Raw genomic sequence first — 57,671 nt, 5'->3', positions numbered from 1 at the left:
TCGGCGGCGCTTTCGACCGCTGGGAGTTGCTGGTCACAGGGCCCGCCATCACCGCCATCGGCAAGGTCGCCCCGGACGTGGATCCCGGCGAGCTGGCCCTTACCCCCGAGGCCTGGAGTCTGGTCCAGGCCCAGTGCGTCGGCACCACCCTGCCCTCGGGCGGGGTGCGCCTGGATGACCTGCACACGACCTTCGAGCCTCGCCCCACACGCCTGCCGGTGCCCTCGACGGAGAGCGAGAAAGCGCTCCTCTCCTACGTGCCGGGGGCCGTGAAGGCGCGCCTGGCCGCAGGGCAAGTCCGCTGGCTCTCGGAGCAGCGGCAGGCGACCATCCTGTTCGTGAAGCTGCCCGGTATGGACCAGGCCCCGCTCGAACGGGCGCAAGCCGTCATGGAAGTCCTGCAGGCCTCCCTCTACCGCTTCGAGGGCAGCATCAACAAGCTCAACGTGGACGAGAAGGGCGTCACTCTGCTCGCCGCGCTCGGCCTCCCACCGCTCGCGCACGGGGACGACCCCGTCCGGGGGCTCCGAGCGGCCTTGGCCCTCCACGAAAGCCTCGCCGCTCTGGGCGTGGAAGCCGGCGTCGGGGTGACCACGGGCCGGGTCTTCTGTGGCGAGCTCGGCAACGATCGCCGGCGCGAGTACACCGTCCTTGGGGATGCAGTCAATCTCGCCGCCCGCCTCATGCAGGCGGTGGGCGTCGGGGTCTGGTGCGATGCGACCACGCAGCAGGCCGCCCGTGCCCAGCTGCGCTTCGAGGCCATGCCCGCCATCAAGGTCAAGGGCAAGCAAGACCCCGTCCCGGTCTTCAAGCCGCTAGGGGATTCAAGCCCCGAGCAAGCTGCTCCCACAGGCCGCCTGATCGGACGTGCGGCCGAGCGTGCGCTGCTCTCAGATCGCATGGAGACCCTGGTCGCAGCGCGCAACGGAGCGATCGTGCTACTCGAAGGCGACGCGGGCATGGGCAAGTCCCGCCTGGTCGGGGATTTCCTCTCGCTCGCGCGGACGCGCAAGGTGACAGCCTGCGTGGGGCAGACCGACGCCATCGAGCGTACGGTTCCCTATCTGGCCTGGGCGCCCGTCCTCGCCTCGCTCCTCTCGCTCGGTGCGCCGACCGACGACCGGGATGCCCTTCGCGCCAGCTTGCTCGAACGCGCGCAGCTCGACCCGGCCTTCGCCCGCCTCGCACCGCTCGCGGGGGCCATCCTCCAGCTGGACATCCCCGACAACGCGCACACCGCCCAGATGGACGGCAAGGTCCGCGCCGACAACACCCACGAACTGTTCCTCAACCTGCTGGGTGAAGCCTCGGAGCGCGCACCCCTGGTCGTGGTCCTCGAGGACGCCCACTGGCTGGATTCGGCCTCCTGGGCCCTGGCGGCCGTCGTCGCCGAGCGCATCCCGTCCCTGCTCATGCTGATGACCACCCGTCCGCTCGGAGCAAACCCCTGTGCCGAGTACCAGCGCATGAAGGCCCAGCCCCGGGCGGTGCGCCTCACCCTGGGGGGCCTCTCCTTCGAGGAAACCGTCAGCTTGGTACAGGATCGCCTGGGGGCCACGACCGTGCCCGATACCGCCGTGCGCTTGATCTGGGAGCGCGCGGAAGGCAATCCCTTCTTCAGCGAAGAGCTCTCGCTTGCGCTCTGCGAGTCGCAACAGCTTGTGGTCGAAGCCGGCGTCTGCCGTCAGTGCGAAGCTGGCGGCTCCGGCCACCTGGAGCTGCCCGGCACGATTGAAGGGACGATCACTAGCCGCCTGGATCGCCTGACGCCGCAAGAGCAATCGGTGCTCAAGGTGGCGAGTGTCATCGGCCGCTCGTTCAACCTTGCCATGCTCCTGGCGCTCTGCTCTTTGAGCATCACGCGCGAGCAGTTGCTCGATGCCTTGGAACAGCTCCAGCTTCGCGGCCTGATCAGCCTGGAGGCGAGTGCGCCGGAGCCCGGCTACTACTTCCGCCACGCCATCACCTGGGAGGTCGTCTACCAGCAAATGCTGCCTTCCCAGCAGCAGGCGCTCCACCAGGCCTCGGCGGAATGGTACGAGGGCCAGGGCAACACGGCGCCCGATGCGCTCCTGGCCCATCACTGGAACCTCGCGGGCCATCCGGACAAGGCGATCACCTACCTCGTGAAGGCCGGCGAGGCCGCCTCGCAGCACAACGCCAACCAGGAGGCGATCGCCATCTTCGAAGAGGCCCTGCGCCTGATGCCGCCCGCAGACACCACCCGTCGCGCACGGTGCGAAGGGCTGCTTGCGCGATCCTACCTCGCGCTCGGGCGCTTCGCGGACTGTCAGACCCACGCAGGGCGGGCCCTTCAATTGGCCAACCGGCCCATCCCCGCCTCGGACTCCGGCCTGTGGCTCGGGGTCATCCGCGCGACAGGGCGACAACTGCTCTTCCGGACGGGGCTCGCAAAAGCCAACCGGAACCTGAGCTTCGAGGCCATCCAGCGCCTGCGCGATTGGGGGCTTGCCTATGAGGCCCTGGCGGAGGCCCTCTTCTACCCTAACGACCCGCTACGGCAACTCTACGCCACCTTGACCGCCGTCAACCTCGCCGAGCAGAGCGGTGCCGCCTCGGCGCTCGCGCGAGGCTACGCGGGCCTGAGCACCGTGATGGGCAGCCTCTCGCTGCATGGCGCCGCCAAGCGCTATCTGCAACTGGCGCAAGCACGGGCCCAGGACAGTGGCGAGTTGGCCACCCGCAGCCGCGTCATGGCCCTGGGAGGCCTTTCCTTGCGGATGGCAGGGCACCTCAAGGAGGCGGTCGCCTCCTTGCATGAAGCCGCCCAGCTCAGCGAAACGGTCGGGGATCGCAGGCAACAGGGCCTGTGCCTGATGATCATGGCCAACATCCACGCGACCTTGGGCGAGTACGAGCAGGCGCTGGCGCTCTACCGGACCGTCTTCGCCGACGCGAAGCGCTTCGGAGACGTTCAGCAACCGGTCGAAGCCCTGATCGGGCTGAGCATGTGCCTGATGCGTCTCGGTCGCCTCACCGAGGCGCTCGACAGCCTGCAAGCCGTGCCGCCCTTGCTCGAAAGCTGCCAGGATCCGACCCTCGAGGTGGATTACCTGAGCGTGCTCGCCCTGACGCTGCTCCGTAGCGGCCGGCCCGAGGATGCCCAGGCCCAGGCCTTCCGTGCGCTGGCAGAGGTCAAGCAGGCGGCACCCGGCACCTACAACTTCCTCCAGACGTACCGCAGCCTGTCCGAGGTGCTCCTCACCCTCGTCGAGCAAACGCCGACGCCTGATCCCGAGCTCGTCCAGGGCGTTCGCGAGATGGCCCGACAGCTCCATCCCATCGTCGCCTTGCAGAAGACCAATCGCCCCTTCGCCTTTATCCTGCTCGGCCGCGCGGAGTGGCAGACAGGACGACGCAAGCACGCGCAGAAGCTGTGGCGCATGGCCCTCAAGCTGGCCACGCGCGAGCAAAACTCCTACGTGATGGGGCTCGCGCACCTGGAGCTGGGTCGGCACCTGCCCCACGGCAAGCGCTCCCGTGCCAAGCACCTGCGGTGCGCGTGCGATCGCCTTCATCTCTCCGAGGCCGAGGTGGTATCGCCGCTCTTCGGGCGCGAGCCCGGCGTCGCGACCGCGCAAAGTGGCGGCATCTCGGATAAATAGGCCCTCTACGGGTCATAGTTGACCCGTAGAGGCGCACCGTAATTCGTTCTCGTTCTTATTGGAAGCATCCAACTGAGGGTAAGATACCCTCGTTGTCGCTTCGACGAAGGAAGAGGCCGGTGCGCCCATCGACTGCCCTTCTGCTGCCGCTCGCCGCCTTGACCGGATGCCAACTGGCTGGCCAAGGTTCTTTCCCGGTGGCAGAAACCGACCCGCTCACGGGTCGGGTCGCCTTCACGACGCGCCGGGTCCAGGCGGACCTGACCGAAGTCGGCACCAAGGCGACCGTCTCGCTGATCGACACCGCCAACAACCGCACCGAGGCCGCCACCGTCACCGACGAGCACGGCGCCTTCAAGCTGACCTTCACCCGGACCTTCCGCCCCGTCACCGGCACCCTGTACTACCTGGAGGCGGTCAAGGGTCTCGGCAACAACGCCCCCGGCAACAACGCGGCCCGCGTCCGCACCATCGCGCGCTACCAGAGCGGCTGGACCACGCTCACCAACGCGCTCCCCAACCAGGCGATCGTGCTGGACGCCTCGACCACGGCCCTCTCCATCGGGGCAGCGCTGCGCCACGGCAACCCCGCGCCCTTCGACTTCTCGTCGATCATCGGCAAGATCGCGGTCGGCTCGCCCAGCACCTACGTCGAGGTGCCCGCCCTGCCGACCTCGGACTACACCTCCCTCTTGAACCTGGTCGAGCAGAGCCTCGTGGACAACCTGGATCCCGTGGGGGGCATCCGGCTCATGCTGCCGAACACCTGGCTTCAGGTCCTGCGGGGCCTGACCATCTCGGGCCTCGTTCCGGCGAGCGGCAGCATCGGCGCCACGGTCTCGATCACGGGTTCCGGCTTCAACACCCTGCCCGGGGCGAACCTCGTCGCCTTCAACGGGGTCATCGCCGTCGTCACCGCCGCCACCCCGACCAACCTGACCGCCACGGTGCCCGCCGGTGCCACCACCGGGGTGGTGACGGTGCAAAACGGCGATCGCTCGGCCACGGGCCCCGTCTTCACCCTCACGGGTATGCTGCCGGGTGCCATCGGGACGGACGGCTCGGGCGTGCTGCCCGGCGGCATCTCGGACGGGAATTGAGGCTCCGGATGCCGATGCGCCGTTTCTCACGCTACGCGCTCGCGGCCCTCGTGGCCCTCGTCGTTCCTGCATGCCAGCAGGAGCCGCCGGGGGTGCAGCAGCAGGCGAGCGTCCCGCTACTGACCGGGCGTATCTTGCCCGAGGACCGGGCCGTCGCGGCGGCCCTCGCGGACATCGCGAACGGCGCGACCGTCGCCTTGATCGACGCCGTCACGGGGCAGACGGTCGCCACCACGGTGAGCAGCCCCTCGGGTGCTTTCAGCCTCTACACCACCGTGGCCTTCAATCCCGTCGAAGGCCGCCCTTACTACGTCGAAGCGAGCAAAGGCCTCGCCATGGGCGGCGATCCGAACCGGGCAGGAGCGTCGGTCGCCCGCATGCGAACCCTGCTCTTCTACCAGGGCGGCAACTGGCTCAGCCTCGCAAGCCCCGTCCCCGGCGCGAGCATCACCATCGGCTGGGCCACGACGACCCTCTCGGTCATTTCGAGCCTGCGCAACCTCTCACCCGCCGCGCAGCTCGCGCTCGCTGGGCGGATCGCGGGCAGCAACTTCAACGCCACGGGCACCGTCATCGATCCGGTCGAGTTCCAGAAGGTCTACGCCTTGGTCGATGCTGCGCTGCGCGCCGACCAGGACCCCTTGGAGGTCATCTTCTACGATCCGACGGCCGCCACGCTCGCTGCCCGGTACGGCCAGGGCGCAGGCCCCCTCGTCATCCACGACACCCTGTCGCCCCAGACGGCAACCCGCGGTGGGACCGTCACGGTGACGGGCCAGAACTTGCCGGCACCGCGCCCCGATACCCGCGTCTGGGTCGGGGACATGCCGGTCGCGGGCTGGAGCGTGAACGCGAATCGCTCCGAGTTGAGGCTCACGTTGGGTTCGTCCGCCTACGGCGGCATCCTCAAGATCACCCAGGGGAGCAGCACCTGGTACGGTCCGTACGTACCGGTGAAGGGTACCGTGGGCACCCTGGCCGGCAACGGCAATGCCGTCTACCTCGACGGACGCGGCACGCTTGCGGGGATCCCCGACCCCATCGGCCTTGCCGCGGACAGCTTCGGCACCCTGTACGTCGCCTCCGGTCAAGGCTACCGTATCCGCAAGCTCACCACTTCGGGCCTCATGACGAGCTTCGTCGGGACCGGCGGGGCGGGGACGACGGATGGCCCGGCGGGGGTCGCGACCGTCAACGCGCCGCACGGCCTCGCCTTCGACGCCGCCAACAACCTGTACGTCTGCGACTACGCGAAAGATCTCATGCGCCGCGTCACGCCGAGCGGCATGACGAGCACCATCGCGGGCACGACGAGCGGGTACGCTAATGGTCCGGCCGCCACTTCCCAGCTCTTTCGCCCAACGGGCGTCGCGGCCGATGCCAGCGGGAACGTCTACGTCGCCGAGCAGGGCAACCACGTCATCCGCAAGATCACGCCGAACGGCCAGGTCCTCACCTACGCGGGGGTTGGGCTCACTTTCGGATCCGCCGACGGGCCTGTCGCCTCGGCCACCTTCAACAACCCCGCAAGCGTCGCCCTCGACACGGCGGGCAACCTCTACGTGGCGGACGAAGGCAACAACCGCATCCGCAAGATCGATGCCCTCGGGAGCACCGTCACGACCCTCAACGCGACGCCGCTCGCGGGCACCCCCTTCGGGCTGACCCTCGATTCGGCCGGCAACGTGTACGTGGCGTGCCGGGACGTGAACGTGATCCAGAAGGTGACCCCGGGCGGCACGGTCAGCACGCTCGCGGGCTCCGGGGTCCCCGGTACCCAGGACGGGGCGCTTTCAACCGCCCAGTTCAGTTGGCCTCATTTCCTGGTGTTCGTGGGCGACAACCTCTACGTCACCGACCGGCGTACCCACCGGATCCGCGTGATCACGCCGTAGGGAGGAGCCGGGAATGAGCAAGCGTATGAATTCACTGATCCTCTGCGCGGCGATCGCCCTGAGCCCGCCGCTCGTCGGGTGCATGGAGGGGCCCACCGCACACGGACCTGCGGTCCAGCAGGTGACGGGTCGGGTGTCGTTCGCGACGCGCGCGGCACAGGCGACGCTCGGCGAGGTCGCAAACGCCGCGACCGTCTCCTTGATCGATCAGAGCACGGGCAACACCGTCACGGCGTCCATCACGGATGCGTCCGGCAACTTCGTGCTGACCTTCCCGACCTTCACCCCCCAGCGCGGCGTGCCCTACGTCCTCGAGGCCGTGAAGGGGCTTGCGGTGAGCGGGACGAGCAACCGCGCCGGGACCTCGGCCGTTCGGCTGCGCAGCCTCCTGTTCTGGAACGACGGCTGGCAGAGCCTCACCAACACCACCCTCAACGCGGGGATCGTGGTCAGTGCTGCGACCACGGCCGTTGCGACCGTCGCGAGCCTCAAGCGACAGGCGGGGGTCCCGGTGACGCTCTCTAGTCTCATCGGCACGGTCAGCGGCAGCACGTTCAGCGAGACGGGCACGGGCCTGAGCAACGCGAGCGACTTCACGCCGGTCTTCGGCTTCGTGAGCAACGCCGTTGCGCTGGACCAGGACCCCCTGCGCGCGATCGCCTACGACAAGGCATCTGGCACCTACTCGCTGGCAACCGCCGTGCCGTGGATCAGCGGCTACGCGCCCAAGACCCCCATTCCGGGCGGGACCGTCACCGTCACGGGTGGCAACTTCGAGCGGCTCACCGGCCGCAACCTCTTCTACTTCGGGGCCATCCCCGCGAGCACCTGGAGCGTCTCGGCCGACCGTAGCACGGCAACGGTCACGGTGCCGGCCAATGCCTTCTCGGCGCCGTTCACCTTGCTGCAGCCCAATGGACTGGTCCAGACCATCGCGCCCTTCCTGACCCTCAAGGGCACGGTCGGAACGCTCGTCGGCAACGGAGTTGCCGGCTGGTGGGACGCGGTCGGCACCAACGCTCAATTGAACGGTCCGTTCAGCATGATCCGCGATGCGAGCGGCAACACGTACTGGAGCGACGAGTACGGCCACCGGATCCGCAAAGTCTCCCCCGATGGCCTTGTCACCACGCTCGCCGGCGACGGGACCATGGGCCTACTGGACGGCACGGGCCTGGGCGCTCGGTTCAACTATCCCTGCGGTCTCGCGCTGGACGGCGAGGGCAACCTGTTGCTCGCAGCCTACGTCAACCATTCGATTCGCCGAATCTCCCCGACGGGGGTCGTCACCACCCTCGCGGGCAACGGCAGCGCGGGCTATGTCGATGGGGTCGGCAGCGCGGCGCGCTTCTCGAGCCCCGTCGGGATGGTGCGCGACGGCGCCGGCAACCTCTACGTGGGCGACAGCGGCAACTACCGCGTTCGCAAGATCTCCGCGGCGGGCGTGGTCAGCACCATCGCAGGCAACGCCGCCTCCGGCTCGGTAGATGGGGTCGGCAGCGCGGCGCGCTTCAACTCGCTCTACGGCATGACGTTGGATGCCAGCGGCACGACCCTTTATATCGCCGACAACATCTCGAACAAGATCCTCAAGGTGGTGCTTTCGACCGGGCAAGTGATGACCTACGCGGGCACCGGCGCGGCGGGCTACGCCGACGGGGCGGCCACCACCACGGCGATCCTCAAGGCCCCCCATGGGGTCGCGTTCGATGCGGCAGGCAATCTGTACGTGGCCGACACCAGCAACTACCGGATCCGCAAGATCGATCCGACGGGCACCACCGTCTCGACGGTCGCTGGCACGGGGGTGTCGGGCTACGCGGACGGCCCCATCGCCACGGCGACCTTCAAGGACATCACCGACCTCAAGGTGGACGCCGACGGCAACCTCTACGTGGCCGATCGCTCCGCCCACGCCATCCGGGTCGTCACCCCTTGACGCGACAGGAACCTTTCAAGATGCTCAGCCGTACGCTCATTAGACGCCTTCTCCCCCTCGCCCTCACGGGCCTCGTAGCCGTGGGCGGCTGTGCGTCCGAAGACGACGGGCTGTTCGTGAACGGCCCGGGCAACACAGGGAACACCGGTGAAACGGGCGGCAGCGGCGTCGAGGGGCAGATCCCGCAGGCGACCCCGACGCCCTCGAACGGCAACCCTGGCAGCACCCCCACGCCAGCGCCCACCCCGACCCCGACGCCCATCCCGACCCCCACTCCAACGGACATCACCGGCGGGACCGACACCGAGACCACGCCGGCCCCCCTGCCCACCATCGGCACGGGCGAGACGCCCACCCCGGGTGCCACCCCGATCGGCACCCTCAGCAATCCCTTCGCGATCGCCGGGGCCCAGGGCCTTGCGGTGGCCCCGAACAGCGCATCGCCCTGGGTGCTCAATCAGAGCAAAGCCCTGGTGCTGAACGATCAGGGCAGCACGGGTGAGAGCTACGCGACGGGCCTCTCGCAGCCGGCGCTGATCGCGACCGCAGAAGCCGGTGAGCTCTGGATCGCCAATGCGGGCGACAACACCTTGCACCTCGTTACCCAAGGGCTTCAGGGGCTCACGCGCACGGGCCACTACGCAATCGATCCAGCACCCGTCGCCCTCGCGGTGGATGAGACCGAGGCCTGGACCGCGCACGCGGGCGGTACCCTCAATCGCCTGACGCGCGCGAGCGGCACGGTCACCTCCTTTGCCGTCACAAGCCCCACGGCGATCGCGCTCGGGACGAACGCCGTCTGGGTCGTGAGCGCGAGCAACAACCAGCTCTACCGCGTCTCGCGCGCTGACGGCGCCAAGACCTCGTTTGCGGTGGGCAATCAGCCCGTTGCTGTCGGGGTGGATCGCACGGGCACCGTCTGGACGGCGAATGCCGCAAGCAATAGCCTGAGCCGCCTTGCAGGCGGTTCGGGGGCCGCCACGACGATCGCGCTTGCCGGCAGCCCGACGGCACTTGCAATCGACACCGACCGGGTCTGGGTGGGCCTCTCGAGCCCCAGTCGCCTGGCCTGGTACGGCCTGGACGGCAGCTTCCAAGGATCGATCCCGCTGCCTGCGGCCCCGGGGCCCATGGCGATCGATGCTTACGGCAAGGTCTGGCTCGTGACGCCGAGCAGCCAGAACGTCTACCACGTCTGGGGGCGCTGAGATGAAGCAGCCGATTGCCCCTATCCTCTTGGCCTTCGGGCTCTGCGTCCTTCCAGCCTGCCACGCCGAAGCGCCGACCTCGCAGCAGGCGCAGGCGAGCACGCTCGTGCTGAGCGGGCGCATCGTCACGAACGAGCGCACGACGCTCGCAGCGATCGCGCAAATCGCGAACGGCGCGACGGTCGCCCTCATCGACGGCACCACGGGCCTCACCGTCGCCACCACCGTGAGCGGCGCCGATGGCGGCTTCAGCCTCTATGCGACCGCGCCCTTCGTGCCGGTGGACGGTCGCCCTTACTACCTTGAAGCCTCCAAGGGCCTGCCAATGGGCGGCGAGCCGAACCGCGCCGGCGCCTCCGTCGCGCGCCTCAGGACCCTCCTCTTTTCGCAGGGCGGCAGCTGGCTGAGCCTAGGCAGCGCGGTGCCCGGCGCGAGCATCGCCATCGGGCCCGCGACCACGGCCCTCTCGGTCATCGCGAGCCTGCGCGCTCTTACGGTCTCCGAGACGAGCGCGCTGACCGGCCATCTGAGCGGCACGACCTTCAGCCCCTCGGGCACCGTCGTGGACCCCAGCGAGTTCAGCGCCGTCTACGCCCTGGTCCAGGACGCCCTCGCAAGCGACCAGGATCCCCTCGAGGTCATCAGCTACGATCCGAGCCCGGTGTCGGCGGCGAGCCGCTACGGCAAGGCGGCCGGGCCTCTGGTCATCTACGACGGCTTCACGCCGGCCACCGCCGCCAAAAGCGGAAACGTGACCTTCAACGGCCAGAACTTCCCCGTTTACGCCCCCGACGTCACCGTGAGCATCGGCAACCAGAGGGTTGCGGGCTGGAGCGTCAACGCCGATCGCACCCAGCTCACCATCGCGCTCGGCGCGGCGGCCTACGGCGGCATCCTCACCATCAGCAAGGGCACGAGTGTTTGGACAGGCCCTTACGTACCGGTCAGCGGCACGGTTGGGACCTTGGCGGGCGGGGAGCCCGGTTTCTTCAACGCACGCGGCGCCTCCAGCCTGTTCAGCCAGCCTATCGGGATCACCATCACGACGACGGGGCAACTCGCCTTCACCGACGCGGGCAACAACGCCATCCGGCTCCTCACCCCTGCCGGAGCCGCCTCGACCTACGCGGGGACCGGGGCCGGCGGCACGGCAGACGGCCCGCTCGGGACGGCCACCTTCGCGTCGCCGCACGACGTCGCGCGCGATGCGGCCGGGAACCTCTACGTCGCCGACTACGGCTCCAACCGGATCCGGAAGATCCTGCCGAACGGCTGGAGTACCACCTACGCGGGCACCGGCGCGTTTGGCACCACCAACGGTGCGACCAGCAGCGCCACCTTCAATTATCCGGTCAGCACCGCGGTGGATGGGGCCGGTAACGTCTTCGTGAGCGATCGCGGCGCCCACGTGATCCGCAAGATCACCCCCGCCGGCGTGGTGAGCACCTTTGCGGGCATCAGCGGCACGACAGGGGCGACCAACGGCGCGCCTGCGAGCGCGACCTTCTGGGATCCCGGCGGCATCGCCGTGGATAGCGGCAACAACCTCTACATCGCCGACGAATCCAACCTGCTCATCCGCAAGATCGACGCGGCCGGCACGACGGTCTCTACCTACAACCTGGGCAACACGGCCTCAGGCCCCTTCGATCTGACCATCGACGGTTCGGGCAACCTCTACGTCGCCTGTCGCTCGGGGAACGTCGTTCAAAAGGTGGCGACCAACGGCGCGGTCTCCACGATCGCAGGCTCAGGCACGCTGGGCTACATGGACGGCGACCTCCTGAGCGCACGCTTCAGCCAGCCACACGCGGTGGCGCTCATCGGCAGCAACCTCTACGTCACGGACCGCGGCAACAACCGCATCCGGGTCATCACGTTCTAGGAAGGGGGAGGCCGTGTCTCGAAGCCGCATCACCCTGCTGGCCGCACTCACCCTCAGCCTTACGGCTACGGTCGCCAGCTGCGCCGCGCAGGCGCCCCTGAGCCTCGCCAGCGCCAGTCAGCAGGTTTCGGGCCGTGTTACCTTCGCCGTCGAGACGCGCGCGGCTCAGGCCACCCTCACCGAGGCCGCGAACGGTGCGACCGTTTCCCTGGTGGATGCGGCCACGGGCAACACGCTCGCTGCCACCATCACCGATGCGAGCGGCAACTTCGTGCTGAGCTTCCCGGCCTTCACGCCCCAAGCGGGGACGCCTTACGTGCTCGAAGCGGTCAAGGGCCTCGCGGTGGGCGGCAGCACCAACCGCGCTGGGTCACCGGCCGTTCGCCTCAGGACACTGCTGTTCTGGAACAGCGGCTGGCAAAGCCTCACCAACACGACCGTCAACACGGGCATCGTCCTCAGCGCCGCCACCACCGCCGTCGCCGGCATCGCGAGCCTCAAGAAACAGGCGGGCACCCCGCTGACCCTGACGAACCTCGTGGGCAAGGTCAGTGGCAGCACGTTCAACGAGACGGGCACTGGCCTGACCAACGCAAGCGACTTCACCCCGGTGCTTTCGCTGGTGAGCAACGCCATCACGCTGGACCAAGACCCCCTGCGCGCGATCGCCTACGACAAAACGACGGCGACCTACTCGCTCGCGACCACCGTGCCGTGGGTCAGCTCCTACGCGCCGAAAATCCCGACCCCAGGCGGTACCGTCACGGTCTCGGGCAACAACCTCGATCGCCTCACCGGCCGCAACGTCTTCTTCTTCGGCCGAGTCCCCGCAGCTACCTGGAGCGTCTCGGTCGACCGCAAGACGGCCACCATCGCCGTCCCGGGCGGCGCCTTTTCCGCCCCCTTCGTCCTGGAGCAGCCGAACGGCCTCAAGCAGACGATCGCGCCCTTCCTGATGCTCAAGGGGACGGTCGGCACGATCGCCGGCAACGGCGCTGCCGGCTGGTGGGACACCATCGGGGGGAATGCGTCCTTGAACGGACCGTTCGGTGTGGTCCTGGACAAGGCGGGGAACCTCTTCTGGACGGACGAGTTCGGCCACCGCATCCGCAAGCTCAACCCGCTCGGCAACGTCAGCACCCTGGCGGGTGACGGCACCGCGAGCTTCGCGGATGCCCAGGGCTTGGCCGCCAAGCTGAACACCCCGTGTCACCTGGTCTTCGATAGCCTCAACAACCTGTACATCGCCGACAACGCCAACTACCGCATCCGCAAGATCACTCCGGACGGCACGGTCTCGACGCTTGCCGGCAACGGCAGCCCGAGCGCCACGGACGGCACGGGAACCGGAGCGGGTTTCATCGGGGCGGTCGGCATCACGAACGACGACCAGGGCAATCTCTACATGGCGGACGCGGGCGGCGCGCGAATCCGCAAGGTCGTCATCTCGAGCGGGGTCGTCACCACGCTCGCGGGCAACGGCACCCTCGCATCCGTGGACGGCACGGGCGCGGGCGCCCAGTTCGCCGACCCTTACGGCATCGTCGCCGACAAGCGTGGCAACCTCTACGTGAGCGAGCACGGTGGCAGCAAGATCCGCAAGATCGTCATCTCGAGCGGCGTCGTGACGACACTGGCGGGGAACGGCACCGCGAACTTCGCCGATGGCACGGGTGGGGCTGCCATGTTCAAGAATCCGCATGGGCTCGCCATCGATGGTGTCGGCAACCTCTACGTCGCCGACACCAACAACCGACGCATCCGCAAGGTCACCCCGGCCGGCGTCGTGACCACCGTGGCCGGCAGCGGCGTCGCTGGCTTCGCCAACGGCACCACGAGCGCGGCCACTTTCGGTGCCGTGACCGGTGTGTGCGTGGACGATGACGGCAACATCTACGTCGCGGATCGCTCCAACAACGCCATCCGCGTCGTCACCCCTTAGCAGAGGGATTGGGTGAACTCGCCTAAAGGATCTCGATCGTTCGAGACGCCTGAGGTGACGGCAGGCCGCTTTCTTGCCCGGTCTCCAAGCTCGGCAGCTCAGGTAAGAACGAATCGGTGGCAATCAGCAGCGAATAGGTTCCTACCGGAAGCGCGAGATCCAGACTCAGCGTAGCGATCCGGGGCGGCACATATATAGCTGATATGAGGCAAGTCGAGCCAGGAGCCATCTCCTTCCTCTCCACCTGACCCGTCACCGTGATGGTTCGGGCGGCGTCATCGACGATCGCCTTCATGCTAGGCGTCGCCAGGCGATCTCCGCTGTAACGGCAGATCCACGGCGTGAGCGAAAAAGTCGCCCCCGCAGAGGCGGTGGCCGGCGCATCCACGTAGAACATCCGGGCAGGCACCTGGACATCCTGGAACAGGCAACCATTCACCGGGGGACTCGAACTCACTGGCAACAAGGTTGAGCAGCCCACCAGCAGGACGGCAGCGCCCGTGGCATAAGGCAACGAGCGGATCGTACGAGCAAAGGCGGCAGAAAGCGGGTGATTCATCGGCGTGTCTCCTTCAAGCAATAGCTTGACACGCGCGACTCACACCCGCGATCACACCGCCCGCTCGCACGACCTGGTTTACGCGGCGACCGCCTCCTTGACCTCGCTCGGCTTCACCAGCGATACGGTCATCACCGACTCGTCGAAGAGCTCTTCGAGGCGCTGCATGCCGTCCGCGACCGAGATGCCTTCCATGAGGGTCGGCACCTGGAACAAGTCCGCCTCCTGGAAGAGGTACGAAGTGAACTCGTACGAGAGGTGCTCGGGCGAGTTGAAGACCCTCAAGAACTCGCCGATCTTGCGGTTGCGCGTCCGGTTGAAGGCCGCCTCCGAGATCCCCTCGCGCTTGGCCTTCGCAATCCCCGCCTTGAGGCGCGCGATGAGCTGCTCGGGGGCTTCAGTCTCGCCGCCCACGTAGGCGAAGCTGAAGCCCAGCGAGGACTCGTAGTCGAAGCCGAAACTCGGGTCGATGAGGCCCGCGTCGTCCAGCTCCTGGTAAAGGTCCGAGCTCTTGCCGAAGACCGTGTCCATCAGGATGCGGGTCGTGAGGTCGCGACGCACCAGGTCGTGGCCCGTCAGCCCCAGCTCGCGCTCCTTGAAGCCGATCATGCACAGGGGCTTGGCGATGGGCATGGCGATCTCGCTGTAGGGGCTTGCGATCGTCGGGGGCTCCTCGGGGAAATGACGCTCGATGACCGCCTGGGCGACGAAGTTCTTGGCGGCCTGATTGTCACGGATGAGCTGCATGAGGCGCTCAGGGTCGAAGTCTCCGACCACCACCAGCACCATGTTGGTGGGGTGATAAAACGTCTTGTAGCACGTCATGAGGCTCTCGACGTCGATCTTGTAAATCGACTCGATGGTGCCCGCGATGTCGATCCGCGCCGGGTGGACGTGGAAGAGGTTCTCCATCAGGGCCCGGTAGGCGCGCCAGTAGGCCTGGTCGTCGTACATCCGGATCTCTTGCTCGATGATGCCCTTTTCCTTGGCGACGTTCTCGTCGGTCAGGTACGGGCGCTGCACGAAGTCGAGCAGGGTGTTGAGGTTGGCGTCGACCTCGCCCGTCGCCGAGAAGAGGTAGCTGGTGCGGGTGTGGCTGGTGAAGGCGTTGGCCGAGGCCCCCTGGATGGCGAACTTCATGAAGACGTCGCCTTCGGGCTCTTCGAAGAGCTTGTGCTCCAGGAAGTGGGCGATGCCGTCCACCACCTTGATCTCGGGATGACCCTCGACGTTGAAGTGGTTGTCGATGGAGCCGTAGCGGGTGGAGAACATGCCGTAGGTCTTGGCGTAACCCGGCTTGGGCACCAGGTAGACCGTCAGGCCGTTGGGCAGGACCTCGAAGTAGGTCGTTTCCTTGAAGGTATCGTAGGTGGTCTTAAGCATGGGTGGCCTCCACGGTTTCCTTGTCCCTGAGGAAGTAGACGGTGTCGAGCGAGACCTTGCGGGCCATGGCCTGAAGGTCCTCGACCGTGACCTTCTCGATGGCTTCGAGCAGCTCGGCGACGTTTCGCGGGGTGTGCTCGACGCCCTGGACCAGGGCGAAGTGGGCGAGCTGGCCCGGCGAGTCCGCCATCTCGCGGTAGTCGTTCGCGATCATGGCCTTGGTCTGGAGCAGTTCGTCCTCGCAGACGTCGCCCTTGGCGATCGCCTCCAGCTGCTCGTGGATGATGGCGGTGGCCTTCTCGAAGTTCTCGATGTTGATCCCCGCCTGGATCATCAGGAGGCCCTTGTGCGAGTCGAAGCGCGAGAACGCCGAGTAGGCGAGGCTCGCCTTCTCGCGAACGTTGGCGAAGAGCTTGGAGTGGGCGTAGCCACCGAGCACGCCGTTGTAGACCGTGAAGCGCGGATAGTCGCTAGACGCGAAGGTCACGGGGGTGCGGAAGCCCATCACCAGCTGGCCCTGGTTGACGTCGAAGCGATCGACAACCTCGCGCGGGGTGCCGGCGGTCGCCTTCACGACGGTGGGCGGCAGCTCCGCCACCTGGCGACCCGGGATGACGAGGGCCGAGCGCAGCATGGCCGTCACGGCGTCGGGATCCACATCGCCTACCACGAAAACGTCGATGGAGCTGGTCTTCAGCCACTGGCGATAGTGGGAATAGAGCCGCGCGGCGTCGATGCCCGCGAGATCCTCGATGCGCCCGTACGAGAAGAGGCGGTAGTCCTCGTCGGCGCACATGGAGGCCACGCACCGGATGGCCGCGTAGCGGCCCTTGTTGTTGAAGAGGCCCTCGACGCGCTTGCGCAGCGCTTCCTTCTCCAGCTCGACGGCCGTCGCACGGAAAGCCTCGCCGTCGAGAGCCGGATCGAGCAGCACCTCGGCCAGGAGCTTGATCCCCTGTTCGAGCAGCGCGGGGGCGTGACTCAGGAACTTCTCGTTGGGAACCTCGAGCTCGAACTGGGCGACCTGACGCTCGCCGATCTTGAACATCATCGAATCGAGCGAGGCACCGTACAGGTCGTCGAGACGCTCTTGTAGGCCCTTGACCGTCGGGGTCTTGCGGGTACCGCGCTCGAGGACCGCGGGGATGAGCGCGTTCAGGGTCACCGTCTCGGGCCGAAGCGGAGAGAGGATGTCGACCACGATCGTGGTCGTCTTGAACTTGGCGGTGGGTAGGACGTGGATGCGAAGGCCGTCGGCCTCGCTGGTTCGAAACTTCATCTCCATCCTTTGCTCCCTTCTTTGAGACATCCCATGGTAGCAGACCCTCGGGGATCCGAAAAACCGCCGCCCATCCGCCTTCAAGATGCATTACAATTAGTTTGTCATCGTTTGCATGAGGGAGCCTTCAGCATGGACGCCAAGATCCGCGATCCCCAGCAGATCATCGCCCTGTTCAACCGGAACGTGGCCCTGGAGCACGGCGCCATCTACCAGTACCTCCAGCATGCCTATGCCATCGGCGAGATCGGGGTCGGCGCCGAGATCATCAACATCGCCCGGGCCGAGATGCGCCACATGAAGTACTTTGCGGGCATCATCACCGAGCTGGGAGGCGTCGTCACCCTGGAACGCCCCGCCGTCGAGCTGCGGGCGGCGAACCTGCACGAGATGATGGTGCTCGGCGCGGCCGCCGAGGACGAGGCCATCGAAAGCTACACGGCCCAGCTCGATCTCATCGATCACCCGGGGGCGCTGCGTGTGCTGGAGCGGGTGATCCTCGACGAGGAGCTGCACAAGGAGCAGTGGGGGGAATTCGACGCCGAGGTGGCCGAGCTCGCCTACCAGGCGAGCTATCCGAGCCCCGGGCCCGTCCAAGACCCTGCGCTTGCCGCCTTGCTCAACGGCGCCTTCGAAGAGGCCTACAACGAGGTGCTCGTCTACCTCCGCCATTACTTCCAGAGCAGCGACTGGGAGGCCAAGGACTTCCTGTTCGAGAACTCGGTCTGGAAGATGCGCCAGATGGGCCTGATGGCCGACAAGCTCCACGAACTCGGAGCGGACCCGAGCTTTCCCTGGCGCCCGGTGCCCATCGAGGGCGCCCTCTCGGACCGCATCGCCCAGGCCATCGCGATCGAGCAGGCGAGCGTCAAGCGCTACCAGCAGCTCTCGGGCTGCCCCGTGCCCCACGAGGTGCGCAGCATCCTCAAGAATGCGCTCGGCCAGTCGGTCTATCAGCAAAAGCAGATGGAGCTCTTACGGGATCTCAACACGCGCGAGGGCTTCGCCGAGCCGGGGTACGTCCCTATCCAGGAAGCGATCGCGCCCCCTGCGGCCGCTCCACGCCCCGCCTACACGGTAGGCAGCCTCATCGACCAGCCGGCTCCGTAGGCGTCGCGCGCGAAAGCACGCTCGCGAGGCGATGGGCCAGGCCTCGAAACACGGAGGCCTCCTCCGGCGATAGAATCGCCCGAGACAGGACGCGCCGTAGCAGGGCCTCCTTCTGGGCGCGGTTGTGAGGCTTGAAGAAGCCACCCGCAAGCAGAGCCTCCGCCAGGGCCGCGGCAACGCTTGCGACCTCGGGCTCCGCGGCGATCGCCGTCAAAGGGGTTCCCTCGGCAGCGGCTTGATCCATCGAAGCCAAGAGCCATTCATACGCCACGATCATCACGGCCTGGGACAGGTTGAGCGACGGGTTCGCCCCGGTGGGGATGCGCACGAGCTGGTGACAGCGAAGCAAAGCCTCTCGCGTCAAACCGTTCTTTTCGTTGCCAAAGAGGAGGACGACCTCGCCGCCGCCGGCCGCATGGCGCGCCGCCAACTGAGCCGCTGCGCGCGGCGCGAGCATGGGGACGTCCTGCAAGCGATGCTGCGTGGTGCCGACGACAAGGCTGGCGCCTTCGAGCGCCTCGTCCAGGGTGGACACCACCTGCGCTTGGTCCAGAATGGGCGTGGCATGGGAGGCGAGTTTGTAGGCGTTCGGATGGTGCGGCAAGGCCGTGCCGGGCTCGGCGATCACGAGGCGCGCCAGATCCGAGTTGGCCATCGCCCGGGCCACGGAACCGATGTTCTCGGGAAAGAACGGGCGGACGAGCACCACCCGGGTTCGAGAGAGCAAGGATGGGGGGGTCATCGTCAGCGCTTACCCTCAGCGGCCATGGGCCATGCGGACCGCCTAGACACGGAGGCGGAACGTGATCCGACCGCGGCTGAGATCGTAAGGACTCAGCTCGACCTTGACCTTGTCGCCAGGCAACACCTTGATGAAGTGCTTGCGCATCTTGCCCGCCAGGTGGGCGAGCACCGTGTGACCGTTGGGGAGGTTGACCCGGAACATGGCGTTGGGCAACGCCTCCAGCACGGTTCCCTCCAGCTCGATCATGTCTTCCTTGAGCATCCAATTCCCCCCTTTCGTCCCGCCGCAGCGGTGGATGTCCCACGATTATAACCGCGTCCGGCGGAAGAGAATACCGCCGGACGCTGGGTAGAGCGTTCAACCAAACTGTTCATTCAAGCCGCAAAGCGGCACAACACGACACATGCCTGGTTTGGTTGGATGCTCTGCGGAAGTGGGTTAGAGGTTGCCGCGCAGGGCCTGCTCGCGCTCGATCGATTCGAAGAGGGCCTTGAAGTTGCCCTTGCCGAAGCTCTCGGAGCCCATGCGCTGGATGATCTCGAAGAAGACGGTGGGACGGTCCTCGAGGGGCTTGGTGAAGATCTGGAGCATGTAGCCCTTGTCGTCCTTGTCCACCAGGATGTCGAGGGCCTGGAGGTCGGCGAGGCTCTCGTTGATGGGGCCGGTACGCTCGAGAAGGTCCTGGTAGTAGCTCGCGGGCGTGCTGAGGAACTCGACGCCGTTGGCCTTGAGGGCGGCGACGGTCGTGAGGATGTCCTTGGTGATCAGCGCCAGGTGCTGGACGCCGGGCTTGCCGTAGGAGTCGATGTACTCCTCGATCTGGGACTTCTTCTTGCCCTCGGCGGGCTCGTTGAGGGGGAACTTGACCCGCTCGTTGTCGTTGGCGACGACCACCGAACGCAGCGCCGAGTACTCGGTGCTGATGTCCTTGTCGTCGAAGTTGGCGAAGTGGTGGAAGTCGAACACGCGCTGGTAGAACTCGACCCAGGTGTTCATCTCGTTCCAGCCCACGTTGCCCACCACGTGGTCGATGTACTCGAGGCCGACCGGGGCGCAGCCGAGGCCCTTGCGGGGCGCGTAGCCGGGCAGGAAGACGCCGGCGTAGTCGGCGCGCTCGACGAAGGTGTGGATGGTGTCGCCGTAGGTCGCCACGCTCGCGAGCACGACGCGGCCGTTGGCGTCAGAGCGCTCGGTTGGCTCCATGATGCCGGTGGCGCCGCGCGAAATCGCCTGGTTGTAGGCGAGGCAGGCGTTGTTGACGATGATGGCGACGTCCTTGACGCCGTCCCCGTGGGCCTTGACGTGCTCGGAGACCGGGTGCTCGGGGGTGAGGGCCGTGGTCAGGACGAAGCGAATCTTGCCCTGCTGGAGCACGTAGCTCGCGCGATCGCGCTGGCCCGTCTCGGGGCCGGCGTAGGCGACCGTATCGAAGCCAAAGGCCTTCTGGTAGAAGTAGGCGGCTTGCTTGGCGTTGCCGACGTAGAATTCGACGTGGTCGATACCCGTCATGACGACGGTATCGGTGCTGGACGGAGTGAGCGAGCTGGCCATTTCGGGAAAAATCCTCCTTCGCGAACAAGGCTTCGAAACTACCTTGATTTGCCGGCTTGATTTGCCAGGTCCATTATAGCCGGGGAGTCTGCAACCGTCACGGATCCAGGTAGACGAGCCTGGATTGACCGTGCCCCCGGCAGGGGCGTACGGTGACGGGAGAGGCCCGAAGGGAGCGAAGTCATGGGTGATTCGCATGACGCGTCCGGCGTGCCGGACATCCTGAGACCCGAGAACCTGCCGCCCGAGTTCAAGACGCTCAACGCCGAGGCGCGCGAGGCGATCGCAAGCGGCGCGGTGACGGCGCTGGGCAACGCGCCCGGCGAGGTCGGCCCCGCGCAGGATCCGCGTGCCCTGCAGGCCCAGACCACCTCGCCCGTGGTCAACGCGCTCGCCTGGATGCGGGACGTCTCGCCCGCGGACAGTGAAGAAGGCGTCCCCGCCGAGTTGCGCGACACCCCGCCCTCGGGCGAGGTCAGCCGAGAGCTCCTGCTCGAAGGCGAGGCCCGAGCGCCGCATCTTCAGCCGGGCGTTTCGCCCGGGAACGCCGAGGCCGAGGATCCCGATTGGGACCATCTCGGAGGCTGAGACCATGTCGGCAAGTGCAGGCGGTCACAGCCTTAGCGAGGCGACGTGGTATCATCGGGACATGATCAGCAGCTCGGATGTGCAGGGCCAGGTTCGCTTCCGGTTCGGTCGGCGCGATCAACTGGTGCTCTACAAGCATAAAGACGAATCCCCCCGTCACCTGCTCCTCAAGGCGGCGGCGTATGCCCTGTTCTATCGCGAGCACGAACTGAAGGCAGATGCGAAGCTGCGCTTCAAGCGCCCCGCGGACCTCGCGGCGGTGGATCTCACCGGCGAGCCCACCTTCTGGGTGGTGGTGGACGACCTGAACCTCGCGCACCTCGAGTACACCTGCCGCCACGTCCATGCGCCGGTGGTCCTGGTCTTGCAGGAGCCGGACCTGGACGCGGTCGTCGCCCTCATCCGCAAGAACATCCACTACAAGCACACCCACCGGCACCTGACGGTGTACAACTTCGTGCAGCCCGTCGAAGACTGGCTCGACCCCGAGCAGGTCGAGATCCCCCCGGCGAGCTACGACGTCTTCCACTTCTAGGACGAGAGATCTCAGTCGCCCGGATCGAGGCTCGGCAGCAAGACAGCCGCGCGCTTCGGCGCGATGAAGAGCGAGACCAGGCCCAGGTGGTCGTGGCTCCAGGCCCCACCGGACGAAAGCCGCGACCGGTAGCCGTAGCCGATGTCGAGCCGCATGGAGTCGCTCAGGACGCGCCCGACGCCGAGATTGGCGCGGTTCTGATTGAGGCCCGCCCCCGAGAGATCCACCAGCACCTCGTCCGAGGCGTACGGGAGCCACTGGGCCCCGGCCGGGGCGTAGCTCAGGCGCAGCTGATTGCGGTAGCGCCAGCTCTCCTTCGAGGCGTTCCCGCTCTGATGATATCGGTACTCAAGGCGGTTGCGATCGCTCCAGGTGAACGCCCCCCACTGCAGGCGCAGGGTGGGCTCCAGGTCGAGGCGATGCTCTTGCTCGAAGATCCCCCCGGTCTCCTGCGCGGCGAAAGTCGAGACGTGCATGCCGACCATCAGGTGGGGCGATAGCTCCCACAGGGGCCCCAGCCGAAACGAGAGCTGGTCGAGCCCTTCGGCCCCATAGCGCGCGTCGGTCACGAAGCGCAGGCTCTCGGGGAAGGGCCCCTCGCCCGTCGAGAGAGGAAGTCGTACCTCGATGCCGTTCCAGGACTGAACGTCGGCGCGCGCCGACGCAGGGTAGAAGAGCGCCGCGGCGGCGATCGCAAGGACGGCAAAGCGAGGGAATAACTCCATGAAACGATTCCTTGGTTGTCGAGAGGCTATCCGCTAGCGCCGGTCTTGGGCGAGCGTGAAGTGCCAGAGAATGTTGAGTTCGGGGTCGAGCTCGACGATGTGGTTCTTGCCCGCGTGGACCACCAAGGTGGTTCCCTCGCTCAGACGCCAGGCGATGATCGGGGTGTTCAGCTGGATGCCGAAGCGCCCCTTGCGGCCGAGGAAGGCAGACTCCCCGCCGTACTGCCAGACGATCTCGCGCGCGGGGCTCACCTCGATCACCCGGTGGTTCTGGGTATCGGCGATGAGGGTATTGCCGTTTTCGAGGCGCACGGCGTGCTCAGGGTGGTAGAGCTGATTGGTGCCGGGGCCGCCGTAGCCACTCTGCCCGAAAGACCAGACGACGGTTCCCTTGGGGTCGATCTCGAGCACCTGGTGATCGGCCCAGTCACAGACCAGGGTGTTGCCAGACGGCAGGCGGCTCGCGTAAGCCGGGCCCTTGAAGCCTTCGCGTCCCCAGCGTACGTCGCCTGCGACCGTCACTTCGACCACGCGCCGGTTGCCGAAGTCGGCGATCAGCATGGTGCCCTGCGGGGTGCGCTCGACGCTGCGCGGCTGCGAAAGGTGCTTGGGGCCGGCTCCGGCCTCGCCGGGCTTGCCGAACTGCCAGACGATGCTCTGGTCCCGCACCTCCACGACCCGGTGATTGCCGGTATCGGCCACGAGGGTGCCGCCGTTGGGCAGGCGCGTCACGTAGTTGGGCGCAAGCAAGCGATTGCCGCCGCCCCCGACGATGCCGCTGAACTGCCAGAAGATCTGCATCTTGCGATCGATCTCGAGCACCCGCCCGCCGGTTCGATCCGCCAGGAGCACCGCGTCGGGCAGGTTCGCCGGCAGCTCGCTGCCCCGGTGCTCGGGCACGGCGATCGCAGGCTCGGGCTTCTTGGCGGGCTCGACCAGGGGCACCAGGGCCTCGGGGTTGAGGATCGGCTGGTAAGCGGGATGCGCCGAGGGGACCACGGCGCTCAGCGGGGCCGTTCCCTCGCGCGGAGCCAGGTGATGCTCCCAGACGATCGTCAGGTCGGGGTCGACCTCGACCGCCCCCTGGCGACCCAGGATGAGGGTGTTGCCATTGGCGAGGCGCGCAGCACCGCATGGATCCTTGACCGGCGTGCCCCCGCGGGCGGCCCCGGCGCGGTACTGCCAAAGCAGGGTCTTCTGGGCGTCGAGCTCGAGCACCCGGCCGTTGCCCGTGTCGGCGATGAGGGTATGGCCGTTGGGCAGCCGCGCCGCCCAGGCAGGCTCCGAGAGCTGGTTGGGGCCGGAGCCCTGGTTGCCGCCCAATCGGTTGGCGGTATTACCGTACTGCCAGACGACCGCGCCGGCCTCGTCCACCTCGATGACCCGGTGATTGCCCGTGTCCGCGATGAGGGTGCCCCCTTCGGGGGTCCTCACGGCGCTGTGGGGCTTGAAGAGGGCATGCCCCGCGCAGCCCGCGCGTCCTGCTTCGCCGTGTTGCCAGACGACCTCACCCGCAGCCGAGACCTCGACGACTCGATGGTTGCCCGTATCCGCGACGAGGGTGTTGCCGTTGCTCAGGCGGCTCGCCCAGCGGGGAGCGCGCATGGCCTTGGCGCGATCGCTTGCCTCGCCGAAGGTCCAGACGACCTTGGAGGTGAGCGGATCGACTTCGAGAACACGGTGCTGCCCGAGATCGGCCAGCAGGATGCGCCCGTTCGGCAGATAGCAAGCGGATCCCGCGACCACGTCCTTGAAGGTCCAGGTCTCGGGGCGATCGCGGTCGATCTCGGTGACGCGGCGCTTCAGATTCTCGATCATCAAGAGGCGGCGGCCGCTGCCTGCGACCAGCGCGTCGATCGAACCAGACGCTCCGGGTTGCGGCACGATCGCCGTCGTCACGGACGTCATGGGCGCAGGCGCGCCCTGAGGTTGGGGTGTGGTAGCGGGCGTCGCGGGGCTTGGAGCGGTGCCGCCAGGCACCGGGCCCGCCGAAGCAGCTTCAGGAGCAGGCCCCGGACGCGAAACAGGCGCACGGCCAGGAACCGGCCCCGCCGGTGTCGGACCTCCGGGCTTGGGACCGCCGGGCACAGGACCGCCAGGGGCAGGCGCACCGGGTGCAGGGCCCCCAGGCATCGGCCCGCCAGGGGCAGGGCCACCAGGGGTAGGGCCCCCGGGAGCAGGACCACCGGGTACAGGGCCGCCAGGAGCAGGCCCCCCGGGTCGCGGACCACCGGGAGTCGGTCCCCCAGGCGCAGGCCCCGCCCCCGGCTCGGGAGCCGCGGCAGGCGCCCTGACCACGGGGGCCGTGTTCCTCATGGCCTGGACGCTCTCCATAAGCGCGGGATAGCGCTCGGCCAGGAAACGCTCGAGCTCTTCCTGCTCGATGGGTACGATCCGCAGATTCAGTCCCCCCGCCAGTTGCAGCGCCAGCTGCTGGCACGCCGCGTCGCGCGGATTGAGCATGGCGACCGAGAGGTGGGTCGTGTCGCGCATCAGCGGCACCATGCCCATGGTCCGGATCAAGCGCTCGGGAAGCTGCGAGAGGATCAGGGGATCCAGGCCCGGGTCCATCAGCGGGCTGACCTCGTCCTCGGGCATCTGCAGCGCGCGCAGCTCCTCGCGCGAGGCAAAGCCCATCTGCACGATCACGTCCTCGAGGGTCGGACGCGGCGGCAGCCAGTCGGCAGGCGGCGCGAAAGCCAAGCCCATCGGCGGCTTGATCAAGGGGATCTCGGCGACGAGCTTGCGCTTGAGCGGATCGAAGGCCAGGATCTTGGGGGCCCCGCTGTCGCTCGCCGCCAGGATGTAGGCGAGCGCGCCGTCCGGGGTGACCACGATGGACTCGCCCGGGCCCTCGGTCAGCTTGTGGGCGGGCAGGTTCATCAGGTGACGCACCCGCAGATCCGCCGTCGAGACCATCAAGAGGCCCAGCTCGTCGCCGGCCTTGTAGAAGACCACCAAGAGGTGGCTGCCGTCCGGGGTGAGGGCCACCGGCCCCAGCGGCCCCGTCGGGAAGGGCTGGTGACGGACCTTGAGGGTCAAGAGGTCGAGCACCGTCAGGCGCGGGGTCATCCCGTCGGTCAGATAAGCGACCTTGCGATCGAGGGCCATGCCCATGGCACGGCGCGAGCCCGCCGCGCGCAGCATGATGGCGCCCGCCTGCTGGCAGGTATTGGCGACCACCACGTGGACGGTGCCCGCCCCGCGATTGGCACAGAGCACGAATTCGCCACCCGTGGAGACGGCGAAGTCGAGCGGGTGGGTCTTGCTCGCCGAGGGCGAGACCACCGGCGCCAGCAGGGTAGCCATGCGCGGGCTTTGGCCCTGGGTCGGGGGTGAGCCCGCATAGAGGAAGCTGCCGCGAGCCGTGGGAATCAGGCCGAGGGTCGCGCGATGACCGACCGAGACCGCCCCGTCGATGCCGGGCTCCTTGGTGGCGAGGACGAGCACGTCCCCGGACGAGTAGGCGGGCCAGTCGGCGAGATCCGGCGGGGGGGCCTCCTCGCCCAGCGAGATGCGCGCGCCGACCTCCTGGGTCCCAGGCACCAGGGCCACCAGGCCGTTGGTCATCGGGTCGGCGACGAAGGCGTGGGTGAAGGGGATCGCATCGCCCGCATCCCCCGACGACACCCGCGCGCGCGCCGCCATCAACTCGCGCTCGCTCATCAGGCGTGCGCTCACCACCAGCTCGGCCAGCAGCTCGTCTGAGAAGGGATCGGTTGGGGCGTGCGGGGTCGATTCGGACATCGAAACGAGGGATTCCAATCCGGTTCCGCCGAGGCCTGGCGGACCACAGGGCGCGGGTTGACCCGGGCGCGATGGTTGGTCTATTCTTGGGCAGATTTCCAGGGGTTGCGCCCCTGGAGAGCGACGAGGCGCTGATTCTCACGTGTCAGGCGAGCTATTCGCATCATAACAAAAGGAAGGGGCGACTGGAAATGGCTGTATGCCCGTTGATGAGTTACGCGAACCAGAAGGCCGAATGCGACCCCAACTGCGCGCTCTGGAAGCCTTTCGACGGCAAGAGCGGCCAGTGCGGCCTCCTCTCGGCCAACGACCGCATCGCCGAGGGCTTTGAATTGCTGGTCGACTCCCTGCGCGAGATCAAGGGCCGCCTCTAAGCCCCCTCTCATCCCCTCCAAACCACGCCCGCTCCTGATTCGGAGCGGGCGTTCTGCATTCGAAACGAATGGGTTGACTTTACGCAAAGGTTTGATTAAGATTCGGTTAATTTAACGCAAGAACTCGCGGCATCTTCCCGATGGAGGATTCATGCTGAAACAGAAAAAGCTCGCGATCATCCTCGCCTCGTCCTTGTTCCTCGCCGGCTGCGGCTTCATCGCCCCATCCGCCCTGCAGGGCTCGGATGACGCGGCAATCGAAGGCATGGGGAGCATGCCGCTCGGGCTCAACGACGAACCGACCGAAGAGATCCACGTGCCGCGCCGGGCGCTCATCGGCCCCAACCCGTGGCAGGAGAACAGCTCGGCTGCGCTCTCGGTGGGCCCGCAAGAGAACGTCGCCCTGCTCAAGGACCTCATCGACGGCGCCAAGAAGACCCTGTTCATCGAGGTCTTCAACTTCGCCAACGACTCCATGGGCCAGCAGATGATGCCCCATGTGGTCGCTGCGGCCAAGCGTGGCGTCAAGGTCTACTTCCTCTGCGACTACGTGGGCAGCAAGTTCGTGGGCGGCGCGAAGCTCGGCGCCGAGATGGCCAAGGCGGGCGTCGAGTTCCGCATGTACGCCCCGCGCTTCATCCGCCAGGACGACCAGCGCCGCGGCATCAACATCACCCACCGCAAGCTCTACCTGGCTGACGGCGATCGCGGCCTGACGGGCGGCGTCAACCTGATGTCCGAGTTCGACACCACCACCCAGGACATCCTGGTGGACTTCCGCGGCTTCCAGGCCGCCCAGCTCCACGCCGAGTTCGTCCGCGACTGGAAGCTCGCCAAGGGCAAGAACCTCCAGTACGAGCCCATCAAGACCGATCAGCAGTACGGCACGGTGCGGACCCAGACCCTCGTCACCAGCCCGCCCGAAGGCCGCTTCGAGGCCAAGATCGCGGCTTATCAGGCCATCGAGACCGCCCAGCGCGAAATCCTGATCGAGCAGCAGTACCTCTGCGACCAGGGCCTGATGGATCGGCTCTACGACGCGGCCAAGCGCGGCGTTTCAGTCCGGGTGATCGTGCCCGGCAAGTCCGGCAGCGGGCTGTTCAAGAACCTCCACACGATCGCGCTGAACGCCCTCATCAAGGCCGGTGGCCAGGCCCGCCTCTACCACAGCGGCACGGACGGCAACGCCCACGTTCACACCAAGTACTTCGGCGTCGACGACAAGTGGGCCATGTTCGGCTCGCTCAACGCCGACACCCGCGCCCTGATCGACAATCAGGAGCTGAACGTGGCGACCACCGACCAGACCCTCATCCGGGCTCTCAGGACCCGCCTGTTCGAGCCGGACTGGCAGCACTCGTCGGTAACCTACGAGTTCTCGGACTCGGACTGGTACAAGGCGCCCTTCATCAAGCTCTGGCAGATCGTCAACTACTACGTGTAAGGCCCTTCAAGTTTCAGCCCCCGATCCCAATGGGATCGGGGGCTGAGGCTTTTTAGCAGGCTGGCCTTTCGCGCAGCCGCGCAGTTACTTCGAGAGCATGAGCCCCTTGGGCGAGAGACCGACCGCGAGGGGCTCCACCGCCGACGCTTGCCAGGCAGCCTTGGCGCGTCCCAGAGGCTCGCTTCCCGCGAAGAGAGCCACGCCGCAGTCACCGCCGCCCGCACCCGAGGACTTCCCGGCTCCGCCCGCGGCCTCGGCCGCATCGGCGAAGGCGCGCAGCGCGGGCGTCTCGATGGCGACCCCCGAGGCGTCCTGCAACACGTGAATCGCCTCGCGCATCCGGCCGAGGGCCTGGACCGCCCCCATGGCATCGCGATCGCGCAGGGCCGCCGCCAGGGAGTTGGTCGCCTGCCGGCTCTGGATCAAGAAGCGCGCATACCCGGATGCCTGCCGCTCCCGCGCCTCACCGACCTGCCGGATGAGGGCCGAGGTCGAGGCAGGAACACCAGTCCAGCCGATGCCGAGCTCCAGGTCCTCGGGCCAGCCGAGAGGCTCGATCCCAAGCACCGGCCAGGTAGCATCCACCAGCTGAGCGACCGAGTCAGCCGCCGCGCGCCGCTCCTTGAGCCAATCCGGGTCGAAGGCCACATAGCGGATGGCCCCGCCGTAGGCGGCAGCCGCCACATCCAAGCCGCTCCCCGAGCCCTGGGCCTCGTGGTGGGCGAGGGCGGCGAGCTTGAAGACCTGCGCCGCATCGGGCTCTAGACCAAAGGCCGCCAGCAGGCCGCCCACCAGCGCGACCGAAACCGCCGCGCTGCTGCCGAAGCCGTACTTAGCGCCGTCGGCGCTCTCAAGCCCGCCCTCGATCGAAAGGGCGAAGGCAGCGATCGGCAGGCCCTTGTCCCGCAGATAGGCGAGCGCCACGTTGACGGCGGTGGCGGCGAAGGCCACCTTGGGCGCAGGTCCGCTCTCCGGCACCCAGCGATCGCCCTCGTAGCGGACCGGCAGGTCGAAAAGGCCGAGCGACTCCGAGCTAAAGGAATAAGCGGCAGCCGGGGTAACGCGCACGGTGATGCGGGCCTCCACGGCGACGACCACAGCGGGCTCGCCGGGCGAGAGGACGGCATACTCCCCGGCGAGCACCAGCTTGCCGGGGGCGGTGGCGACGATGCTTTTCACGTTCAAAGCAGATAGGCTCCAGGTCCGGGGCGGCAGGTGAGGACCTCTTGCACCCCGCTCACGGCCGCAAGCTCCTTGGCGAGGCGCTCGGCGTCGGCGGGGGCGCAGAGGACCTTCACATTGGGCCCCGCGTCGATGGTGAAGTAACAGGACAAGCCCTCGGCGCGCAGGGCCATGACCCGGTGCATGAGGGCGACGGTGGTCGGCTGCCAGTAGAGGATCGCAGGCAGCGTCGTGTGCATGGTGGCGTGCATCTTGAGGCAGTTGGCCTCGGCGATCTCACCCACCCGGAAGAGGTCCCGCGCGGCGATCGCCTCGCGCATGGCGTCGAGATCCGCCCCCACCGTCTGGACCCAAGCCGGGTACATGGGCGAGGTCTCGACGGTGCGGGTCATGCCCGCCCGGCTCGATACGGACTTGGGGCCGGGGGCGAGGACCGCCACCAGCATCCGCACGTCCCAGGCGTCCTGCTCGAGGATCTGCTCAGCGTACGAGTCGGTGCCGTCCTCACGCTCGCCGCGCTTCCACTCGGCGAAGCCCCCGAAGATCGACCGGCTCGCGGATCCCGAGCCCTGGCGCGCCAGGATCGAAAGCTCCCGGGGGCCGAGGTCGAGGCCCGCCGCCGCGGTGGCGGCGAGGGCGAGGGCCGCGAAGCCCGAGGCCGACGAGGCAAGGCCCGCCGCAGTGGGGAAGTTGTTCGTCGTCACGATGCGCGCCCGAGGGCTCTCGCCCCAGCGCTCGCGGACCCGATCCAGGAAAACAGAGAGCTTGTCGAGGGCCTCACCCGCGACGACCGAGCCGTTCAGCTCGGCTTCGTCATGGGCAAGCGCGTCGTCCCAGGTGACGGTGGTGGTGGTGTGCATCCCGTCGAGGGTCATGGAGATGGAGCCGTTGACGGGCAGGTTCAGCGCCGCCTGGCGCTTGCCCCAGTACTTGACCAGCGCAATGTTGGAGCAAGCCCGGGCGGTGGCGTTTGAAGGCATGGATCAGGAAACCTCTCGGAGGCGGTCGGTCCGCCGGAGTTCGTCGATGGTGCGGCAGCCGAGACAGAACATCACGACCTTGAGCTCGGTCACGAGGCGATGGATCACCGCCTCGACCGCCTCGCTCGACGTGGTGGCCGCTTCGAGGAAAGGATGGGCCGTGGCCGCGAGGTCGGCCCCCAGGGCGAGGGCCTTGGCCACGTCCAGGCCGGTGCGGATCCCGCCCGAGGCGACGAGGGGCGTGTCGGGCAATTCGCGGCGGCAGAGCTTGAGCGATTCGCTGGTGGGCAGGCCCCAGTCCCGGAAGAGCTCGCCGAGGGAGCGCGCCACGTTCGAGGTGGCCCGCAGGCCCTCGATGGCCGCCCACGAGGTGCCACCGGTACCGGCCACGTCGATGGCCGCCACGCCGGCTTCGACCAGACGTCGAGCCGTGTCGGGGGCGATGCCGCTGCCGACCTCCTTGGCGAGGACGGGCACGCCCAGCTCGCGGCAGAGGGTCTCGATCTTGGGCAGGAGGCCCTTGAAGTTGGTGTCCCCCTCGGGCTGCACCACCTCCTGCAAGGGGTTGAGGTGCAGGTAGAGCGCATCCGCCCCCACCGAGCGGACCAGCTCGCGGCAGGTCTCGACGTCGAAGCCGTAGTTGAGCTGGACGGCCCCCACGTTGCCGATGAGGAAGACGTCCGGGGCCACGTCGCGGACCAGAAAGCTATCGAGCGTCTCGGGACGCTCCCGGGTGATGCGCTGGGACCCGAGGCCCATGGGCACGTTCATCCGCTGGGCCGCCTGGGCCAGGTTGCGGTTGATGGTCCGTCCCCGCTCGAGGCCGCCGGTCATCGAGGAGATGAGCAAGGGGGCTGCGAAGGTGCGGCCGAGGAATTTCGTCTCGGTGCTGATCTCGGCGAAGTCGAGCTCGGGGAGCGCCTGGTGGATGAAGACGTAGCGGTCGAAGCCGGTACGGACCGAGCGGGCCTGGACGTCCTCTTCCAGGCTGACGCGAATGTGGTCTTCCTTGCGCGCTTCGATGGGGTTCATCGGGGGGCATCCCTTTCAATCAAGTACTGCGTCGGCCAGGCGGTCACGGCCCCTGCCTCGATCATGGCCTGGGCCACCTCGCCCAGCTGCGAAATCGGCGCCAGGGCGATCGCGCACCCGCCGCCGCCCGCGCCGGAGAGCTTGGCGCCGAAGGCACCCGCCTCGCAGGCCGCGCGGACCATGGCATCCAGGCGCGGCGTGCTGACGCCGAGCCGAGCCAGCAAGTCGTGGGCGCGGCTCAGCTCGCGGCCGAGCGCCGGGATGTCACCGCATTCGAGCAGCTCGGCGACCAGATCGGCCACCTCACCGAGGGTATTCAGCGCCTCGCGCCGGGCGGGATCCGCCTCGATGCCGGCCTTGACCTGGGCCACCATGCGGCCCGTGCCGCTCGATTGGCCCGAGTCGGCCACGACCAGGCCGAAGGGCTCCTGGACCTCCAGGTCGATCGGGGCGTGGTCGCGCACGAAACGGATCGGTCCCTCGGCGGCCACCGTCGTCGGGTCGAGGCCCGACGAGGTGCCGTGGGCGATCGCCTCGGCCTTGGTCGCAAGCATCCTCAGCAGCGACGGCGGCACGGTGCGGCCGTGGAAGGAGAAGGTGGCACGGATGGCGGCGACGGCGATCGCAGCACTGCTGCCGAGACCGGCCCCCGCCGGGATACCGCTCGACAGCACGAGCTCGAAGGGCTTGAGATCACCACCGAGCCGGGTAAGCGCCTCCAGCGCGCCGCGCACCGCTTCGGCCACCGGCTGCAGGGGACGCGCGGTGGGAGCGTACTCGGTCCCGTCCAGGTTCAGGCGGGCGGCAAGGTCCGGGTAGCGATCCGAGCGGATGGTCACGCCCGAGCTCGCCGGGCGCGCCTCGCCCGCCGCCATGATGGCGGGGAAGGGCAGAGCGACGGCGGGATGGCCGTGGACCACCGCATGCTCGCCGGCCAGGATGACCTTGGCTGGGGCGTGCGCGCGGGCCTTTTCGGCAGGGGCGCTCATCAGAGGGCGCCCTTTGCCTCGTACCGCGCGAGCAGCTCGGCCGCCTTGGCCACCTTGATGTCCTTGGCCTCGACCAGGGCCTGGGCGATGACCTCGACCAGCTCGCCGCGAGCGCCGGCGGTGACCGCCACCGAGCGGGCGTGCAGGGCCATGTGACCCTTCTGGATGCCCACGGTCGCAAGGGCCCGCAGCGCCGCCATGTTCTGGGCGAGGCCGACCGCCACGGTCACCTCGGCCAGCTCGCGGGCAGTGCGGACGCGCAGGAACTTGAGCGCGACCTGGGCCATGGGGTGCATCTGGATCGACCCGCCCACGATGCCCACCGGCATCGGCAGCTCGATCTTGCCGACCAGATTGCCCTCTTCGTCCTTGGACCAGTGGGCCATGGGGCCGTAGATCCCGTCCTTGGCGGCGTAGGCGTGGGCACCGGCCTCGATGGCGCGCCAGTCGTTGCCCGTTGCGATCACGACCGCGTCGATGCCGTTCATGACGCCCTTGTTGTTGGTCACCGCGCGATAGACGTCAGAGGCGGCGAACTCGTAGGCCTTCACGATGCCGTCCACGACCTCTTCGCCCGAGAACTCGTCGGTTTCGAGGACCTTGGCGGGGATCTTGCAGGTGGCCCAGGCCATGCAGGTGTCGGTGTAGTTGGAGAGGATGCGCAGGTGGACCTTGCCGCCGGTCAGCTGCTCGACGATGGGGGCGATGCCCTCGACCATCGTGTTGATGGTGTTGGCGCCCATGGCGTCCTGGGTGTCGATCATCAGGTGCAGGACCAGCATGGTGCTGTAGGCCGAGAGCGGATTGTCGTTGAGGATCCGCGCTTCGAGGTCGATGGCGCCGCCGCCGCGCTTGACCATGTTGGGCGAGAAGGCGTTCGCCGCCGAGATCAGGTCGTCCTTGGCGCCGAGCACCGCGTTCTTGGCCGCGCGGAAGTCCTTGCAGCCTACCACCTGGATCTGGCCGATCATCACGCGCCGGGTGCTGCCCGCGCGGAAACCGCCGCCCTCGCGGACGAGCTTGGCCATGTACGAGCAGGAGGCGACCACCGAGGGCTCCTCGATGGCCATGGGCACGATGTATTCCTTCTCGTTGATGAGGAAGTTCAGCGCGACCCCGATGGGCAGCGAGTAGATGCCCACCGCGTTCTCGACCATCTTGTCGGCATCGGCCATGTTCAGGGCGCCATGCGATCGCAGCGCGTCGATCTCCTCGCGCGTCAACTCGTAAGTCTCGGCGAGCTTGTCGATGCGCTCATCGACGGAGAGGCGGTAGAAACCGGCGATGCGGGAGCTTTTCATAGCGACTGTTGGCAGCTTTCTTGAGGGAACGGCTTGAGGGGCGGGGCACCCAACCTACAACCCAGGCTTATTCTACCATCCCTGCTTTCCCGAGATCCCTCTTGCCTCATAAAAACAGGGATGAATCAGCCCGCAGGTGGGGCCGATTCATCCCGTCGGATGGGAAGCGATCCAGCGCGCTAGATCTTGAAGACGAAGACCCCGATCAAGAAGGCCGCGTAGAACAGCCCCCCGAGCATCAGCGAGAAGGCCGTGATGCCCTTCTTGCGGGAGACCTCCCAGTAGAGGACGGCGGCGGCGATAACGGCGATCGCCGCGCTGAACAGGCTGTCGCGGCCGAGCTCCCAGGGGGTCAGCCACAGGCCCACGGCGACGGGGATGCAGCTCTGGAAGACCATCGCGCCGGTGATGTTGCCCAAAGCGAGGGTGTCCTTCTTGACCCGGACCCACATGACGCTGTTGAACTTCTCGGGCAGCTCGGTGGCGATGGGCGTGACGACCAGCGAGAGGATCAGGGGCGAGATGTTGAAGGCATGGGCCAGGTGGCCGATCTCGTGGACGAAGAAGTGGGCGCCGATCATGATGCCGAGCAAGCTGAAGATGATCTGGGCGACCACCACCCCGAGCTTGGGCTCACCCTTGCGGTAGAAGTACAGCGGGGCGATGTTATCGCCGAGCTCGCCGGGCTCCTGCAGGGTCTTGTAGACGTAGTAGCCGTAGAGACCCAAGAGGACGAAGCCCAGGGCCACCTTGACGGCGTGGCTCGGGATGAACGACGCCAGGATGATCGCGGGGTAGGTCATCAGGAAGAAGCGCAGGTCGCGCTTCATGACCTTGGTGTCGGCGAGGACTTTCTCGTCGCGGCGGCCCTGACGGGTGAAGACCACGATGGCAGCACCCGTGATGAAGAGGGCGAGGGTCCCCAGCATGAAGGGAGCGCCCACGATGGCGCCGATACCGATGTCGGTCCCGGCATGAGTCCCGCCGGCGTCCTTGGCGAACCAGGCACCTGCGATCGCGATGATCGGGATGATCGTCTCGGGCAGGGCCGTACCGACGGCGGCGAGCACGCTACCGACCGCGCCCTCCGAGAGGTTGAGCTTCTTGCCGAACCACTCGATGGCGTTGGTGAAGGCCTCGCAAGCGAGGATGATGCCGCCCATCGAGAGCAAGACCCAGAACAAGCTTAAAATGATATCCACACGACCTCCGCAACAAAAAAGGGAGCAAGACTCGCCTTGCGTGCAATCGGCACGCAACGGCGAAGGTCTTGCTCCCGAGACAGTGTTATCTCGTCGATAGGACCGAGGGCGTTTGAGCCCCGGGCTTGTCGGCCCCATCGTCCGGCTAAAACCGGCGGCTACTCCCCTTCATCCAGGGATTCTGCGGTTGAGCGTACCGGAAGGACGCCCATCCCGTCAAGCTGCTATCGCGCTCACGTCGCCTTGGGGCCGCTCATCATCTCGTTGAGGAAGCGGCTCGGCACCACGGACTTCTTCTGACCGAAGCTGCTGCGCTCATGGCAGTGGCTGAGCTGCAGGAAGCGGCGCGCGCGGGTGATGGCCACGTAGCAGAGGCGCCGCTCCTCGGCGAGGTTGCCCTCGTCGAGCGCGACCTGGTAAGGCAAGGTCGCCTCCTCCATGCCGATCACGAAGACCGCATCCCACTCCAGGCCCTTGCTCGAGTGGATGGTCAGCAGCTGGACGGCCTCGTTCTTCTTGGCCTTCTTGGGCCGCATCTGCTGGTCGATGGTGTTGAACAAGTCGTAGAGGCTCTTGGGGGCCCAGCGCGACACCTGCTCGTGGAAGGTTGAGAGGCAGTCGAGCTTCTGGCGGGCCTGCTCGCCCTTCTTGCCCTGCAGGGTGTCGCGGTAGCGGGTCTGCTCGAGGATCTTGAGCACCAAATCCGCGATGGGGCCCCGGTACTGGCGCCAGCCGACCACCATCCGGATCGCGTGGATCACGAGGTTGCGCTGCTGGATGCTGCCCAAAGGCAGGCGATCCGCAAGCTCCGCAGCGGCCCACAGGGAGCCTTCCCGACGCTCGGCTTCGACCTTGAGGATGGACATGGCGTCCTTGGAGACCCCCAGGCGCCGCAGCAGGCCCTCGAAGGCCACCTCGACGAGCGGGTGGGGCTTGGGCAGGGCCAAGCGCAGGAAGTTGAGCATGTCCTGGATCTCGGCCTGGTCGTAGAAGCTGCCGCTCTTCTTCACCACGAAGGGGATCTCGGCCTCGACCAGCGCCGAGATGATCGGCAGGGCCTGGGCGTGGGTCCGGTAGAGGACGGCGATCTCCTCGGGCGGCGTGCCTTCGAGGAAGAGCTCCTTGATGGCCTCGATCATGGCCGAGGCCTCGTTGAACTGGTCGAGCACCTTGAGGTTGCGGATCCGCTGACCGTCCTTGGTGCGCGCCGCCTTGATGGTCTTCTTGATCTGCTTGGCGTTGAAGGCGATCAGGTTGTTGGCGAGCTTGATGATGCCTGGCGTCGAGCGGTAGTTGGTTTCCAGGTAGATCGACTTGGCCTGCGGGTAGTCCCGGGTGAAGCTCAGGATGTTGTCGATGTCGGCGGCGCGGAAGCCGTAGATCCCCTGCGCGTCGTCACCCACGGCGAAGAGGTTGTCCTGGGGAGCGGAGAGCTGGCGCAAGAGGGTGTACTGGGCGCGGTTGGTGTCCTGGTACTCGTCGACCAGCACGTGGGTGTAGCGCGCCTGGATCTCGCGGCGCACGTCGTCCTGGGTGAGCAAGAGGTCCACCGACAGCCGGATCTGGTCGTCGAAGTCGATGAGGTTCTGCTGCATCAGGCGGAGCTGGTAGGCCTTGTACAGGTCCGCCATCCGCGCCTCGTTGGGGTCCGCCGAGAGGCGGTTGACCCGGTTGGGCTCGGTGAGGGTGGCTTTCGCCAGCGAGATGTAGGCGCCCAGCTCCTCGTACTTGATGTCCATGGCGTCCTGCTCGCGCAACAGGACGTCGAACAGGGCGCGCTGGGTGCCTTCGAGCAAGAGGTGCGGCTTGTCCACGGTGTAGCCGAGACGCCGGTAGTTGCCCTCGAGCAGCTTGAGGCCCAGTGAGTTGAAGGTCGCCACCGTCATGCGGCTCGCGATGTCCTTGGAGCCGATCTGCTTGGCCAGGCGCTGGGTCATCTCGGTGGAGGCCTTCTTGGTGAAGGTCACCGCCAGGATCTGCTCGGGGCGCACCCCGTTCTGGAGCAGGTAGGCCAGGCGCCGGGTCAGGACCGTGGTCTTGCCCGAACCGGGAGCAGCGATGACCAGCACGGGGCCGTTGATCGTCGTCACGGCCGCCGCCTGATCGGCATTGAGGCCCTGAAGCAACGGAGACATCAGCGCAAGCTGGGACATGGCAACCTCTCGAACGGAATGGGGAAGCTCGATCCTAGCAAATTCGCGCGGTTCAAAACAAGCGATAGTCCTTTGCGAATCCTTAACAGGGATTCAGGGTATATGCCCGGTATGATCCGCATCGGCGAAATGTTTCCCAACGAGCCCGGCAAGGGCCTCGGCCCGCTCGGGCCTGGCTCGGCGCGCGCGGCGAACCCCTTGGGCACCTTCGCCCAGCAGTTCGAGGCCACCCGCTCGGCCCAGCAGCCCCAGAGCGTCGAGGCCTTCATCGCCGACGTGGACACGCAGGCCAAGCTGCTGCTCAAGAGCCCGACCCCCGCGCACGTGGCGCACTTCCGCGACGCGATCCGACGCTTCCTCAAGTCGATCAACGACAAGCTCGGCAAGATGGAGAAGCGCACCGACCGGCGCAACCGGACGCTGCTGATCCTCAAGCAATTGGACGACAAGCTCGCCGCGCTCACCGACAGCATCCTGAACGGACAGGCGCAAGCCATCGACATCGCCGCCTCCATCAACGAGATCCGGGGCTTGCTGCTCGACCTGCTGATCTAACCCTCTGCAAAAATAAGGCCTAGTCGTCTCTTTTTTTGGACCGCATCGCCGGTTTAGAATGGCGTCCTATGGCCATCCTGACGATTACTGCTTGCTCAAAACGCGCATGAGACCACTCATCAGCGCCTTCATCGATCGCGAGATCGCAGACGTCCAGAGCCTCGAGGCTGCCCTGCGGCAAGAGCTGGAAGGCAAGAGCATCGACGAGAAGGGCGTCGCCCTGCGCCACGGCGTTTCCCAGGCCCACCTGCGCCGCGGCAGTTGCCGGCGCGAGCTGGCCCTCGGCGTGCTCTCGCGGCTGCTCGCGGAGCTATGCATGGCGCGCGGCGACTTCGCCGGGGCGCTCACCCACTTCGGGGTGGCCAGCCGCGAGCTCGCCCAGGCCCTCACCGCCGCCGAGCGCGCCAAGCTGTCGCTGGACCAGGCCTGGGTCTACCACTACCTGGGCAACTACCCGACCAGCCTCGATCTCGGCGCCGAGGCCCAGCGCACCCTCGGCAGCGAGGCGAACCCGGCCCTCGAAGGCCTCGCGCACAGCCTGCGCGGGATCAACTTCTACCGTCTCGGGCGCCTGGACGAAGCGCTCGGGGCCCACGCCGCGGCCCTCGCTCAGCGCAAGCAGGCCAACGACCTCGCAGGCCAGGCGGCGAGCCTCAACAACCTGGGCAACGTCCATCTGGATCGGGGCGACTGGGAGGAAGCGGATCGCTGCTACCACGAGAGCCTCGGCTACTACCGCAAGCTGAAGCTTCCCGATCGCGAGGCGTCGCTCGAGAACAACCTGGGGAACCTCGCGGCCAACCGGGGTGACTTCCGCGAGGCCGAAGCCCACCACGCCCGCGCACTCGCGCTGCGCAACCAGCTCGGTGATCGCTTCGGGTCCGGCGCCTCGCGCTGCGCGCTCGCGTGCGCCTGGCTACGAGCGGGCAAGATCCCCGAGGCGATCGAGGGCTTCCGGCGCGGGCTGCGGCTCATCGAGGTCTCAGGCGCGGCCGAGCTGAGGACCGAGGGGCTCATCGGGCTCGCGCAGGCCCTGATGGTTGCGGGCGAGACCGACGAAGCGCGGCAGCAGCTGCGCCAGGCACTGGAAGACGCCCGCCGCACCCGCAACGTCCTCCAGCAGGGCGCCGCTCACCTGTTGCTCGCGCGCCTGGAGCGACTCGCGGGCAATCTGAGCGAATCACAAGAGGCTCTCGGGCTCGCGCTCAACCATTTGGAGCACGTGGGCTCACGCTTCGAGATCGCCCGAGGCCACCTGGAGACCGCCCACCTGCAACTCGCGCGCAAGCAGCGCGATCGCGCCCGCGAGAGCCTGATGCTGGCCTTGCATGAGTTCGAGCAACTGGGCGCCAAGCCTGAGCGCGTCGAGGCTCTCGCCCTCGAAGCACGCCTCGCGACAAGGGAAGCGAGCCGGTGAAACAGGCACATTTCCTCGGTTACGGGTTACTCACCCTGCTGTTCCTCGGCGCCTGCGGTCAACCGACAGCCACCCCACCGAGCGGTGCCGGTCACATCGAGGGTCAGGTCGTGCTGCCTCCCGCCTTCACCAACGGCACCCCCTTCACCCAGAGCACGCCCTTTACCAACAGCATCCCCCTGAAGCCGCTCGACGCCCGAGGGATTGCAACCACCTTGCCCGACGTGCAGACCGTCGAAGCGATCGATCCGGCAAGCGGCCGCGTGCTCGCGCAAGCGCGCACCAGCCCCGAGGGCCGCTTCAGCCTGGCGCTCCCTCCTGCCTCGCAACCCGTCTTGCTGCAAGTCGTGGTGAAAGACGCCTGGGGGCGTATCTTTGGCCTGATCGCCACCACCACCCAGCCGATGGTCCCCGGCACCCGCACCCTCTCGGCAGGCAGCACCGTCGCGCCGCTCGCGGGGGCCCTCTCGGTAGGCGAAGCCGAGCGTGTGACCTTCGGGGCGGGCTTCGCCGGCGTGCCACGTCCCAAGCTCGCCCGCGTCCTGAAGCAGCTCGACACGCGAACGACCGAGAGAGCCGGCCAAAGCTTCGATGCTCAGTTCCAAGAACTCGCGACCGCCAATGCCTTGATGCGCCAAGTCGCTCAGACGGCCGATCGGCTCGCGGGACAGGCCCTGGCAGGCACAAGCCAGGACCCGGAGGCGATCGGCACGCGCCTCGGGACGGCCCTGACCATGGATACCGAAGCGCCTTCGCCGACGCCGTCACCGCCGAGCGCCACCCCGTCCCCTGCACCTACCCGGCGCCCGTCGCCCAAGCCGACGCGCACCCCTTGGGGCGGCGATGGCCATGCCCCTGCTCTGCCGGCCCCCTGGCCACCGAAACCGTAAGCGCGTTCTCACCTGGCGCGAAAGCCGATGTAATCTCTGGCCTCGCTCCCTGCAACACGGACGGCACATTCCTCTCTTATCCTGGACCTGCCTTCGCGGCGTCGAACCCGCGTGACAGGAGGTTTTCATGCGTCCAGCAGTTGCGATCGCCTGCGCCCTTTGCCTGGTCTCGGCGGCTCACCCCATGCAGGCTGCTGAGGCGCCACGCCGCGCATTTGCAGGAGGGCCCTTCGTCCTCATGAGCGACGGTGCGGACCAAGAGGCGATTGGGCGTCGAATCTTGCAACTCGCAGGTGGTGACAGGGCGCGCCTGGTCATCGTGCCGGCGGCTTCGGAAGCCCCTGGAACCGTCGGCAAGACCTACCAGACCTACTTCAAGCGGCTCGGGGCCAGGGATGTGCAAGTCGTCATCCCCACTGGCGAACCAAGTGCGGCTCAGGCGGCCACCTTCCACCAGGCGACAGGCTTCTTCCTGCCGGGAGGCGATCCCCGCAAGATCCTGAAAACGCTGAGCAAGCCTTCGTGGCAAGGCGCGCTGCAAGGCGCTTGGCGGCGTGGCGCCGTCATCGCGGGGATGGGAAGCGGGGCCATGGTCTGGGGCGACCTTGCGATCCTCGGCAACGAGAAGGCGACCTTCCATCCAATGCTTGGAGCGGGCTTTGGCCTGCTCGAAAGTGCCGTTGTCGATGCCCACTTCACGGATCGAGGGGGCTTCGGGCGCCTGGTCGAAGCGACCGTGCACCGTTCGCCCGTCCTGGGAATTGGCCTCGAGCCAAAGACGGCCCTTGTCGTGACGCCGGATGGGCGGGCAGAGGTTAGCGGCCAGGGCACGGTGACGCTCGTGCGCCCGATGGGGCGCCCAGCGGCAACCAAGCCTCTCTCCATCGCGGACGTGAGGGTGCGCATCCTGGCACCAGGGGAGCAAGCCGAACTGCTGGGGGAAGCGGTCTTTGGGATTTGATTGCCCCCGGCCCTCTGTGCGTAAGGGTTTCCGCCGATAGGATCCCGCAAGGCGAGATGTTTTCTCATTTTCCCACGAACTTCCCCCTTGCCAATCGTGGGTCAGTTTGTTATATTCAATTTGCTTGGTCAAACCAAGCATAACCCCAGTTAACTAAATGGTTAACAAATTTCCGAAACATAATTTCGGGGCGTAGCGCAGCTTGGTAGCGCACCACTTTGGGGTAGTGGGGGTCGTGGGTTCGAATCCCGCCGCTCCGACTCCTCGCAAGAGGATAGAATAGACGGCCAGCCTGGCTTCTACGGGCTGGCCGTCTTTCTTTTTCCGCGGTTATAGAGTTCTGGCTAACCCGACTTTCGGGAACCTGGTCACATCGGGTTCGAAAACAGACCTTAGAGGAATTAAAACTCTATGACAGCTTCATCGAGATCAGACATCACGATGCTTGGAACAGGGTTGTCAGACCGCACAGCCCAACTCTGGCGCGATTACCTTGAACGCGAAGCTCGCAATGACAAGCGCGCCTGGAAAGTGACGCTGGATGCTTTCCTTCAAGAGCTAACATCGCAACCATTGGTGCAGCAACAGGCTTGGGCGGAAAACTTTTGCAGCGTCGTACTGGCTCACTCCCAACAACCGGCCTTCAAGCTCAGACACCCGCTAACTCTGCACCTTGTCAAGCTGTTGATTCCGGAAGCAAAGTCCAACAACCCTCGGGCCGTGAGGTGGCTTGGCCAGCTTGAGCACAACCATGAAGTACACGCACTTCTGGTCGCGAACGGGCTCCCGGATAGCGCTCTTGAGCTGTTCGAACTGGCAATTGCACTTGACCCCGAAGATCTACTTTCCCGAGACTGGTACATCTCCGGAAGGTTGCAGTGGCTGTGGCACGACTATGGTCACCTAACGTGTTCGTGCTGTCCCCATCCTGACCAAGACGGGGTGACAAAGCACTTGCGGGGGCTCCTCAAGCACCTTGCCGATTTGGATCGCTATCGAAATGACGACAAGCTGCCAGACCTTGGCGCATCTATCGATGAGTTGGAAGCCCTCGTCCGATCACACCTCTGACGAACAGGCGAGCCACATTCTAATTCCCAATGAGGCACTCTTTCCCAAAGGGAACTCATCCTAGAGGCTGTACGGAAAGCTCCTCAGGCGATCCTCCTAAGCATTAGATTGACCATGGCCATGTAGATGAGGGCCTCCTCGGTTTCGGGGAGGCCCTCGTAGTCCTTGCTGAGCCTTCGGTTTCTTCCTAACCAGGCAAATGTGCGCTCCACAACCCAACGGCGAGGCAGGATCTCGAAATCAGGACGAGACAATTCCACCTTGCCGTCATCCGCACCGATCCAGGTATGGGGATGCTGCCGGGTCGTCACCCTGACCTCGCAGCCTGGGAACGCGCCTTGCATCCAGGTGACGAATGGCGCACCCGAGTATCCTTGGTCCACCCAGAGCACCTGGAGCCGCCTCAATCTTTCAGCTGGACGAGACAACAGACACCGAGCGCCTTCACGGTCGTTCTGATTGGCGGGATGGACGTGGGCTTTGATCAATAACCCCGTGGTGTCCACCGCAAGGTGACGCTTCCTGCCAGATAGCTGCTTGGCTCCGTCGTAACCCCGGGCCCCCCTTTTTCGGTCGTCTTCGCCGATTGGCTATCGACGACGGCTCCCGTGGGGTCGGGGTTCTTTCCGGCGAGGACTCTCAGGCGTTGAGCGAGCACGGCGTTGATCCGCTCCCAGAGCCCCTGGTCCCGCCACGCTCGGAAGTAGTCGTAGACCGTGGTGTAGGGCGGAAAATCGTGCGGCAGCATCCTCCAGGAGCACCCAGCGCGCAAGACGTAGAGGATCGCGTTGACGATCTCTCGTTTCGGCCATTCCGCCGGACGTCCGCCCGATTTGGCCTGCGGAATCAAGGGTTCGAGCACCGCCCACTCCGCATCCGTGAGATCACTGGGATAGGCCTGATCACGCCCGGGTCCAGGAGCAGGAGACCGTTGCCTGCATCGGTGGGTTCTCGATTGCTTTGAGAATGGCGGACGTGGCTCGCTTTGTTTCTTGCGAGGAATCGGAGCGGTCGAGAACCCCAACTTCTTGAGCTCCCGCCACACGGTCTGGCTACTAATCGTCGTGCCAGTGGCCTCGAGGAACTTCACGTTCAAGGCCTCAATGCTCAGCATGGGGGCTTCCGTCCTGAGCTGGCGCAGGACCTCACGTTCGGATTCCTTGAGTTTTGGTCGCTGACCGCCCCCGTGAGGTTTCGGAGAGACGTCCCCTTCTTCACGGTAGCGGCGGAGGAAGTCTCGCACGGCGCTAACGCTCACGCCGAAGCGATCAGCGACATCCTTATACGTGCCACCTTCGTCGTAGTAGGCGGCGATGATCTGTTCACGCAGGACGAGCTCGTACGCTTTCATGAACAGTAAGATGGCCCCATATGGGGCCATCTTACTTCAGCCATTTTGACCAGCTTCCGCTAGCCTTTCCGTACAGCCTCTAGAAGCAATTCATTAACCAAATCGATAGCCCTTGTGGCATGCAAGGTGTCTCTCGGGTTGACCGTCCCGCCGCTCAGAACGACATCCAGGATGCCACAAGCATCGAGTAAATCAACTGAGACGGCCTGCCTGGCTTCTACAGGCAAGCCGTCTTTGCCTTCGTCCGCCCGGTTTCGCTCAAACTTGGAAACCACTTCGCGGCAGTGACCCCATGCATCCTTGCGACCCCATACCCATCCCCGACCCTCGCATTCGATACTGGATTCGCCGACCCGATCGCTGACTCGTACCAAGAGAGTTTTTTGAATTCAAAATATTCCTTGACAGGAATATTCTCGTGAAAGTATATTCGATACACCAGGAAGATGCCTTCGGGAGGGTGGGATTCCATTCCATCGATCAGGGCGTCATGAGGTGAACCACATGTCGAGGAAAAATCCTGGCGTGACGATGACGACGCTGAGCGCTTTGGCCGAGCCTAATCGCATGCACATCGTCGAGCTCCTACGCGACGGCCCCCTAACCGTGGGGGAAATCGCCGAGCGGTTGGGGCTTCGCCAGCCACAAGCGTCAAAGCATTTGAAAGTGCTTAGCGACAACGGGATCTTGATAGTGAAGGCCGAAGGCAATCGCCGGATCTATCGACTTAAACCTGAACCCTTCCAAGCGCTGGATTCTTGGGTGAATTCATTCCGGCGCCTCATGGAAGATCGTATGGACAATCTGGACGCTTACTTACAAGAAGTTCAGAGCAGAGAACACCCCTAGGCTCACTCAAACGTGGAGGAGGAATTACCAATGTCCAGCAGCGTCATGGAATCGCGAGTGGAGAGCGATAAGGTCCTTGTACTCGAGCGTGTTTTCAACGCGCCGCGCGAGCTCGTTTTCAAGATGTATCAGGACCCCGAGCATCTCAAGCGTTGGTGGGGACCGCGCGGCTGGGAGATTCCGGTTTGCACCGTCGACTTTCGGCCGGGTGGCGTCTGGCACTATTGCATGAAGTGCGTCGATCAAAACCAGGGCCAATTCTTCGGGATGGAATCTTGGGGCAAAGCGATCTACAAGGAAATCGTCGAGCCTGAGAAGATTGTTTACGTCGATTACTTCTCGGATGCTGAAGGCAATGAGAACCCTGCTATGCCGTCGACCGAGGTGACGCTTGAATTTATCGACCTCGGCGGCAAGACGAAGCTCGTGAGCCGCGGGGAATATGTCTCAGCAGAAGCCCTCAAGACCGTCATGGAAATGGGGATGCTGCAGGGCATTACCGAAACGTGGGATCGCCTGGAAGAGCGCCTGAACGCAGTCAAGTAACTGCGGGGAAGCCTCTGAAGACCGATTCCGCTGCTCTTAGCCTCGAGATGCGGCACCAAAGAAACCTGAAGCTCTAAGGCAGGTGATCCGCATCGGGTGGTAAATGGTGGGGTAGCACTCCCGCCGCTCCGACTCCTCGCCAGAGGATAAAATAGACGGCCAGCCTGGATTCTACAGGCTGGCCGTCTTTCTTTGTCATTTTCTCACGACGCTCAATTTGCGATCAGCCGGTGACTTGGGTCTGTTCTAAATAGGTTTAGTCAGTAGGCGGATGCACGGGGCGCTTGGATTCAAGACACCGAGGGCAACGTGTATCGCCCTCGGCGGAAGGAAACAGGCTTGAGGATGAGGGGGCAACTCTCACCCATGCCTGGGAACACTACACCGAGTGTTTCTTGACGATCCGGTAATGCACGGCCGCTTCGGAAGCCTCGAAGCCGGCCACCTGGTAGTCTTTCTCCACCCCCAGACCGCCCAAGAGCCGCTCGCCCTCCCCCACGAAAACCGGCGCCATGACCAGGTGCAGTTCGTCGAGGAGCCGGGCTTTCCAGAAGGCTCGGACCGTAGAGACGCCGCCGTTGACCTTGACGTCCTTGCCGCCGGCTGCGGCCTGGGCGAGCTTCAGGACCTCTTCCGGCGAGCCGTTGACGAAGTGGAAGGAGGTGCCGTTCTCGAATTCCAGGGTGGGCCGGGGATGGTGCGTCATCACGAAGACCGGGTGCTTGAAGGGCGGTTCGTCACCCCACCAGCCCTTCCAGTCCTCGTCGGCCCAGGGGCCGCGAAGGGGGCTGAACATGTTGCGGCCCATGATGGAGGCGCCCACGCCCTCGAAGGCCTTGGCCGCGTAGCTGTCGTCCAGCCCCGTGCTGCCCTTCTCGCCTCCGACCATGGACTGGAAGGTTTGGGTGGGGGTGAACCAGTCCATGATCTGGAACGCGTTTTTGCCGAAAGGTTCGGACTCGCTTTGTTGAAGGCCGGCTCCGAAACCATCCAGGGAACAGGCAAAGGCGCGAACCACGACTTTAGGCATCCAAGATCCTCCGAAGAAACATAATAGCGACAACATCTAACAATTCAGGTCACAGGGGACAGGAGTTTCAATGCCCACCTTGGTTTGATGATAAACGACGTATCGTGAATAGGCCAGGTGTGTCGTTCCGAGGCATGGGTGAGGGCGGAACCTGGGCTCACTGTATGACCGCGGTACTTGGGGCGTTTCGAAATCAAGCAGCCCAACTTCAATTTGCACGCTCAAAAAGCGATCCTGCGTCTATCGAAATCACTATCCCCTGAGTGCTAGCTCAGAAGCACCGCCGCAGGCTACGATACTCCCGTAATGCTCTCGATTCTTTACAGCGACGACTATCTCGTGGCGGTGGACAAGCCGCCAGGACTGCTGGTACACCGCACCGGCCTGGACGCGGGCGAGACCCGCTTTGCGCTGCAGATGCTGCGCGACCAGCTTGGTCGGCCGGTCTGGCCGGTGCATCGCCTGGACAAGGGCACCAGCGGCGTGTTGCTGTTCGCCCTGGACGCTCAGACCGCCCGAGCAATGGGCCAAGCCTTCGAAGCAGGTGAGGGTTTGCGCAAGACCTACCGTTCCGTTGTGCGCGGTTGGCCGGTCGACGAGGGCCTGATCGACCATCCCTTGCGCCGCATGCCCGATGACATGCGCCACCAGCGCGAGGAAATGCAGGAGGCCCAGACCCGGTTTCGGACACTCGAGCGCTATGAGCTGCCACTGCCGCAAGGTCGGTTCCCTACCACCCGCTGCGCACTGGTGGAGCTGTCCCCCCTGACCGGCCGACGCCATCAGCTGCGCCGGCACATGAAGCACATCGCCCACCCCATCATCGGCGACGCCACCCACGGCAAGGGACCGCTCAACCGCGATCTGGCAGCGCAGCTGAACATGCAGCGGCTATGGCTGCATGCCTACCAGCTGGAATTACGGCATCCGATCAGCGAGGAAGTCGTGCGCATGGAAGCGAGCTTGGGGGCCGAGTGGGATAGATGGCGTCAGCACGCTCACCTCGTGACGCCGACCTGAAAGCCCCCCGCCGGCATCAGGACAACTTCCACCTTATGCAGCTCATCTTAGGGTGATCGTCTTCCAGGCTTGCAAAGCCCCATCTGCCATTCGAGCCGTACGAAGCAAGAACGGATCGAGCTCTCGGCCTACGAGGACAGCGTCCGTTTGATTCGTGGTATCGCGACGTGGACGACCGCGATAATCGGGGTGAGCGCTGAAGATCTCATCGCTGAGGGCGTCATCGTAGAACAGCTGCGAGGTGAGATACGCCTGATCGCCAACCCGCACGATGAAGTGAACGTGGGTGGTGCGGCCGGGATACCAGCCGGGAAAGACCGAATCGAAATCGACCACGCCGTTGGCATCGGTGCTTTGGACCCCGCGGCAGAAGTGCTCAGCTTGCGCATCGGTGCTGCTAGGGTTACAGATGCTTCCTGCAGGGAAGGCCGAGTAGTAGCCCGCAGGGCTCGCATGCCAGACATCCACGGAAGCATTGGGGACCGGAGTACAAGCATCGGCACGGGTGATGCGTAGACTCAAGCGCATCGGTAGGCCGGATATCCCCTCGCTGATGTCCTTCCGGTTCAAGGTCGCGGCGTGGCAAGGGCCTTCCGTCAGGGCTGGTGTGAGGACACACGGCTCGCTCTCGCGCCCTTGAAAAGGATTGGGGTAGGTCCCCCGCATTGCACCCGTTCCACCGGCAGCCCAGGATGCAGCTCCCTGGCTGATAGCCCGGGAGCCCGTCCCCTCAGAGGCTCGGGCGCAGCCCAGAAGCCAAAGGTTGGCTGAGAGCAGGGCGTAGGCTTTTAAACCGCTCGCCAGAACCTGACGCCGGGACAGGTAGACCGGAACCTCCTCACGCATCGCCGCTCCTCCTTTTTATTGGCCGACGATAAGTCACAGGATCGACGACACCAACGGCTAAGATGGTCAAGCATCTTGAGATACGGCCTTACGATCCTTGTTCGTTCAGACGCGACTGACTCTATCGGAATCAAATGCCCGCCGCTCCGACCGGAACCGCCCTCGCCAAAACGAGGTTGAAAAAAGGCTTATCAGGTTCATATTGGCTGGCCTTCTTCCTTTCGAGGCGTAGATCTGTTATATTGGTCTTGTTGGTTAACCACTCTCGGTACCCCAGGTTAACGAACAGCTAATTATTTCGGGGCGTAGCGCAGCTTGGTAGCGCACCACTTTGGGGTAGTGGGGGTCGTGGGTTCGAATCCCGCCGCTCCGACCTAACACCCCACTCGGGGAAGATGGAAGTAAGTGGTTTCACGAGCTTCTCGTACCAACCGAGTGAGAGTGTAAGAATAGGTAGCCTGCCCGGCTTCTACGGGCAGGCTACCTTTCTATTTGTGTAAGTCGAAAGGTAGGATGTCGCTGGCAATCCTTATTGAGCAAATTCAGAAAGTCTTGAATACGCTCGATGTTGGCGGAGTGCAGCATGACAAGTTTGCAAGCCAATCAAGCTAGATTAACCTCTGGAACCAGTTCTGGTAAGAAGACCTAGATAGCCCGCCGACTAACCTCCTCAGCAAGATCATGGAGTCGACCAACATGCAAAAGCAGCGCTACACGATCACGATCAACGCCTCCAAGCAAAAGGTCTGGAATACCATGCTGGAGGACGCCACCTACCGCGAATGGACGCGCGCCTTCAACCCGGGATCCTACTTCGAGGGCTCCTGGGAGAAGGGCAGCGAGATCCGCTTTCTCGGCCCTGACCCGTCGTCCGGCAAGACCGGCGGCATGTACTCCCGGATTCACGACATCCGGCCAAACGAGTTCGTCTCCATCGAGCATCTCGGGTTCATCCAAGACGGAAAGGTCGATACGACGAGCGATGAGGTAAAGAAGTGGACACCTTCCTTCGAGACCTACACCTTCAGCGAGAAGGACGGCGTCTCTGAGGTCCTGGTCGAGGTGGATGTCGCGGAAGAAATGGTCGATGAATTCCAGGACATGTGGCCGAAGGCCCTGCAAGAGCTGAAAGTACTGGCGGAGAAGTAGAGCTCAGTAGAAGCTTGTGGGCGAGATTCCAGCCCTTGGGGCATGGGGTGCCTCGACCGGAATCCGAATCCCGCCGCTCCGACTCTTGAATAGACGGCCTGCCTGAATTCTACGAGCTGGCCGTCTTTCTTTTTGAGTGTTCAGCAGTCTTTTGACGCTGCGACAAAGGACCCATGACGATTCTTAAGACGACGACCCTCTTCCTGCTTACGGCCTGTGCAGAGATAGTGGGCTGCTACTTACCATACCTCTGGCTGAAACACGGTAAATCCGCCTGGTTACTCGTACCAGCGGCTGCGAGCCTCGCGCTGTTCGCCTGGCTTCTAACGCTACACCCGTCAGGCGCTGCGGGAAGAATCTACGCGGCTTACGGCGGGGTGTACGTGGCCACGGCACTCGTCTGGATGTGGCTTGTCGAGAAGCAGAGCCCCGACCGCTGGGACCTGATTGGCGTTGCAGTCACCCTGACGGGGATGGCCATTATCGCCTTCGCCCCGAGAGTCGTCAGATGAAGAGCCTTCTAAGGCTAGACTGCTAGAAGCAGCTCCTGGATTGGTGTTCGGCCATTATGGCAGTGGGCGGCTCGTGCGGCATCCATCGAAATGGCGAGTAGCTTATCCAAGCCCGACCCATCTCCATGATCCATGCTACACCCTGCGGGGGGGCTTGCCGCAAGCCCCGGGTCTGGCCTCATAATCGCAGGCCTGTCAGAACCTACGCAGAAGGGACTTGTACTTTGCGTGTGGTGCCGTTGGCCTACGACACGAGCTCCGTAATGAAATGGAGAGCCTTCCCGTGACAAAACGTGACTCATCCAGTTCCCCCCTCATCCGTAATATTTCAGACACCGCCCGATGGGCGGCATGGTGCCGGGCCGTGGAGAGCGAACGACCGGATGCACACTTCAACGATCACCTTGCCAAGCGCCTTGCAGGTGATAGGGGGGCAGCCATCGAGGAGGCCATGAGCAAGGGACGGGGGTCCACGGTGGCCTCCCTGGTCGTTCGGACTGTATCGTTCGACAAGATGATCCTGGATCGCATCTCGGAAGGGGGGATCGATACCGTCGTCAACCTGGCAGCCGGACTCGACACCCGCCCCCATCGGCTTACCTTGCCCCGGGATCTTCGGTGGATCGAGGTCGACCTTCCGAACCTTGTCTCCTACAAGGATGCCTGTCTGGCAAATGAGCCTGGCGCATGCAGGATTGAGCGCGTCGCCCTCGACTTGTCGGAGGCTGAATCCAGGCAAAAGCTCTTGGCTTCGATAGGCGAAGCCTCGAATGGCGTCCTGGTGCTGACCGAGGGGTTGCTTCTTTACCTGGATCCCGCGATGGTCACGGAGCTTGCTACCGATTTGGCGGGCGTACCCGGGTACCAAACTTGGCTGATGGACCTGCTTCACCCGGCGATGCTTCCCTTCGTCGTCCGTAGCTGGAACACCCAAGAGGCCGGGTCATCGAACGTGCCTCGGTTCGCTCCCGAAGGAGGTGCCGAGTTCTTCCAACCTTACGGCTGGACCTTGCACCACTGGGTCAGCGCCTTGGAGGAAGCGGAACGCCTCAACCGGCCAATCTCCCCAGCTGGGGTAACCCTGACGGACGCTCAGCGTGAGGCGTCCCGGACGATGAACACGTACGTTCGTCTCGATAGGGCCAGGACGTAGTCTCGTCACACCGGGCGTTACAGGCAATGGATGGCGGGCGGCGACGCCGGCAAGAGCAAGCCAAGGAGCAGATCCTGGAGGCTTGTGGCAACGTGTGTGTATCTCTGGTTAACGGTCGCGCCGCTCCGACTCCTCGCAAGAGGATAGAATAGACGGCCAGCAGAGCTTCTGACTGCTGGCCGTCTCTCTTTTGGGCTTCCGAACCTCCCCGCTATCGAAGAGGCCCTCAGACCTGATGCTGCAAAGCGTTAGATCTTCGGCAAGAACGCGTACCGCCCGTAGGCCACGACCGCCGCCAGTGCAGCCCCCACGAGGACATAGACCAGCGGGTTGGCAGCGCTCAGCTGTAGCGAGTGCCGCCCGTACAGGCCGGCGAGGGCAAGGCTTTCCAGCACGAGCACGGCGGCAGCGATCGGGGTCAGGACCGGCATCCACTTCGTGGCGGCCGGAACGATGAGCAGGACCGCGCACACCATTTCAAGCACGCCGACCGCTCCCCATCCGCTGCGCGGGAGTGCGGCCATCACCGGCATCTGCGCGATGTCGTCGAACTTGAAGATTTTGTAGGCCCCCCCGGCAAAGGCCTGCAGGGCGAGGACGGCTTGGAGGACCCATAAGAGGATGTTCATTGGCAAGGATTCCTTTCTGGCCGCGCACTTGGCGGGGCAATGACAATGGTTCAGGCCTGCGCGAGCAGTCCGGACAGGGTATCGAGCATGCGGTTCCAGGCGAACTTGGCGCCCGCGTATGCATGGCCGTTTTCGGGGCCGAAGCCAGATTGCTCCATCTTCAGGTGCGTGCCGCCTTCAGAGGGGGTCAGCGTCCAGGTAACGACCGAGTTCAGGCCGAGCGCCTCCCAGCGATAAGCGAGTTGCTCCTGGGGCGCGACGGTCAGCACCTCACAGTGGACGACTCCATCCCATTGCGGCATCGGCTCGTTGCGGAAGCTGAACTTGTGGCCGACGACCGGCTGGAAGTCGCTCTTCAGAAGCCAATCATCAAGCAACGGCACCTCGGTCAGGGCCCGCCAGACCTTCTGCGGCGGGTGCGGCATCACCCGCTCGATCACCAGGGTGCGGGTCGCATCGGTTGCGTGTGTCAAGGATCCATCCTTTCGAGAAGTGCTTCTAGACGGTCGAAGCGGCTCTGCCAGAAGGCGCCGTACTGGCTCATCCAATCGACCAAGGGAGCCAGCCCCTGCGGGTCTGCGCTGTAGTGAACCAACCGCCCGGCGGGGCGATCGCGAACAAGGCCTGCAACCTTGAGCAGGGCGAGGTGCTTGGACACCGCTGGTTGCGAAACCCCAGCGAAATCCGTCAGGGCCCGTACCGTCTGTTCGCCACCACTGACCAGGCGTTCAAAGATCGCCCGCCGAGTTGGATCAGCGAGGGTTCGGAAGAGTTCATCGGGTGCAGCAGGCATACGTAATTCATAACTCGCTGGTTATTGATCTGTCAACCTAGCCTCTGGCGTTCGTTTCCGGAGAGTTCGGCCCATCGGAGCAGCTTGTGGCCTAGCGCCTGAACCTTTGTGACAGCTGATGTCCGTGCCGGAAGACGTGCCCAGGCGCTACGACTCATTGGCAAGCGGGTAAAATGCCTGGTGAACGGCCAGCGCTTGGGGCGCCGTGACTTCTGGCCGGAGCACGCCGATCGCCCCCGATAAACTGCTGGAGATAATGGACCAATGACGCCCACCGAGCTGCTCGCGAGGATTTCATGAGCTCAAACCAACACCCCGCAGACAACCACGATTTGATCCGCGTCCTAGGGGCGCGGGAGAACAACCTGAAGGACGTCAGCGTCGAGATCCCCAAGCGGCGGCTGACCGTGTTCACCGGCGTCTCGGGCTCGGGCAAGTCGTCGCTGGTGTTCGGCACCATCGCGGCCGAGTCGCAGCGGATGATCAACGAGACCTACAGCGCGTTCGTGCAGGGCTTCATGCCGACGCTGGGCCGGCCCGAGGTCGACGTCCTGGAAGGGCTGACGACCGCAATCATCGTCGACCAGGAGCGAATGGGCGCCAACTCTCGCTCGACGGTCGGCACGGCGACCGACGCCAACGCGATGCTGCGAGTGCTGTTCAGCCGCCTCGGCAAACCGTACATCGGCCCGCCCAACGCCTTCTCCTTCAACGTCCCGTCGGTCACCGGGGCGGGGCAGATCTCGATCGAGAAGGCCGGCGGCAAGACGACCGAGAAGCGCACGTTCACGGTCAACGGCGGCATGTGCCCGCGATGCGAGGGCATGGGCTCGGTCAACGACATGGACCTGACCCAGCTCTACGACGACAGCAAGTCGCTCAACGAGGGTGCGCTCACGATCCCCGGCTACAGCATGGATGGCTGGTACGGCCGCATCTTCAGCGGCTGCGGCTTCTTCGACCCGAACAAGCCGATCCGCGAGTTTACCAAGCAGGAACTCCACGACCTGCTCCACAAGGAGCCCACCAAGATCAAGGTCGACGGCATCAACCTGACCTACGAGGGGCTGATCCCGAAGATCCAGAAGTCGTTCCTCTCCAAGGACGTCGATTCGATGCAGCCGCACATCCGCGCCTTCGTCGAGCGGGCGGTCACCTTCACCACCTGCCCCGAGTGCAACGGCACCCGGCTCAGCGAGGGCGCCCGGTCCTGCAAGATCAAGGGCATCAACATCGCCGACGCCTGCGCGATGCAAATCAGCGACCTGGCCGAGTGGGTGCGCAGTCTTGACGAGCCGTCCGTCGCACCTTTGCTGGCGTCGCTGGGGCAGACGCTCGATTCGTTCGTGGAGATCGGGCTGGGCTACCTCAGCCTCGACCGGCCGGCCGGCACGCTGTCTGGCGGTGAGGCGCAGCGCACCAAGTTGATCCGCCACCTCGGGTCGTCGCTCACCGACGTGACCTACGTCTTCGACGAGCCGACGGTCGGCCTGCACCCCCACGACATCCAGCGGATGAACAACCTGCTGCTGCGGCTGCGCGACAAGGGCAACACCGTCCTCGTGGTCGAGCACAAGCCGGAGACGATCGCGATCGCCGACCACGTCGTCGACCTCGGCCCCGGAGCCGGCACCGCCGGCGGAGAGGTGGTCTTCGAGGGCACCGTCGATGCGCTGCAGAAGAGCGGCACGCTCACCGGCCGTCACTTGAGTGACCGCGCCTCCCTTAAACCCTCGGTGCGGAAGCCCTCGGGCGTGATGGAGGTGCGCGGCGCCCGCACACATAATCTTCAGGACGTCGACGTCGACATCCCGCTCGGCGTGCTGGTGGTGGTGACCGGCGTGGCAGGGTCGGGCAAGAGCTCGCTGATCCACGGCTCGGTGGGTACCCGAGACGGGGTGGTATCGGTTGACCAGACCCCGATCCGCGGCTCGCGGCGCAGCAACCCGGCGACGTACACCGGTCTGCTGGAGCCGATCCGCAAGGCGTTCGCGAAGGCCAACGGCGTGAAGCCTGCCCTGTTCAGCGCCAACTCCGAGGGTGCCTGCCCGACCTGCAACGGCGCCGGCGTGATCTACACCGACCTGGCGATGATGGCCGGCGTCAGCACGGTCTGCGAGGAGTGCGAGGGTCGGCGGTTCCAGGCGTCGGTCCTGGAGTACCGGCTCGGCGGGCTCAACATCGCCGAGGTGCTCGCCCTGCCGGTCAAAGACGCGGTCGCTTTCTTCGGCGCCGGCGAGGCGCGTACGCCAGCCGCGCACGCGATCCTGAAGCGCATGGCCGACGTGGGGCTCGGCTACCTGCGACTCGGCCAACCGCTCACCACGCTCTCGGGTGGCGAGCGGCAGCGCCTCAAGCTCGCGACGCACATGGGTGCCGACGGCGGCGTCTACGTGCTCGACGAGCCGACCACCGGGCTGCACCTGGCCGATCTCGAGCAGCTGCTCGGGCTGCTGGATCGACTGGTCGACTCCGGCAAGTCGGTCATCGTGATCGAGCACAACCAGGCGGTGATGGCACACGCCGACTGGATCATCGACCTCGGGCCGGGTGCCGGCCACGACGGCGGGAAGATCGTCTTCGAAGGCACCCCGGCCGACCTGGTGGCGGCGAAGTCGACGCTGACCGGCGAGCACCTGGCGGCATTCGTCGACAGCACTTCGGCGCTCGCAGCTTCGAAGTAGCAGCGGCAGGACGCAAAGGCTGAACGCGTCCGACGACACGAACGAGAAGAGACGGCCAGCCTGGCTTTTACAGGCTGGCCGTCTTTCTACCCTTCACCCCTCGCATGCACGATCGGGGGTCTATCTCCACCGTAACAGGCTAGACTGCCTTCTCGCGGCGGGCTGCCCAAAGCAGCCCCATGATCGCCAACCAGAGCAACAGGGCCATGACGCCCACCAGGCCGTTGAGTGCAGCTGGGCCATAGGCCACCAGCAAGACCCCGCCGAGGCTGGGGATACTCACCTGGCCGAGCATGGCGCCGCCGACCTGGAACCCGACCGCATGCTCGGCAAGGCGGCCGAGATGGCGAGGGGTCAGGGTCATCATGCCGGGGTACAGCGGGGCCAATGAGGCTCCCAGTACGGCGAGCCCCATGATGCAGACCCATGGCCAGGGCGCGAGGACGAAGCAGAGCCCACCGAGCAGGCCCGCAGTGACGCAGCGGATTAAAAGACGCCGGACGCCCACCTGATCGGCGATCGCTCCGAGCAAGAACCGCCCCGCCGTGAGCGAGACCCAGAAGAGGCTCACGGCCGTACCGGCGAGCCCCTCGGACAATTCCCGGTACTGGGTGAGGAGCGTATAGGACCAGTTCGCGGCCGTCATCTCGAAGCCGCTGTACACGAAGAAAACCACCACCTGGGCGATGACCAGCGGGTGTCGCAGCGCCTCACGCATCGTGGCCGGGACCTGGTCTTGAGCCGAGAGGGCAGGTCCCGGGGACTCCGCCGTAGGCTCGGGGCTCCTTTGCCAGGCATTCAGGCTCAGCGTGAAGAGGGCGGTCATCCCGACCATCAGGATGCACAGGGATCCGTAGGTCCATTGCCAGGGGAAGTGCCTCGCCAGGAGCGCGGCGGCGGTCATGGCGGACAGGGTGGCCCCGACCCCCCAGCAGGCGTGAAGCCAGTTCATCTGACGAGCCGAGAAGTGACGGGCGGCGTAGGCGTTGAGGCCTGAGTCGATGGCCCCTGCCCCCAGCCCCGCGATGACGGCACTCCCGACGAAGACTAGCCAGACCGGAGCGAGCGCGAATCCCGCCAAGCTGACCGAGACCAGCGCGCAGCTCGCCGCCAGCAGGCCACCAACCCCAAGCAGTTGCAAGACACGCCCCGCCAGGAGGCTGGAAACCAGGTAGCCGCTCACCGTCGCGGTGAGCACCACCCCCAGGTGGCCGGCCGTTAACCCGAAATGCGGGTACACGGATGGCCAGACGACCCCGAGGATCGAATCGGGCAGGCCCAGGCTGATGAAGCCTAGGTAGGCGATGACAAGCAGGAAAAGAGACGGCATGCGGTCATCGTAGCACCCCCTCCCTTGGCCCTAACAACGGCGTCTTACCAGCTCCGCCCAAAGTGTCTTCACGCCACCGTGCTTTTTACGGGCACACCGCCCTCTCATCCTGCCAGAGCCTCCGTGACACCTCTTGCATGGTAAGTTTAGGTATGCAGAAAAACGCGACGACAGACATTCCAAGCGCATCGGAGATCCTGGCTGAGCTTGAGGCAAAGGGCTCGGCTGCGGTCCGCAAAATCTATGCGAAGCAAGGGGCCGGGGACAAGGTTTTCGGCATCAAGATGGGCGACCTTCGGGTGCTGGCCAAGGGGCTCAAAAAACAGCACGCCCTGGGGCTTGCACTGTGGGATTCCGGTTGGTTCGAGGCACGGGTCTTGGCAACCTTGATTCTCGATCCGAAGCAGTTGAGCGAAGAGGAGTGCATCCGTCTCGCCGAAAGCTGCGATTCGCCCCCGATCCTCGACAAGCTAACAGATAACGTCTTGGAGGATTCAAAGTTGGCCGAGGCCTTGTGCGCAAGGTGGCTTGATTTGGTCGACCCATTGCTCGGCCGCGCCGGGTGGAACCTCATGACCTCGGCCGTGCAGAAGGATAAGCAGGGCGCCCTCGATCTCGATGCGCTCATGGCCAAGATCGAGACGGAGCTCCCTGCGACCCCCAGGCCCAAGAAAGAATCGATGAACATGTGCCTGGTGATGATCGGGGTGTACCATTCGTCGCACACCGACAAGGCCATCGCAGCCGGCGAACGGCTGGGCCGCTGGGACGATCGGCCGGTCCCCAAGGGCTGCACCTCCAGCTATCCCCCTGAGTGGATTCCTGCTGCCATCGCTTTGCGCAACCGGCGCTAGGAGCTCGCAACGCCCGGCACTCAGGCGTGAGGGTGGATGGGTACCGCATCGAAGTCGTTAGCCCCTGAGGGTAGCTCAGCAGCAACTTGCGGAAAAGCTTCCGTGCGGGCTTCACGCATTTTTCCAGATTCTGTCAGCGTTGCTTCGAGCCTTGTGCCATGGCCTGTCGCCTTCTATCGTGAGGCCATGGACGACCAAAAGGAGGCAAGCCATGGCGGAACCTGATTTCCAGTCGGAATCCCCCGCACTCGTCACTCGTTCAGGCCCGGTCGATCACCAGAACCTCGCCACTCCACTCCAAACCAAGACGCCGCCCCACGGTCGAATCGAGCTGGTCAACGTCGGCGACGCCACCATCAGTCGAACCCGCTTCCAGCCAGGCTGGAAGTGGTCAGTGGACGTGAAGTCGCAAGCCGGCACGGAAAGCTGCCAACTGCTGCATCGCGTGTTCATGGTGTCCGGTCACCTGCACATCAGGATGGATGATGGCACCGAAGTCGAGCTAGGCCCTGGTGATGCCGCTTATATCCCCCCTGGCCATGACGCCTGGGTGGTAGGCAACGAGGAGGTCGTCAACATCGGGTTCTCCCATGCCGGCAAGCCAACCGGCCTGGGAGAAGATCCCAGCAAGGACTAGGGCAGCAAGTTCAGCCTCTCCCATCCTCCCTGCAAGGGTTGACTGCCAGCAAGCCCACGACGGCCTCCTTCAGCAGCGAACGCGCTCTTGATGAAGCAATTCAAGGAGCAACTACAGATCAGGTTTTCTCCTCGGCGTGGCGCGCTTCTTCCAGGTCCAGGTCACGTTCAATGCGGTGCATCACGTCGTTGCTGATGCGTCCCTGGTCGCGCAGCATGAGGATGGTTTGTCGCTCAGCGTCAATGGCCGCATTGAGCAGACGGTGGTAAGCATCCACCCGGGTTTCCGAGCGTTCGTCTCTTCCGCCCCGCATCTTCGCGGCGTAGCGAGGCAAGCGCGCCTCATAGCGCGATCGCAGCTGCTCCACCGACCCCTCTGCGGAGAGGCCGGGATCGTGATCCATTTCTTCCTGGATACGCTTCAAGGCAGCCTGAGCCGCCAGGTATCGCGCCTCCGCCTCCTCACGATCTTCCTGCCCGACATCGCTCACCCCGAGCCGTCGCACGAGCGCCGGCAGGGTTAAGCCTTGCAGCAACAGGGTCCCCAGGATGACGCAGGCCGTGATGAACAGAATGCGATCGCGCTCCGGAAACGGCGCACCGGACTTGACGAACAAGGGCAAGGCCAGGGCCGTGATGAGCGAATCGAGGCCGCGCATGCCGGTCCATGCCGTCACGACCACCTCGCCCCAGGGGAAGTCCCGCCGCCGCGCCATCGCGCAGGAGTAACAGATGTTGGCGAAGACCCAGGCGAACCTCACCCCGATGACGGTCAAGCAAATGACAACGGCCGCCCAAGCCAGGTTGACGAAGGAGTGGCCAGCCAAGCGACCTACGACGGGCGGAATCTGCATCCCCATCAAGAGGAAGACAAGCCCGTTCATGACGAACAGCAGGGTTCCCCAGGCAGCCGTCAGTTGT

48 protein-coding genes, 2 tRNA genes and 3 pseudogenes (2 of these 53 cut by a window edge) are annotated in these 57,671 nt (G+C 65.4%); 28 read left to right on the top strand and 25 right to left on the bottom strand.

The window, feature by feature from the left end; translation table 11 throughout:
- The 7 genes from J7643_00875 to J7643_00845 form a co-directional block, all read left to right on the top strand.
- Positions 1-3,626, top strand: partial view of an AAA family ATPase gene (locus J7643_00875; protein ID MBO9539124.1) — the 3' portion only. Its footprint begins 457 nt before the window's first position; only the last 3,626 of its 4,083 coding nucleotides appear in the window; its start codon lies off the left edge, out of view; its stop codon occupies positions 3,624-3,626.
- Between the two features lie 119 nt (positions 3,627-3,745).
- A complete protein-coding gene (locus J7643_00870; GenBank protein MBO9539123.1) occupies positions 3,746-4,726 on the top strand; it encodes an IPT/TIG domain-containing protein in 981 nt (326 codons plus the stop codon).
- 8 nt (positions 4,727-4,734) lie between these two features.
- Positions 4,735-6,621: an IPT/TIG domain-containing protein gene (locus J7643_00865; protein MBO9539122.1), complete on the top strand. Its 1,887-nt coding sequence runs from the start codon at positions 4,735-4,737 to the stop codon at positions 6,619-6,621.
- A gap of 25 nt (positions 6,622-6,646) precedes the next feature.
- Complete coding sequence (locus J7643_00860) at positions 6,647-8,560, top strand: SMP-30/gluconolactonase/LRE family protein (protein MBO9539121.1); 1,914 nt, start codon at positions 6,647-6,649, stop codon at positions 8,558-8,560.
- Positions 8,561-8,580: 20 nt separating this feature from the next.
- Positions 8,581-9,768 (top strand): hypothetical protein, encoded by a 1,188-nt coding sequence (locus J7643_00855; protein ID MBO9539120.1) that lies wholly within the window; start codon positions 8,581-8,583, stop codon positions 9,766-9,768.
- A gap of 1 nt (position 9,769) precedes the next feature.
- On the top strand, positions 9,770-11,653 hold the full coding sequence (locus J7643_00850) for a hypothetical protein (GenBank protein ID MBO9539119.1): 1,884 nt from the start codon (positions 9,770-9,772) through the stop codon (positions 11,651-11,653).
- Positions 11,654-11,666: 13 nt separating this feature from the next.
- The gene (locus J7643_00845; GenBank protein ID MBO9539118.1) at positions 11,667-13,595 is read left to right on the top strand and encodes a hypothetical protein; all 1,929 of its coding nucleotides are present in this window, start codon (positions 11,667-11,669) and stop codon (positions 13,593-13,595) included.
- A 22-nt stretch (positions 13,596-13,617) separates the two neighbouring features.
- On the opposite strand, the gene J7643_00840 is transcribed toward J7643_00845, so the two are convergent.
- From J7643_00840 to J7643_00830, 3 genes are all read right to left on the bottom strand, one after another.
- Positions 13,618-14,154 (bottom strand): hypothetical protein, encoded by a 537-nt coding sequence (locus J7643_00840; GenBank protein MBO9539117.1) that lies wholly within the window; start codon positions 14,152-14,154, stop codon positions 13,618-13,620.
- A 78-nt stretch (positions 14,155-14,232) separates the two neighbouring features.
- Entirely contained in the window at positions 14,233-15,537 is a 1,305-nt protein-coding gene (locus J7643_00835; protein MBO9539116.1) for an insulinase family protein, read from the bottom strand.
- A complete protein-coding gene (locus tag J7643_00830; protein ID MBO9539115.1) occupies positions 15,530-16,816 on the bottom strand; it encodes an insulinase family protein in 1,287 nt (428 codons plus the stop codon). The genes J7643_00835 and J7643_00830 overlap by 8 nt, the downstream gene beginning before the upstream one ends.
- A 132-nt stretch (positions 16,817-16,948) precedes the next feature.
- Between J7643_00830 and J7643_00825 the strand changes: the two genes are divergently transcribed.
- Positions 16,949-17,926 (top strand): ferritin-like domain-containing protein, encoded by a 978-nt coding sequence (locus tag J7643_00825; GenBank protein ID MBO9539114.1) that lies wholly within the window; start codon positions 16,949-16,951, stop codon positions 17,924-17,926.
- On the opposite strand, the gene J7643_00820 is transcribed toward J7643_00825, so the two are convergent.
- From J7643_00820 to hppD, 3 genes are all read right to left on the bottom strand, one after another.
- Complete coding sequence (locus J7643_00820) at positions 17,904-18,668, bottom strand: hypothetical protein (protein MBO9539113.1); 765 nt, start codon at positions 18,666-18,668, stop codon at positions 17,904-17,906. The two genes, J7643_00825 and J7643_00820, sit on opposite strands and share 23 nt — an antisense overlap.
- Before the next feature lie 42 nt (positions 18,669-18,710).
- Positions 18,711-18,932, bottom strand: coding sequence for a translation initiation factor IF-1 (gene infA / locus J7643_00815; protein MBO9539112.1), 222 nt, complete (start codon positions 18,930-18,932; stop codon positions 18,711-18,713).
- Between the two features lie 177 nt (positions 18,933-19,109).
- Complete coding sequence (gene hppD, locus J7643_00810; GenBank protein ID MBO9539111.1) at positions 19,110-20,222, bottom strand: 4-hydroxyphenylpyruvate dioxygenase; 1,113 nt, start codon at positions 20,220-20,222, stop codon at positions 19,110-19,112.
- Positions 20,223-20,405: 183 nt separating this feature from the next.
- Between hppD and J7643_00805 the strand changes: the two genes are divergently transcribed.
- Positions 20,406-20,810, top strand: a complete 405-nt coding sequence (locus J7643_00805; protein ID MBO9539110.1) for a hypothetical protein — start codon at positions 20,406-20,408, stop codon at positions 20,808-20,810.
- 4 nt (positions 20,811-20,814) lie between these two features.
- A complete protein-coding gene (locus J7643_00800) occupies positions 20,815-21,345 on the top strand; it encodes a hypothetical protein (protein ID MBO9539109.1) in 531 nt (176 codons plus the stop codon).
- Between the two features lie 11 nt (positions 21,346-21,356).
- Here J7643_00800 and J7643_00795 read toward each other — a convergent pair whose 3' ends face one another.
- A complete protein-coding gene (locus tag J7643_00795; GenBank protein MBO9539108.1) occupies positions 21,357-22,070 on the bottom strand; it encodes a DUF2490 domain-containing protein in 714 nt (237 codons plus the stop codon).
- Positions 22,071-22,103: 33 nt separating this feature from the next.
- Positions 22,104-25,817 (bottom strand): hypothetical protein, encoded by a 3,714-nt coding sequence (locus tag J7643_00790; GenBank protein MBO9539107.1) that lies wholly within the window; start codon positions 25,815-25,817, stop codon positions 22,104-22,106.
- A gap of 209 nt (positions 25,818-26,026) precedes the next feature.
- Here J7643_00790 and J7643_00785 point away from each other — a divergent pair, with 209 nt between their 5' ends.
- A complete protein-coding gene (locus J7643_00785) occupies positions 26,027-26,191 on the top strand; it encodes a hypothetical protein (protein ID MBO9539106.1) in 165 nt (54 codons plus the stop codon).
- Positions 26,192-26,342: 151 nt separating this feature from the next.
- The gene (locus tag J7643_00780; protein ID MBO9539105.1) at positions 26,343-27,635 is read left to right on the top strand and encodes a phosphatidylserine/phosphatidylglycerophosphate/cardiolipin synthase family protein; all 1,293 of its coding nucleotides are present in this window, start codon (positions 26,343-26,345) and stop codon (positions 27,633-27,635) included.
- An 84-nt stretch (positions 27,636-27,719) separates the two neighbouring features.
- Here the strand turns inward: J7643_00780 and J7643_00775 are convergent, their stop codons facing one another.
- From J7643_00775 to J7643_00745, 7 genes are all read right to left on the bottom strand, one after another.
- Positions 27,720-28,820 (bottom strand): phosphomevalonate kinase, encoded by a 1,101-nt coding sequence (locus J7643_00775; protein MBO9539104.1) that lies wholly within the window; start codon positions 28,818-28,820, stop codon positions 27,720-27,722.
- Entirely contained in the window at positions 28,817-29,797 is a 981-nt protein-coding gene (gene mvaD / locus J7643_00770) for a diphosphomevalonate decarboxylase (GenBank protein MBO9539103.1), read from the bottom strand. Before mvaD ends, J7643_00775 begins: the two co-directional genes overlap by 4 nt.
- Before the next feature lie 3 nt (positions 29,798-29,800).
- Entirely contained in the window at positions 29,801-30,829 is a 1,029-nt protein-coding gene (locus tag J7643_00765) for a type 2 isopentenyl-diphosphate Delta-isomerase (GenBank protein ID MBO9539102.1), read from the bottom strand.
- Positions 30,826-31,818: a mevalonate kinase gene (gene mvk / locus J7643_00760; GenBank protein MBO9539101.1), complete on the bottom strand. Its 993-nt coding sequence runs from the start codon at positions 31,816-31,818 to the stop codon at positions 30,826-30,828. Before mvk ends, J7643_00765 begins: the two co-directional genes overlap by 4 nt.
- Positions 31,818-33,119: a hydroxymethylglutaryl-CoA reductase, degradative gene (locus J7643_00755; GenBank protein MBO9539100.1), complete on the bottom strand. Its 1,302-nt coding sequence runs from the start codon at positions 33,117-33,119 to the stop codon at positions 31,818-31,820. Before J7643_00755 ends, mvk begins: the two co-directional genes overlap by 1 nt.
- A 179-nt stretch (positions 33,120-33,298) precedes the next feature.
- Positions 33,299-34,312, bottom strand: coding sequence for a sodium:calcium antiporter (locus J7643_00750; GenBank protein ID MBO9539099.1), 1,014 nt, complete (start codon positions 34,310-34,312; stop codon positions 33,299-33,301).
- Between the two features lie 242 nt (positions 34,313-34,554).
- Entirely contained in the window at positions 34,555-36,474 is a 1,920-nt protein-coding gene (locus tag J7643_00745) for an ATP-dependent helicase (GenBank protein ID MBO9539098.1), read from the bottom strand.
- Between the two features lie 102 nt (positions 36,475-36,576).
- Here J7643_00745 and J7643_00740 point away from each other — a divergent pair, with 102 nt between their 5' ends.
- The 6 genes from J7643_00740 to J7643_00715 all read left to right on the top strand — a co-directional run bounded on the left by J7643_00740 (position 36,577) and on the right by J7643_00715 (position 41,368).
- Positions 36,577-37,029, top strand: a complete 453-nt coding sequence (locus J7643_00740; protein MBO9539097.1) for a YaaR family protein — start codon at positions 36,577-36,579, stop codon at positions 37,027-37,029.
- A 106-nt stretch (positions 37,030-37,135) separates the two neighbouring features.
- Positions 37,136-38,446, top strand: coding sequence for a tetratricopeptide repeat protein (locus J7643_00735; protein MBO9539096.1), 1,311 nt, complete (start codon positions 37,136-37,138; stop codon positions 38,444-38,446).
- Positions 38,443-39,336 carry a hypothetical protein gene (locus tag J7643_00730; protein ID MBO9539095.1) on the top strand — a complete coding sequence of 298 codons (894 nt, stop codon included), beginning with the start codon at positions 38,443-38,445 and terminating at the stop codon, positions 39,334-39,336. The genes J7643_00735 and J7643_00730 overlap by 4 nt, the downstream gene beginning before the upstream one ends.
- A gap of 127 nt (positions 39,337-39,463) precedes the next feature.
- Positions 39,464-40,297 carry a cyanophycinase gene (locus J7643_00725; GenBank protein MBO9539094.1) on the top strand — a complete coding sequence of 278 codons (834 nt, stop codon included), beginning with the start codon at positions 39,464-39,466 and terminating at the stop codon, positions 40,295-40,297.
- 186 nt (positions 40,298-40,483) lie between these two features.
- Positions 40,484-40,557, top strand: a tRNA-Pro gene (locus tag J7643_00720).
- A gap of 151 nt (positions 40,558-40,708) precedes the next feature.
- On the top strand, positions 40,709-41,368 hold the full coding sequence (locus tag J7643_00715) for a hypothetical protein (GenBank protein MBO9539093.1): 660 nt from the start codon (positions 40,709-40,711) through the stop codon (positions 41,366-41,368).
- Between the two features lie 83 nt (positions 41,369-41,451).
- On the opposite strand, the pseudogene J7643_00710 reads toward J7643_00715, so the two are convergent.
- The 3 pseudogenes from J7643_00710 to J7643_00700 all read right to left on the bottom strand — a co-directional run bounded on the left by J7643_00710 (position 41,452) and on the right by J7643_00700 (position 42,749).
- A pseudogene (locus tag J7643_00710) lies at positions 41,452-42,230 on the bottom strand (IS5 family transposase).
- Positions 42,231-42,356: 126 nt separating this feature from the next.
- Positions 42,357-42,482 (bottom strand): annotated as a pseudogene (locus J7643_00705) (hypothetical protein).
- Between the two features lie 87 nt (positions 42,483-42,569).
- Positions 42,570-42,749: pseudogene (locus J7643_00700) on the bottom strand (helix-turn-helix domain-containing protein).
- Between the two features lie 474 nt (positions 42,750-43,223).
- On the opposite strand from J7643_00700, the gene J7643_00695 reads away from it, so the two are divergent.
- Positions 43,224-43,568 (top strand): winged helix-turn-helix transcriptional regulator, encoded by a 345-nt coding sequence (locus tag J7643_00695; GenBank protein ID MBO9539092.1) that lies wholly within the window; start codon positions 43,224-43,226, stop codon positions 43,566-43,568.
- A 30-nt stretch (positions 43,569-43,598) separates the two neighbouring features.
- Positions 43,599-44,114, top strand: a complete 516-nt coding sequence (locus J7643_00690) for an SRPBCC domain-containing protein (protein ID MBO9539091.1) — start codon at positions 43,599-43,601, stop codon at positions 44,112-44,114.
- A 379-nt stretch (positions 44,115-44,493) separates the two neighbouring features.
- On the opposite strand, the gene J7643_00685 is transcribed toward J7643_00690, so the two are convergent.
- Complete coding sequence (locus J7643_00685; protein ID MBO9539090.1) at positions 44,494-45,144, bottom strand: dihydrofolate reductase family protein; 651 nt, start codon at positions 45,142-45,144, stop codon at positions 44,494-44,496.
- Positions 45,145-45,450: 306 nt separating this feature from the next.
- On the opposite strand from J7643_00685, the gene J7643_00680 reads away from it, so the two are divergent.
- Complete coding sequence (locus tag J7643_00680; protein MBO9539089.1) at positions 45,451-46,164, top strand: pseudouridine synthase; 714 nt, start codon at positions 45,451-45,453, stop codon at positions 46,162-46,164.
- 42 nt (positions 46,165-46,206) lie between these two features.
- Here J7643_00680 and J7643_00675 read toward each other — a convergent pair whose 3' ends face one another.
- The gene (locus J7643_00675; GenBank protein MBO9539088.1) at positions 46,207-47,010 is read right to left on the bottom strand and encodes a protocatechuate 3,4-dioxygenase; all 804 of its coding nucleotides are present in this window, start codon (positions 47,008-47,010) and stop codon (positions 46,207-46,209) included.
- Positions 47,011-47,309: 299 nt separating this feature from the next.
- Here J7643_00675 and J7643_00670 point away from each other — a divergent pair.
- The 4 genes from J7643_00670 to J7643_00655 all read left to right on the top strand — a co-directional run bounded on the left by J7643_00670 (position 47,310) and on the right by J7643_00655 (position 49,824).
- A tRNA-Pro gene (locus J7643_00670) sits at positions 47,310-47,383 on the top strand.
- A gap of 323 nt (positions 47,384-47,706) precedes the next feature.
- On the top strand, positions 47,707-48,159 hold the full coding sequence (locus J7643_00665) for an SRPBCC domain-containing protein (GenBank protein MBO9539087.1): 453 nt from the start codon (positions 47,707-47,709) through the stop codon (positions 48,157-48,159).
- A 173-nt stretch (positions 48,160-48,332) separates the two neighbouring features.
- Positions 48,333-48,671 carry a YnfA family protein gene (locus tag J7643_00660; protein ID MBO9539086.1) on the top strand — a complete coding sequence of 113 codons (339 nt, stop codon included), beginning with the start codon at positions 48,333-48,335 and terminating at the stop codon, positions 48,669-48,671.
- A 268-nt stretch (positions 48,672-48,939) separates the two neighbouring features.
- A complete protein-coding gene (locus tag J7643_00655; protein ID MBO9539085.1) occupies positions 48,940-49,824 on the top strand; it encodes a class I SAM-dependent methyltransferase in 885 nt (294 codons plus the stop codon).
- A 248-nt stretch (positions 49,825-50,072) separates the two neighbouring features.
- Here the strand turns inward: J7643_00655 and J7643_00650 are convergent, their stop codons facing one another.
- Genes J7643_00650 through J7643_00640 form a run of 3 tightly spaced genes read right to left on the bottom strand, consistent with a single transcriptional unit; the run spans position 50,073 to position 51,246 of the window.
- Positions 50,073-50,453 (bottom strand): DoxX family protein, encoded by a 381-nt coding sequence (locus tag J7643_00650; GenBank protein MBO9539084.1) that lies wholly within the window; start codon positions 50,451-50,453, stop codon positions 50,073-50,075.
- 50 nt (positions 50,454-50,503) lie between these two features.
- Positions 50,504-50,926, bottom strand: a complete 423-nt coding sequence (locus tag J7643_00645) for an SRPBCC domain-containing protein (protein MBO9539083.1) — start codon at positions 50,924-50,926, stop codon at positions 50,504-50,506.
- Complete coding sequence (locus J7643_00640; GenBank protein MBO9539082.1) at positions 50,923-51,246, bottom strand: helix-turn-helix transcriptional regulator; 324 nt, start codon at positions 51,244-51,246, stop codon at positions 50,923-50,925. The genes J7643_00645 and J7643_00640 overlap by 4 nt, the downstream gene beginning before the upstream one ends.
- Before the next feature lie 296 nt (positions 51,247-51,542).
- Here J7643_00640 and J7643_00635 point away from each other — a divergent pair, with 296 nt between their 5' ends.
- A complete protein-coding gene (locus J7643_00635; GenBank protein ID MBO9539081.1) occupies positions 51,543-53,930 on the top strand; it encodes an excinuclease ABC subunit UvrA in 2,388 nt (795 codons plus the stop codon).
- Between the two features lie 139 nt (positions 53,931-54,069).
- Here J7643_00635 and J7643_00630 read toward each other — a convergent pair whose 3' ends face one another.
- Positions 54,070-55,260, bottom strand: a complete 1,191-nt coding sequence (locus J7643_00630) for an MFS transporter (GenBank protein MBO9539080.1) — start codon at positions 55,258-55,260, stop codon at positions 54,070-54,072.
- A gap of 152 nt (positions 55,261-55,412) precedes the next feature.
- Here J7643_00630 and J7643_00625 point away from each other — a divergent pair, with 152 nt between their 5' ends.
- The gene (locus J7643_00625) at positions 55,413-56,114 is read left to right on the top strand and encodes a DNA alkylation repair protein (protein MBO9539079.1); all 702 of its coding nucleotides are present in this window, start codon (positions 55,413-55,415) and stop codon (positions 56,112-56,114) included.
- Positions 56,115-56,325: 211 nt separating this feature from the next.
- A complete protein-coding gene (locus J7643_00620; GenBank protein ID MBO9539078.1) occupies positions 56,326-56,751 on the top strand; it encodes a cupin domain-containing protein in 426 nt (141 codons plus the stop codon).
- A gap of 118 nt (positions 56,752-56,869) precedes the next feature.
- Here the strand turns inward: J7643_00620 and J7643_00615 are convergent, their stop codons facing one another.
- Positions 56,870-57,671, bottom strand: the 3' portion of a protein-coding gene (locus tag J7643_00615; GenBank protein ID MBO9539077.1) for a Na+/H+ antiporter. The gene runs 776 nt beyond the window's last position; only the last 802 of its 1,578 coding nucleotides appear in the window; the start codon falls outside the window, past its right edge; it ends in the stop codon at positions 56,870-56,872.

It is taken from the genome of bacterium, from assembly GCA_017744355.1.
GTDB lineage: Bacteria > Cyanobacteriota > Sericytochromatia > S15B-MN24 > UBA4093 > JAGIBK01.
This window is presented reverse-complemented; position numbering and strand designations above follow the sequence as displayed.

Bases quoted from the DNA above. Each gene is read 5' to 3' on its own strand.
- J7643_00865 (MBO9539122.1), top strand. From the start codon at position 4,735: ATGCCGATGCGCCGTTTCTCACGCTACGCGCTCGCGGCCCTCGTGGCC.
- J7643_00860 (MBO9539121.1), top strand. From the start codon at position 6,647: ATGAATTCACTGATCCTCTGCGCGGCGATCGCCCTGAGCCCGCCGCTC.
- J7643_00855 (MBO9539120.1), top strand. From the start codon at position 8,581: ATGCTCAGCCGTACGCTCATTAGACGCCTTCTCCCCCTCGCCCTCACG.
- J7643_00850 (MBO9539119.1), top strand. From the start codon at position 9,770: ATGAAGCAGCCGATTGCCCCTATCCTCTTGGCCTTCGGGCTCTGCGTC.
- J7643_00840 (MBO9539117.1), bottom strand. From the start codon at position 14,154: ATGAATCACCCGCTTTCTGCCGCCTTTGCTCGTACGATCCGCTCGTTG.
- J7643_00835 (MBO9539116.1), bottom strand. From the start codon at position 15,537: ATGCTTAAGACCACCTACGATACCTTCAAGGAAACGACCTACTTCGAG.
- J7643_00830 (MBO9539115.1), bottom strand. From the start codon at position 16,816: ATGAAGTTTCGAACCAGCGAGGCCGACGGCCTTCGCATCCACGTCCTA.
- J7643_00825 (MBO9539114.1), top strand. From the start codon at position 16,949: ATGGACGCCAAGATCCGCGATCCCCAGCAGATCATCGCCCTGTTCAAC.
- J7643_00820 (MBO9539113.1), bottom strand. From the start codon at position 18,668: ATGACCCCCCCATCCTTGCTCTCTCGAACCCGGGTGGTGCTCGTCCGC.
- infA (MBO9539112.1), bottom strand. From the start codon at position 18,932: ATGCTCAAGGAAGACATGATCGAGCTGGAGGGAACCGTGCTGGAGGCG.
- hppD (MBO9539111.1), bottom strand. From the start codon at position 20,222: ATGGCCAGCTCGCTCACTCCGTCCAGCACCGATACCGTCGTCATGACG.
- J7643_00805 (MBO9539110.1), top strand. From the start codon at position 20,406: ATGGGTGATTCGCATGACGCGTCCGGCGTGCCGGACATCCTGAGACCC.
- J7643_00800 (MBO9539109.1), top strand. From the start codon at position 20,815: ATGTCGGCAAGTGCAGGCGGTCACAGCCTTAGCGAGGCGACGTGGTAT.
- J7643_00795 (MBO9539108.1), bottom strand. From the start codon at position 22,070: ATGGAGTTATTCCCTCGCTTTGCCGTCCTTGCGATCGCCGCCGCGGCG.
- J7643_00790 (MBO9539107.1), bottom strand. From the start codon at position 25,817: ATGTCCGAATCGACCCCGCACGCCCCAACCGATCCCTTCTCAGACGAG.
- J7643_00785 (MBO9539106.1), top strand. From the start codon at position 26,027: ATGAGTTACGCGAACCAGAAGGCCGAATGCGACCCCAACTGCGCGCTC.
- J7643_00780 (MBO9539105.1), top strand. From the start codon at position 26,343: ATGCTGAAACAGAAAAAGCTCGCGATCATCCTCGCCTCGTCCTTGTTC.
- mvaD (MBO9539103.1), bottom strand. From the start codon at position 29,797: ATGCCTTCAAACGCCACCGCCCGGGCTTGCTCCAACATTGCGCTGGTC.
- J7643_00765 (MBO9539102.1), bottom strand. From the start codon at position 30,829: ATGAACCCCATCGAAGCGCGCAAGGAAGACCACATTCGCGTCAGCCTG.
- mvk (MBO9539101.1), bottom strand. From the start codon at position 31,818: ATGAGCGCCCCTGCCGAAAAGGCCCGCGCGCACGCCCCAGCCAAGGTC.
- J7643_00755 (MBO9539100.1), bottom strand. From the start codon at position 33,119: ATGAAAAGCTCCCGCATCGCCGGTTTCTACCGCCTCTCCGTCGATGAG.
- J7643_00745 (MBO9539098.1), bottom strand. From the start codon at position 36,474: ATGTCCCAGCTTGCGCTGATGTCTCCGTTGCTTCAGGGCCTCAATGCC.
- J7643_00740 (MBO9539097.1), top strand. From the start codon at position 36,577: ATGCCCGGTATGATCCGCATCGGCGAAATGTTTCCCAACGAGCCCGGC.
- J7643_00735 (MBO9539096.1), top strand. From the start codon at position 37,136: ATGAGACCACTCATCAGCGCCTTCATCGATCGCGAGATCGCAGACGTC.
- J7643_00725 (MBO9539094.1), top strand. From the start codon at position 39,464: ATGCGTCCAGCAGTTGCGATCGCCTGCGCCCTTTGCCTGGTCTCGGCG.
- J7643_00715 (MBO9539093.1), top strand. From the start codon at position 40,709: ATGACAGCTTCATCGAGATCAGACATCACGATGCTTGGAACAGGGTTG.
- J7643_00695 (MBO9539092.1), top strand. From the start codon at position 43,224: ATGTCGAGGAAAAATCCTGGCGTGACGATGACGACGCTGAGCGCTTTG.
- J7643_00690 (MBO9539091.1), top strand. From the start codon at position 43,599: ATGTCCAGCAGCGTCATGGAATCGCGAGTGGAGAGCGATAAGGTCCTT.
- J7643_00685 (MBO9539090.1), bottom strand. From the start codon at position 45,144: ATGCCTAAAGTCGTGGTTCGCGCCTTTGCCTGTTCCCTGGATGGTTTC.
- J7643_00680 (MBO9539089.1), top strand. From the start codon at position 45,451: ATGCTCTCGATTCTTTACAGCGACGACTATCTCGTGGCGGTGGACAAG.
- J7643_00675 (MBO9539088.1), bottom strand. From the start codon at position 47,010: ATGCGTGAGGAGGTTCCGGTCTACCTGTCCCGGCGTCAGGTTCTGGCG.
- J7643_00665 (MBO9539087.1), top strand. From the start codon at position 47,707: ATGCAAAAGCAGCGCTACACGATCACGATCAACGCCTCCAAGCAAAAG.
- J7643_00660 (MBO9539086.1), top strand. From the start codon at position 48,333: ATGACGATTCTTAAGACGACGACCCTCTTCCTGCTTACGGCCTGTGCA.
- J7643_00655 (MBO9539085.1), top strand. From the start codon at position 48,940: ATGGAGAGCCTTCCCGTGACAAAACGTGACTCATCCAGTTCCCCCCTC.
- J7643_00650 (MBO9539084.1), bottom strand. From the start codon at position 50,453: ATGAACATCCTCTTATGGGTCCTCCAAGCCGTCCTCGCCCTGCAGGCC.
- J7643_00640 (MBO9539082.1), bottom strand. From the start codon at position 51,246: ATGCCTGCTGCACCCGATGAACTCTTCCGAACCCTCGCTGATCCAACT.
- J7643_00635 (MBO9539081.1), top strand. From the start codon at position 51,543: ATGAGCTCAAACCAACACCCCGCAGACAACCACGATTTGATCCGCGTC.
- J7643_00630 (MBO9539080.1), bottom strand. From the start codon at position 55,260: ATGCCGTCTCTTTTCCTGCTTGTCATCGCCTACCTAGGCTTCATCAGC.
- J7643_00625 (MBO9539079.1), top strand. From the start codon at position 55,413: ATGCAGAAAAACGCGACGACAGACATTCCAAGCGCATCGGAGATCCTG.
- J7643_00620 (MBO9539078.1), top strand. From the start codon at position 56,326: ATGGCGGAACCTGATTTCCAGTCGGAATCCCCCGCACTCGTCACTCGT.